Source organism: Aestuariivirga sp. (assembly GCF_046294715.1).
Taxonomy (GTDB): domain Bacteria; phylum Pseudomonadota; class Alphaproteobacteria; order Rhizobiales; family Aestuariivirgaceae; genus Aestuariivirga.
The window spans coordinates 1-54,534 of the sequence record NZ_JBKBKI010000018.1; the positions used below are offsets into that span (position 1 = coordinate 1).

Consider the following 54,534-nt stretch of genomic DNA (forward strand, 5'->3'; position numbering starts at 1 on the left):
GGTGGGCCTCACCGCCCCGCTCTACAGCAAGAATGCGCTCTCCTCCTCGGGCGAGCTCAATCTGCTCATGTGGTCGGACGAGTTCCCGGACCCCGTGATCCCGAACTTCGAGAAGGCCACCGGCATCAAGGTGAACCAGACGCCCTTCTCCCAGAACGAGGAGCAGATCAACAAGCTGCAGGCCACCGGCGGCGAAGGCTTCGACCTCTGCCAGCCCACCCAGAACCGCGCGCCGCAGTACAAGGACCTCGCCGTTCTCGCCCCCTTCGACATGAACCGGGTGAAGAACCATTCCAACATCATCCCCTCCATGGCCAAGGCCGCCGCCGAGCTCTGGACCTGGGAGGACGGTCTCTATTACATGCCGCATGTCTGGGGCTCGGAAGCCATCTCCTGGCGCACCGACCTGTGGAAGGGCGATCCGAAGGAACTCAGCTACGGCTCGCTCTGGGCCGATGACGTCAAGGGCCACACCCAGGGCCGCGGCCACTCCTTCCTCCTCGGCATCGGCCTGTGGTGGGATGCCTCCGGCAAGATGCCGTCCAACCGCATGCTCGACGGCTACAAGGACGAGGAGAGCTTCAAGAAGCTGTGGGACCCGATCCTCGCCTTCGCCATCGAGCACAAGGCCTGGGTGAAGCAGTTCTGGGATTCCGCCGACAACACCAAGTCCGGCCTCATGGAGAACGACGTGTGGATCGGCCAGACCTGGGACGGCCCGCCGCTTTCCCTCAAGAAGGAAGGCAAGCCCGTGAACTACCAGGCGCCGAAGGAAGGCGCCATCGCCTGGGTCGACGGCCTGTCGCTCCTCAAGCCGGCGAAGAACATCGACCAGGTCTACGCCTTCCTCGAATATCTGCAGACGCCGGAGGCGTCCGCCGCCGCCGCCGAGGGCTCGGGCTACAACCCGACCGTCACCGGCGCCGACAACCTGCTCTCCGACGTCGCCAAGAAGAACTTCCAGGAGTCCTTCCCGGGCGATGCGCTGCAGAACCTCTGGCCGTGGCCGGCCGAACCCACCTGGTATGCGGAAATCCGCAGCCAGTACGTGGACAAGTTCAAGGCCGCCTGAGCCCTTCGGGATCATCACGCATGAGTGCCAGCCCCGCATCGCGGGGCTGGTCCTTTTTCGGGCGGCGGCTGGTTCCACTTGAATTCCGTGGAGCTTCGTTGGAAAGTCGCCGGGAAGCGCCGCAGCAAGACGGCCGCGTCAGGTTTCAGAGGGTGGGGAGTTTATGAGCGCCGGTGTAGAGCTCGATCACGTGACGGTGCGTTTCGGCCATTTCACGGCCGTGGATGACGCGACGCTGGCCATCAGGAGCGGCGAATTCTTTTCCTTCCTCGGGCCATCGGGCTGCGGCAAGACGACGATCCTGCGCACCGTCTCGGGCTTCCTCGAGCCTTCCGAGGGCCGCGTGCGGATCGGCGGCCAGGATGTCGCGGGGATCGGGCCCAACAAGCGCCCCACCGCGCTGATCTTCCAGAACCTCGCGCTGTTCCCGCTGATGACGGTGGCCGAGAACATCACCTATGGCCTGCGCGTGCGCGGCGTTCCCAAGGCGGAGCGCATGAAGCGGGCGGACGAGCTCCTGAGCCTCATCGCTCTCCCGGGCCAGGGCGGCAAGCTGGTGAGCGAATTGTCCGGCGGCCAGAAGCAGCGCGTGGCCATCGCCCGCGCGCTCGCCGTGCAGCCCAAGGTGCTTCTCCTCGACGAGCCGCTCTCCGCCCTCGACTTGAAGCTCCGCCAGCACATGAGGAACGAGCTTCGCGCCATCCAGCAGCAGGTGGGCATCACCTTCATCTACATCACCCACGACCAGGGCGAGGCGCTCACCATGTCGGACCGCATCGCCGTGATGTCGGACGGCGTGATTCAGCAGGTGGCGGACGGCAAGTCCGTCTACGATGACCCCGACACGCCCTTCGTCGCCTCCTTCGTGGGCGAGAACAATCCCTTCGCCGGCAAGGTGACGCGCGCCGAGGGCGGCTTCGCCGTGATCGAGACGGCGCACGGGCCGCTGCGCGGCCGCAACCCCAAGAGCCTGAAGCCCGGCGACCGGGCGATCCTCTTCGTCAGGCCCGAATCCTTCCGCCTCGGCGCAGGCGAAGCGGATGCCACGCTCTCCGCCGAGACGCTGTCGAGCGCCTTCGAAGGCAACGCCACGCACGTGTTCCTGAAAGGCGCCACTCCGAAGGACATCACGGTGACGGTGGGCCGCCAGGCCGGCGTCGCCATCCCCGCCCACGGCGAGACGACGACCATCCACTACGAGCCGGCAATGGGCGTGGTGCTGCCGGAAGGGAAGATGGCCCGTGAGTAGCCGCTTCGTCGTCTTCCTCATCCCGCTCGTGGTCATCGCCATCTTCTGGGCGATGTCGCGGGCCGAGAACAAGCTCGCGCACGACCCGACTCACAAGGGCTTCTTCGAGCGGAACGGCGCGGTGCTGGGTGTCACCTTCATCCTGCTCGTCGCCTTCTGGACGCTGTTCCTCGTGGTGCTGCCCTATCTCTACATGGTGGTCGAGAGCTTCCACCCGAAGCTTCCCCCCGCCCAGCGCGGCGGCCCGGACGACGTGCTCACCATCGCGCAGTACAAGTCGTTCTTCATCAACCCGGTGGACGACAAGCTCAACACCACCCACATCTACGCCTTCGTCTTCACCATCATCGCCTCGGTGGCGGTCACCGCCGTCAACTTCGCCATCTGCTATCCGCTTGCCTATTACATGGCGCAGGCGGGAACGGCCCAGAAGGTGCGGCTCATCATGCTGGGCTTGATCGTTCCCTACTGGGTGAACGAGATCCTGCGCGCCTTCTCGCTCCGGCTGCTCCTGGCCTCGCGCGGCCTCATCAACCAGGCGCTGATGGGGCTCGGCATCACCTCGGAGCCGATCGACTTCCTCGGCAACAACGTGGGCCTCTACGTCGGCCTTTCCTACGCCTACCTGCTGGTGATGATCTTCCCGCTCTACAACGCCATCGAGAGCCTCGACAAGAACCAGATCGAGGCCGCCCGCGACCTTGGCGCCCCCTGGTGGAAGATCCACCGCGACGTGGTGATCCCCTATGCCAAGCCCGGCATCGCCTCGGGATGCACCATGGTTTTCATGCTGGCGGCGGGCTCTCTCGCCGCACCCCAGTTCCTCGGCGGCCCGTCGACGCTGTGGTTCACATCCATCGTCTACGACTTCTTCTTCCAGTCCTTCAACTGGCCGAGGGGTGCGGCATACGCCTTCATCCTGCTCGCCGCCTGCATCGCCTTCGTCATGCTGATGCTGCGGCTGTTCAAGGTGTCGCTCGGGGAGACGATCAAGTGAGTTCGAAATTCGTCATGAAGGCGATGATCGGCTTCTACGTCGCCCTGTTCTTCCTCTATCTCTTCGGGCCGCTCGCGGTAATGAGCGTCACCGCCTTCAACACGCCGAACTACCCGACCGCCATCCCCTTCGAGGGCTTCACGCTGGATTGGTTCGTGAAGCTGTGGAACCACCGCGCCATGATGGAAGGCCTGTGGAACTCGGTGATCATCGGGCTCGGCGTCGTCGCCGTCTCGGTTCCCGTTGGGCTTGCCGCCGCCATCATCATGAACCAGATCTACCACCGCGCGCGCGGCATGTTCTATCTCGTCACCGTCTCGCCGGTGCTGACGCCGGGCGTCATCATCGGCATCTCCACGGTGATCTTCTGGAAGGACATGATGGGGCTGACGGACTTCACCCGGGCCACCTTCTACAAGGGCGTCGTGCTGGCGATCCTTGGCCAGTCGAGCTTCGTCGCCGCCTATGCGCTCCTGATCATCATGGCGCGTCTCCAGCGCTTCGACCGCGCCCAGGAGGAAGCCGCCCTCGACCTCGGCGCCTCGCACCCGCAGGTGTTCTGGCACATCCTGCTGCCCTTCCTGAAACCGGCGCTCATCTCCGCCGCCGTCATCGCCTTCCTGTCGAGCTTCGAGAACTACAACACCACGACCTTCGCCATCCTCGCCGACAAGACGCTGGTGACGGTGCTCGCGGGCGAGGTGCGCCAGGGCACCACCCCTGCCCTCTCGGCTCTGGCCGTCATCATCATCGGCCTCTCGCTTCTGGGCGCCATCGTCTACGAGGTGATGAAGCGCCGCGAGGAGGGTGCGGCCGAGCGCGCCAAGGAACGCGCCAAGCTGGCGGAGAGGAGCGACCTCGGCGAAGCCGCACCGGCTGGGCTGAAGTAGGGCGATCGTCGTAGCCTCCCAATGCAGAATGCCCGGGCCAGCACCCGGGCATATTTTCAGTTCTTGCTTCATGAGGTTTCAAGAAGCGTCATACCGGCGAAGGCCCTGCTCCCGCCTGCCCGCCCGCGTCTCGTCACACTGGTGGAGAATGCCCCTTCCTACCCCGTCGAGCGCGCGCTGTCAAGGCCTTTATTCCTAGGCGCTACAGCTCCAGCACCGCCTTCACCGTCCCGGCCTCGGGCCTGATCCATTCCGGCATCTTCTTTCCCACCTCCCACAGGCTGGCGCTGTGGGTGCGGATGGCGCGGGTCGGCACCTTCGCCTCGCGCATCGCCGTCATCACCGTGGCGAAATCGACGAGGGTTGCGTTGCGGCTCGAAAGCAGCGTGGTCTCCCGCTTGTGGAATTCGGGGTCGCTGAAGGAGATGTTCCCCTGCACGATCGAGACCAGCACATAGGTTCCGCCATGGGCGACGAGCGAGAAGCCGCGCTCCATCGCCTTCGGGCTTCCCGTGCAGTCGAAGACGTGGCCGTAGAACTCGCCGCCCGTCTCCTCCCGCATCCGCTCCGCGTCGCCCTCGCCCAGCGTGATGGCGTGCGGCACGCCCAGCACCTTCGCCGCGAAGGCGAGGCGGTCCTCGCGGCCGTCGATCACGCTCACCTCCGCGCCATTGAGCTGCGCGAAGAGCGCCACGCCCACGCCGATGGGGCCGGCACCCACGACCAGCGCGCGCTCGCCCCGGCTCACCCTGGCGCGCGAGACGGCATGAGCGCCGATCGCCAGGAATTCCACCATCGCCGCCTCGTCCAGCGTGATGCCCTCGGCCTTGAAGAGATGGGTTTCGGGCAGCGCGAGGTATTCGCACATGCCGCCGTCGATGTGCACGCCCAGCACCTTCAGGCTGGTGCAGCAATTGGTCTTCCCCGCCCGGCAGGCGATGCAGTGCCCGCAGTGGAGATAGGGCACGATGTAGACGGGATCGCCCGGCTTCAGCTGCGAGCCCCTCTCCGCCTCGACGATCTCGCCCGAGAGCTCGTGGCCCATGATGCGGGGATAAACGAAATAGGGCTGGTTTCCCTGGTAGATGTGCATGTCGGTGCCGCACACGCCGATGCGGCGGATCCGCATCAGCGCCTCGCCGGGCTTCCTCTCCGGCAGCGGCCGCTCGACGATCTCGAGCTCGCGCGGGTTCCGGCACAGGATGGCGCGCATCGTTTCAGGCATCGGTGAAGTAATCCTCGTGAAGCGGCCTGAGCCGCGCGATGGCATTGAACACGGAGCGGAGATGCAGCTTCATGGCCCTCACCGCCGCCTTCTGGTCGCGCGCGTCGAGCGCGGCCACGATCGATTCGTGCTCCGCGATGATGTCGTCGCGATGGCCGGGCACCCGGTTGGCGAGATGGCCCACCCTGTCCCACAGCATCTTGACGCCCTGCACCGTCTTCCACACGCCCTCGAGGCCGGCGGCGCGCGCGATGAGCTGGTGGAAGCGCTCGTTGTCGAGGTAGAAGCTCCAGGTGTCCCCCGCCGCGGCATGGCGCTTCTGGTCGGCGAGATTGGCATGGGCTTCGGCCGCATGCGATTGCGTCCAGTTCTGCGCGGCCACCTCGACCAGCGCCATCTCGAGCGCGGTGCGCGCGAACTGGCTCTCCTGCACCTGCTTCATGCGGATCGGCGCCACGAAGCTGCCGCGCTGCGGGAAGATGTCGATGAGCCCGTCCTCGGCGAGCCGCGTCAGCGCGATCCGCACCGGCGAGCGCGAGACCCCGAACATGCCGCAGATGCGGTTCTCGCTTAGGCCCTCGTTGGGGGCGAGCCGGCAGGTGATGATCTCCTCCCGCAGGTGCCCGTAGATCTGCTCCGCCGCGGGCAGGCGCCGGTCCAGCACCCGGGGCGGCGCGCCGCCCCGGGCAAGGCTCTGGGAAAGGGGAAGCGCCATGCGGAAACCGGCTTGTGAGGGTGTTTCTTGTATACTAGCATGCACCCGAGCGGCCCAAAGATCAACCTTATTCTGCCGCCGCCAATGGGAGAAAACGTCATGAAATCAGTCGTTAAGCTGGTGGCTGCGCTGGGCCTCTGCGCCGCCGCCTCGATTCCCGCCCTTGCCGACCCGGGCACCAAGGTGGCCCTCGTCCCGGGCGGCCCCCACCCCTATTTCGCCGCCTGGGAGCAGGCCGGAGCGGACGCCATGAAGGATTTCGGCCTCGGCGCGGGCGACTACCGCGTGCCGCAGAAATGGGAGCTCGCCCAGCAGAGCCAGCTTCTCGAAAGCCTGCTCACCCAGGGCTACAACGCCTTCCTGATCTTCCCGGGCGATGCCGTGGGCACCAATGCCGTGGTGCAGGAGATCACCGAGAACGGCGGCCAGGCGATCGCCACGGCGGGCTGCCTGAAGGACCCGACGCCGGCCCTCTTCTGCATGGGAACCGACACGGGCAATTCCGCCTATCTCGGCACCAAGGAGCTGATCAAGGCCATGGGCGGCAAGGGCCGCATTGCGCATTTCACCGGCTTCCTCGTCGATCCCAACACGCAGCTCCGCATCGACGCGGTGAACAAGGCCGCCGCCGAGACGAACGGCGCGGTGGAGGTGGTGCAGGTGATCGCCGACATCGACGCGCCGCAGCCGGCGGAGGAGAAGATCAACGCCTATCTCGCCGCCAACGCGGCGAACGTGGACGGCATCGTGACCACCGCCTGGGTCCCCGCCGTGACGGCCGCCAACGCGCTCCGCAAGATCGGCGACAAGCGCATCAAGATGGTCGGCATCGACCATGACGAGGTGGTGCTCCAGGCCATCAAGGACGGCTTCGTGAACGGCACCATGCTGCAGAACCCCTATGGCCAGGGCTACATCGGCTCCTACGTGCTGGACAAGCTGCGCACCGGCTGCACCCTGAAGGACGACGCGCCGTGGAAGTCCAACGCCCTGACCGCGAAGTTCGTGGATTCGGGCACGGTGTTCGTCGACGCCTCGCAGGTCGATACCTACGTCGACGCCATGCGCGGCATCACCAAGGACATTCTCGCCAATTTCGAAAAAGACTACATGAACTGCCAGTGAGTGGCGGATGAAGACGACAAGGCTCCCCTTCTCCCGTCGCGCAAGCGATGGGAGAAGGTGCCCGAAGGGCGGATGAGGGCCAGTGAGTGAACCCATGACGGATGCCGCGTCCCCGGGAGTCGACACGCGCGACGGCTTCGCGCCGGAAAAGCGCCAGGGCTCCGGCGCGCTGCGCCTGCTGCTGAGCAACGAGTTCGGGCTTGCGGTGCTGATCGCTATCGCCTTCACCGGTTTCGCGCTGGCGCTGCCGGGCTTCACCTCGCCCTTCAGCCTCTTCACCATCGGCCGCCAGATCGGCATCGACACCATGATCGGGCTGGCCATGATGGCGGTGATCGTGACGGGCGGGCTCGATCTTTCGGTGGGCGCCATCGGCGTCTGCGCCGCCATGGTCTTCGGCTTTCTCGCGCAGTCCCTGGGCGTGCCGCTGCCGCTCGCCATTCCCGGCGCGATCCTGTTCGGCGCGCTGCTCGGCTTCGTCAACGGCTACGCGGTGGTGCGCTCCGGCGTTCACAGCTTCATCATCACGCTGGCCAGCATGAGCATCTTCTTCGGCGTGATGATCTTCCTCACCCAGGCGCAGGCCTTCAACGCCCTGCCCGCGGAGGTGACGGGGCTCGGCAAGATGCGGCTCTTCGGCAAGGTCTCTGTGCTGCTGGTGGTGACGCTCCTCGTCTGCGCGGGCCTCGGCCTCTTCTACCGTTTCACGGTGCTCGGGCGGCAGATGCTGGCCGCGGGCGCCAACCCGCGCGCCGCGGAGCTTTCCGGAATCCGCACCGGCCGCGTCATCACCGCCTGCCACATGCTGACCGGGGCGCTCGCCGCCCTGGCGGGGCTGATGCTCACCGCCCGCACTGGAGCCGCCGTTCCCTCGATGGCGGGCCATCTCGGGCAGGACTGGCTGCTCCCCGCCTTCCTCGCCCCCGTTCTCGGCGGCACCCTTCTCTCCGGCGGCCGCGTCTCGGTGATCGGCACCCTGCTCGGCGCCGCCTTCGTCACCATCATGACGAGCGGGCTCCTCCTCATGCGTGTGGGCGAGTTCTGGATCCTCGCCTGCCTCGGCCTGATCCTGCTTCTCGCCGTTCTCACAGACAGGCTGCGCCAGAGAATGCTGCGTGCAAGGGGGCTCATCTAGATGAACCGGCTCTTCGACAATGACTGGGTGGGGCCGGCACTCGTCTGCCTGGTGGCCATCGCGGGGATTTCCGCCCTGCAGCCGAGCTTCCTCTCGCCATTCAATATCCTGGTGCTGCTCTCGGCCATTTCCGTCAACATGGTGATCGCGCTCGGCCAGCTCGTCATCATCGCCATCGGCCAGATGAACCTGGCGCTTGGCGCCTTCGGCGGGCTCGTCGCCATCTGCTTCGCCGGCATCATGGAATTCTACGGCGTGCCGCCGGTGGCCGCCATGGTGATCGGCCTTGCCATCGGCACGGCGGCGGGTGCCGCCTCGGGCTTCGTCATCGCCCGCACCGGCATCTCGGCCTTCATCATCACGCTCGCCGGACTGCAGATCTTCAAGGGCATCAATCTCGGCATCACCGAGGCGCAGCCCTTCTACGGCGTGCCGCAGAGCGTGAAGGATTTCGGCAACATGGCGATCTTCGGGCCGGTGCCGTGGCTGGTCGTGCCGATGATCCTCGCCGCGCTCGGCATGTGGTATCTGTTCAACCGGCTCCGCATCGGCCGCTACATCCTGGTGGTGGGCGGCAACCGCACGGCGGCGGAGCTCTCCGGCATCGACGTCACCGCCACCATCGTCTGGGCCCATGCGATCTCCGGCCTCCTCGCGGCGATCGCCGGCATGATGCTGGTGGCGAGGCTGCAGATCGGCCAGCCCACCATCGGCGACGACTGGCTGATCTCCTCCTTCGCGGCGCCGGTGATCGGGGGCGCGGTGCTGGCCGGAGGCCACGTCAGCGTGGCGGGCACCTTCTTCGGCGTGGTCATCATCGCCATCATCACCCAGGCGCTGGTGCTCTTCGCGATAGACCCCTTCGTGGTGCAGATCGTGCTCGGGGCTTTGATCCTCTGGGCGGTGGGAATCAACCGCTTCCGCGAAATCCGCGTGGCGAGGCTGAACGAGATGCGCGCGAAATGACAGCTCTCCAGGTCTCCCGCGTCAGCAAGTCCTTTCCCGGTGTCAAGGCGCTGGACAACGTCTCGATGACGCTCAGGGGCGGCTCGGTGCACGCACTCCTGGGTGAGAACGGCGCGGGGAAGTCGACCCTCATCAAGATCATGACGGGAATCCACCGCGCGGACTCGGGAATGATCACCATGGAGGGCCGAACGGTGCGTTTCGCCGACCCCCGCGCCGCGGCGGCGGGCGGCCTCGGCGTCGTGCACCAGGAGCGCAACCTCGTCGCCCGCTTCTCGGTGGCGGAGAACATCATGCTCGACAGGCTGGGCCGCCACGCCCTCTCCCCCGTCGATTATGCCGCGCTGGCGGAGGAGGCCCGTCGCTGGCTGAAGCAGCTGGACCTCGCCATCGACCCGATGACGCCAGTCTCCCGCCTCAGCGTCGCGCAGATGCAGCTCGTCGAGATCGGCAAGGCGCTCTCGCTGCAGTCCCGCGTGCTGCTCCTCGACGAGCCCACCGCCTCGCTGACGCCGAGCGAGGCGCAGGTGCTGTTCCGCATCCTGCGGAAGCTCCGGGACGAGGGCGTCGCCATCGGCTTCGTCAGCCACAAGCTCGAGGAAGTCTTCGCGATCTGCGATACGGTGACGGTGCTTCGCGACGGGAAGAACGCCTGCGACAGCGCCGAGCTCAAGTCCCTAACGCGGGACGACGTGGTGAAGATGATGATCGGCCGCGCCGAGCGGATTTCACGCCGCGCACCGCGGCCGCAGCCCCGGGTCCAGCCCTTCTTCGAGCTGCGCGGCTATTCCTCCGCCGCCGGCCATGAGAACGTCTCGCTCTCCATCCGGCCCGGCGAGATCCTCGGCCTCTACGGCCTCGTGGGTGCTGGCCGGAGCGAGCTCGCCAAGGCGGTGCTGGGCTTGTCGCCCCAGACGGGAGGGGAGATTCTGGTCGCTGGCCGCCCGGTGAAGATCGGCTCGGTTGCCCATGCGCTCGATCTCGGCATCGGCTACGTCAGCGAAGACAGGAAGGGCGAAGGCCTGATCCTGCTCCACTCGGTCCTGGCCAACGCCGGCATCACCGTGTGGAAGCGCCTCGCCAGCGCGCTGGGCCTTCTGCGCGATGCCACGGTGGCGCGCAAGGTGGGGCCGATCCTCGGCAAGCTCGAGGTGAAGACGCCCTCGCTCGAGCAGGTGATCGGCAATCTCTCGGGCGGCAATCAGCAGAAGGTCTCTGTCGCGAAATGGATCGCGGCGGGGGTGAAGCTCCTCATCATCGACGAACCTTCGGTGGGAATCGACATCAAGACCAAGGCCTATCTGCATGACCTGATCCACGAGCTGGCCGAGAGCGGCACCGCCGTGCTGCTCATCACCTCGGACCTGACCGAAATGGTGGACGTGGCGGACCGCGTGGCGGTGATGAATGATTTCCGCCTTGAGGGACTTCTCGAGAATGACCGGAACTACGAGCGCGTGAGCACGGCCATCATGGGTCTTATCCACGGGCGGGAGGCGGCGTGATGGAACGGCTCTCGCGCGCGACCTGCAAGGCGCTGCCCTATGACCCCGCACTGCTGGACATCGGCATCGTGCATCTGGGTGTGGGCGCATTCCACCGCGCACACCAGGCCGACTACACCGATGAGGCGGTCCGCCGGGGCGACCTGCGCTGGGGCATCATGGGCGCCAGCCTGCGCTCCGCCGAGACGCGCGATGCTCTGGCACCGCAGGACTTCCTCTACACCATTGCCGAGAGCGACGAGGCGGGAGAGCGGTGCCGCGTGATCGGCGCGCTGCGCGGCGTGCTCGTCGCCCCGGAGAACCCGCAGGCGCTGATCGAGGCGATGTGCCTGTCCTCGGTGAAGATCGTCTCCCTCACCGTCACGGAGAAGGGCTATTGCCACGACCCGGCCACGGGCGAACTGAACGAGGCGCATCCGGATATCGTGCACGATCTCGCGCATCCCCACGCGCCGCGCTCCGCGCCGGGATTTCTCGTCGAGGCGCTGCGGGCGCGAAGCGCGCGCGGGGCTTCCCCCTTCACCGTTCTCTGCTGCGACAATCTTCCGGCAAACGGCCGCACCGTGGCGAAGGTGGTCACGCGGCTGGCCGCGCTGCGCGACCCCGCCCTCGCCCGCTACATCGCGGAACAGGTCGCCTTCCCTGCCACCATGGTGGACCGCATCGTGCCCGCCACCACCGATGCCGACCGTGTCCGCATCGCAGCCGCCACGGGTCTTGAAGACCGCTGGCCGGTGGTGACGGAGGCCTACAACAACTGGGTGATCGAGGACCGCTTTCCGCAAGGGCGGCCCGACTGGAAGGCCAGTTTCGTCGCCGACATCGCGCCTTTCGAATTGATGAAGCTGAGGCTCCTCAACGGCGCGCATTCCGCCATGGCCTATCTTGGCTATCTCGCCGGCCACGAAACCATCGCCGGCTGCATGCAGGACGCAGCACTCGCCTCCTATGTCGCCCATCTCATGCATGACGAGGTAACCTCCACCCTCGCCGTGCCGCCGGGGGCGGACGTGGAGTCCTACAAGCAGGCGCTGCTGAAGCGTTTCCGCAACCCGGGCCTTCGCCATCGCACCTGGCAGATCGCCATGGACGGCTCGCAGAAACTGCCGCAGAGGCTTCTGGGGACGATCCGCGACAGGCTGAAGGCGGGAGCGCCCATCGACGCGCTGGCGCTCGGCGTCGCCGCCTGGATGCGCTACGTGACCGGCATCGACGAGCAGGGCCGCCCCATCGACGTGCGCGATCCCCTGAAGGACGAGCTCCGCGCCCGCGCCGATGCGGCGGGAGCGGACGCCGCGGCTCTCGCCCCTGCCCTGATGGACCTCGACACGATCTTCGGGCGCGACCTTCCCGCCGATTCCCGTTTCACCTCCGCTGTCACCGGTGCGCTCGGCAGCCTCTTCGTGAAGGGCAGCCGCGCAACCTATGAAAGCTTCCGGAGTACCCGAGCATGAAACAGACCTGGCGCTGGTTCGGCCCCGCCGACCCGGTAACGCTCGCCCATGTGCGGCAGGCGGGTGCCGTGGGCGTCGTCTCCGCACTTCACCACATGAACCGCGGCCAGGCCTGGACCGACGACGAGGTGATGAAGCGAAAGGCGGAAATCGAGAGAGCCGGCCTCACATGGGACGTGGTCGAGAGCATCGCGGTTCCGGAACCGATCAAGACGCGCACGGGTGATTACCGGCAGCTGATCGACAACCACAAGGCCTCGATCCGTGCCGTGGCCAGGGCCGGAATCGGCGTGTGCTGCTACAATTTCATGGCGATCACCGATTGGACCCGCACCGACCTCGACTGGCCGCTCGCCAATGGCGGAACGGCGCTGCGCTTCGACATCGTCGACTTCTGCGCCTATGACGTGCTGATCCTGAAGCGGCGCAACGCCGAGGCCGATCACCCCGAAGGGCGCATCGCAGCGGCGCGGCAACGCCTCGCCTCCTGGCCCGAGAGCAAGATCGCCGAGCTCGAGCGCAACCTGATCGACTGGGTGCCGGCGCGTGAGACCGTCTATGACAGAGAGAGTTTCCTGCGCCAGCTCGACGAATACCGCGACACAACGGCGGAAGGCCTTCGCCAGCATCTCTTCGCCTTTGTGCGGGAAATCGCCGAGGTCGCGGAGGAAGCGGGCGTCAAGCTCGCGATCCACCCCGACGATCCGCCCTTCCCGCTCTTCGGCCTGCCGCGCGTCAATTCGACCGAGGAGGACACGCAGAGGCTCCTCGAGGCGGTGCCGAGCCCCGCCAATGGCGTGACGCTCTGCACCGGCTCCTATGGCGCCAACCCGGCGAACGATCTCGTACGCATGGCGCGGGTGTTCGGCCCGCGGGTCCATTTCGCGCATCTGCGCAATACCACGCGCGAGGCCGACGGCTCCTTCTTCGAGGCCGAACACCTCGATGGCGACACCGACATGGTCGCGGTGGTGGCGGAACTCCGCAGCCTCGAGACGCGCGAGGCCCGCGAGATCCCGATGCGGCCGGACCACGGGCACCTCATCCTCGACGACTTGGCCAAGAAGGTGAACCCCGGCTACTCCGGGATCGGCCGCCTCAAGGGCCTGGCGGAACTGAGGGGCGTGATGCGCACGGTCGATGCCTTCCGCGCCGGCCGCGTGAACTGAGGAGGCCCGAGATGGCGAAGATCACCCGCGTCGAAGCGCTGATGGTGGACTTGAAACCCAAGGTGAAGCGCACCGACGCGATCCAGTCCTTCGTCAGCCAGGAGACGCCGATCATCCGCATATTCGATTCCGATGGCGCGGTGGGCACCGGCTACACCTACACCATCGGCACGGGTGGCCCTTCGATCATGGAACTGATCCGCCGCACGCTTGGGCCCGCGCTCATCGGGCGCGAAGCGCTGGAGATCGAGCGCATCTGGCGCGATCTCTTCTTCCTCACCCACGCGACGACGGTGGGCGCCATCACCTCGCTCGCCCTCGCCGCCATCGACACGGCGCTGTGGGACCTGAAGTGCCGCCGCATGGGAGAGCCGCTGCACCGCATGGCGGGCGGCGCCCAGGCGAGAATCCCGCTCTACACCACCGAAGGCGGCTGGCTCCACATCGACACATCCGAACTGGTGGAGGATGCGCTCCAGGCGAAGGCGAAGGGCTTCGGCGGCTCGAAGATCAAGGTTGGCCGCCCGCATGTCTCGGAAGACGTGAAGCGGCTCGAGGCCGTGCGCGCGGCGGTCGGGCCTTCCTTCGAGATCATGACGGACGCCAACCAGCGCTTCACCGTCGACGAGGCGATCAGGCGCGCGCGCTGCCTCACGCCGCTCGACATCGCCTGGTTCGAGGAGCCGCTGACGGCGGACGACATCACCGGCCACGTGCGCCTGTCGCAGAGCACGACTCTCCCAATCGCCGTGGGCGAGAGCCTCTACAGTCACCTGCACTTCCGCGAATACCTGGAGCGCGGCGCCTGCTCCATCGTCCAGGCGGACGTGGCGCGGATCGGCGGCATCACGCCCTGGCTCAAGGTGGCCCACCTCGCGGAATGCTTCAACGTTCCCGTCTGCCCGCATTTCCTGATGGAGCTGCACGTCTCGCTCTGCGCCGCCGTGCCCAATGCGCGCTGGGTGGAATACATTCCGCAGATCGACTCGCTCACCACGGAGCCGATGCGCATCGAGAAGGGCCACGCCATTCCTTCCGACGAGCCGGGCCTCGGCATCGCCTGGGATTTCCAGGCGATCGCCGGGGCCATGGTCGAGGGATCGGCCTTCAGCCTTTCCTGATCAGACGCGCGGTGCCGGGTACATCGGGTCCTTCGGCACGATCATCTTGCCGATGGGCCAGAGTGCGAGGCCGGCGAGCTTGAGGTGCGCCCAGGCGAAGGGAATGCCGATGATGGTGACGGCGAGCATCACCGCCGTGATGACATGGCCCAAGGCCAGCCACCAGCCGGCGAAGACCAGCCACAGGATGTTGCCGATGCCGCCGAGAAGGCCGGTGCCGATGTCCTCGCGGCCCGTGTAGCGGTCGCGCGGCACGGCCGTGTAGCCGAAGGGCATCAGCGTGTAGAGCGCGATGTTGACGGCCGCCCGCGCCCACGGGATGCCGACGATGGTCACCGCCATGATGACCGCCGCGACGAGCCAGCCGAAGGCCATCCAGGCGCCGCCCAGAAGAATCCAGATGATGTTCAAGAGCAGTGACATCGAGCCCTCCACGTTCACGGGTGAACATATGGGGAGCTCCATCGCGATTGCCAGCAAAAATCGAGACCACCCGAGGGCGGTTGACGCAGGCCCGCTCCCCCTCCCATTCTGCCGCCATGCGAGTCATCCACACCGCCGACTGGCAGATCGGCAAGCCCTTCCGGAACTTCGGCGAGAAGGAAAGCGTGCTGCGGCAGGCCAGGCTTTCCGCCATCGAGGCGATCGGCCGCCTGGCGCAGGGCGAGGCCGCCGCCCACGTGCTGGTGGCGGGCGACCTCTACGATACCGAGGCCCCGGCCCAGAAGACGCTGCTTGAACCGCTCGAACGCATGCGCGGCTTTCCGGGGATCGCCTGGCACATCATCCCCGGGAACCATGATCCGCACCGCGGCAACGGACTGTGGGACCGCGCCCGGAGCATCGGCCTTCCCGACAACGTTCATGTCCACCTCTCGCCGGAGCCGGCGTCGCTGGGCCCCGAGGCGGTGCTGCTCCCTTCGCCGCTGCGGCGGAAGAGCGAAGTGTCGGACCTGACCGAGTGGATGGACCAGGCGCCGAGTTCCGATTCCGTGATCCGCATCGGGCTGGCCCATGGCTCGGTGACGGGCTTCGGCAGCGAAGGCGAGGCCAGCAACCCCATCGCGCCGGACCGCGCGAAGCGCGCCGGGCTCGATTACCTCGCGCTCGGCGACTGGCACCGCACCATGCAGGTGGGGCCCGGCACCTGGTATGCCGGAACTCCGGAGGCGGACCGTTTCGGCAGCCAGGAACTCGGCCAGGTCCTCCTCGTCGAGATCGCCGGGCCGGGCGCGCCGCCAACCGTCAGTACGAGGCGCACCGGCGCCTACCGGTGGCTGAGCCAGGCCGAGGAAATAACTGCCGCGCGCGATCTCGACGGGCTCGAGGAGCGGCTCCGCCTCATCCCTGAACTGCCGTCGCTCCTGATGCGGCTGGACCTCAGGGGCACGCTGGACCTCACCGCCCGGGCCGATCTCTCGAACCGGCTGGCCGCGCTCGAGGCGGCGATGTTCTGGCTCGAGCCCGATCTTTCCGGTCTCCACGTGCGCCCGACGCTGGACGACCTCGAGAGGATCGACTTCGGCGGCGTGCTGCGCGAGGCGGCCGAGCTCCTGAAAGCGGAGGCCGAGAACCCGGCGGCCAATCCCGTCGAGCGCCGCCGCGCGGAGGAAGCGCTGGTGCAGCTCTTCGTGATGACTCGCGAAAGCGGCAGGGGGCAGGCGGCATGAAGCTCACCGGGGTTTCCGTCGAAGGCTGCGGACGTTTCGGCACGCCGGCGCGCATCGAGGGCTTCGGCCCCGGCGTCAACATCCTCGCGGCAGAGAACGAGGCGGGGAAATCCACCCTCTTCCGCGCCATACGCACCTGCCTGTTCGAGCGGCACTCATCCGCCAAGGAAGAGATCGCGGCACTCGCCACCGAGGGATTGTCGCTGCCCGTCTCCATCACCGTGTCCTTCGAATGCGGGGGCAAGTCCTACGCCATCGCCAAGTCCTTCCTGAAGGGCAAGGCGGCGAGCCTCACCTGCGGCGGCGTCGAGATCGCCCGCAACAGCGAGGCGGACGAGCGGGTATGGGAGCTTCTCGGCATTTCGCCGAAGTCGGCGCGCGCGCTCGACGACGCGGCCTTTGGCATCGTCTGGGTGCAGCAAGGCCATTCCTTCCAGGCGCCGGAACCTTCCGAAGCTGCGAAGACGGTGCTGAACGAGGTGATCCAGCAGGAGGTCGGAACGCTCGTCGGCGGCGAACGCGCGCGCCTGCTTCTCTCGGCCGTGCGCGAGGAACTCGCACGGAACGTCACCGACACGGGCCGCCACCGGGCCAACGGTCCCCTCGATCTCGCCGCGAAGGAAAGCGCGCGCCTCGGCGACGAGCGCATGGAGGTGGAAGGCCGCCTCGCCGAACTGAACGACAGGATCGAAGGCCTGGCGAGGCTCCGCGCCGAGCTGCGCCGCGCCGGAAACCCGGCCGACACCCGGCAGATGAAGCAGGAACTGGCGGATGCGCAGCAGAAGCTCGGCGCGGCGGAGAAGGCCGCCGAGGCGCTGAAGGCGCTGGAGGCCGAAGAGCGTCACGCGCACGAGCGCGCAAGCGCCCAGCGCGAGAAGCTCGACGCCCTGCGCAGGCGCGCCGAGGGGATCGACGGGCACCGCCGCCGCATCAAGGCGCTGGTGGCCGGGCTTCCGGCCCTCGACGAGGAAGAGGCCGCTGCGCGCAACGCGCAGGGCGAGGCTCTGCGGCGCAGGTCTAAACTCGACCTGGAGATCGAGGAACTCGAGTCGCGCGAGAGCGGGCTGCAACGGCTCGCGGCACTCGCCACGCACATGGCGGCGCGCGATCAGATGGAGACGCGCCTCAACCAGCTGAGGGATTTCAATGCCCGCGCCGCGGCCAACGAGGCAGAGCTCAAGGTGGCGAGCGCCGACGATGCAGCGCTGCAGGCGCTGGCCGCGATCGAGCAGCAGGAATCCGCCCTGCGCGCGCGGATCGAGGCGGCGGCAGCCCGCATCAGCATCGCGGCGGGGCCGGCAGCACAGGTGGCGGTGAACGGGGAGGCGGTCTCCGGGAACGCCACGCGCGCGGTAACGGAACCACTCGCCATCACTGTGGGACGGGACGTAACCATCACCGTTTCCCCACCCGCCGCGGGCGTGGCGGCGGCGGAAGAAGGGCTGAAGGAGCAGCGGCGCCGCCTGGCGGACCTCCTCGCCCGGCATGGGGCGAAGAATCCGGAAGAGCTCCGCCAATTCCGTGCCCAGCGCCTGCTGCTGGAAGAGACAGCGCGCGAGCTGCGCGCCGAGCGCAATGCACTCGGACTGAAGGAGCAGCCTTCCGCCGAGATCGCCAGGCTCGAGAACGCGCTCGCCGAGATCGACGCGAAGATGCGCCAGGCGGCCGAGGGCAGTGCTGCCGGGTCGATCCCCTCGCCTGCCGAACTCCAGGCGGAGCTTCAGGCGATCGCCGAGGCGCGCGGCGCGCTTCGCTCCGAGCGCACCGGCTGCGACGCGGTGGCCGCCGGCCAGAACGAGACGCTGTCGCGCATCGCAAAGGCGCGCGGCACCCTGGACGGCCAGCTGCGCGAGATCCACGCGAAGCTCGAAGCCGATCTCGCCCTCCTTCCCGACGAGCAGCGCGAGTCGATGATCAACGCCTGCCAGCGCGACCTCGAAGCACGCGAGGCCGAGCACCGCGGCAAGGCGGCCCTCTGCGAGGAACGGCGCAGGCAGTCGCCGCAGCCCGAGGAGACGGAGCGGCTGAAGGCGCGCGCGGAACGCCTTTCTTCGGCGCTCGACAATCGCGCCGGGGCCATCGACAGGCTGAACCAGCAGATCGCGAGGCTCGAAGGCGAGATCCAGTCGGCCGGCGGCGACGGCCTCGGCGAGCGCGCCGCAGCCCTAAAGCTTCAGCAGGAGATGGCGGCGGCGGAAGCGGCGCGGATCGCCGAGCGTGTGGAGGTGCTGAACCTGCTCAAGTCCACCGTCGAGCGATGCTACGCACGGCGCCGCGAACAGCTCAACGCACCGCTTCTGCGCCACCTGAAGCCGTTCCTCCACGACGTCTTCCCGCAGGCGGAGATCGCGCTCGGCGAGAATTTCACCATCGCCGGGTTGAACCGGGGCGGACCTGGCCGCGAACTCTTCGGCCGGCTCTCGCTCGGCACGCAGGAGCAGATCGCGGTGCTGGTGCGCCTCGCCATGGGTGCCATGATCTGCGAGAAGGGCGAAGATGTTCCGATCATCCTCGACGACGCGCTGGTCTTCTCGGACGACGACCGCATCGAGCAGATGTTCGACGCCCTCAACCGCGCCGGACGGAACCAGCAGGTTATCGTGCTCACCTGCCGCTCCCGCTCCTTTGCTTCGCTGGGCGGCAGGCAGCTGCAGATCGTCTAGCGGTTAAAGCCCTCACCCGCCCTGGAGGTACGCCGCGCCGGACGCAACGCTCTCCGCGCCATCGAGCGTGAAGACAGCGCCGGAGGCGTAAGCCGCCTCGTCGGAGGCGAGATAGACATAAAGCGAGGCGAGCTCCTCCGGCCGCGCGTGGCGCTTCATCGGGATGATGCCGTTCACCTTTGCCAGCATCTCCGGCGAGTATTCGGCTTCCTGCATGGGAGTCATGGTGTAGCCGGGGTTCACCGCATTGACGCGGACCTTGGGCGCGAGTTCGACCGCCATGGTGCGCATCATCGCGAGGAGCGCGCCCTTGGAGGCATTGTAATCGGCGTAGTAGCGATAGGCGGTGACGCCGGAGGTGGATGCCGTCATCAGGATCGCCCCGCCCTTCTCCTGTGCGAGCATGTGGCGCGCGGCGAGCTGGCTCACGTAGAACACGCCGTGCAGGTTGACGCGGATCACACGGTCGAACTCCTCGCGCGGGATGTCAACGAAGTTGCGGCGGATCGAGATGCCGGCATTGCAGATGAGCACGTCGAGCCCGCCCAATGCCGAGAGCGAGTGCGCGAAAGCCTTGTCCACACCACCGGCGTCCGCCACGTCGACGGACTCGACGGCGGCGAGCTTCGGCAGCCCGGCGGCGATGGCTTCGGCGTTTGCGGGGTTGCGGCACCACACGGAGACCTTCGCCCCCTCCTCCAGGAAGCGGCCGGCCACCGCCGCGCCGATCCCCGTCGAACCACCGGTGACGATCACCCGCTTCCCCTCGAGCCTCATTCCAGTTCTCCCTAGATCACATAGCCGCGCGGCAGGGGCGCGAAGGACGATAGCGCGAGGCGGCCTTTCGTACTCTCGAGGGTGGCGACGACCTCAGGTTCCGCCGCCTCGGCGACCGGCACGTCGAGGCCCAGAACATCGAAGATCCGGCGGAGCCGCACGGCTTCCGGCGTGCGGATCTCGAGCGAGGCGAGTTTGCCGCCCAGAGGCGCCGAGCGTGCCGGGTGCTCGCTGTCCATCCAGTCGATGAAGAAGGGAACGAGCGAGCCGAAGCCGTGGTTGCGGAGCCCCCAGCATGTCCAGAAAAGACGCTTGCCATCTGGCTTGATGCGCCCGCCGGGGACGAGCGCGCCGCCATCGAGGCCGCCCCGCTTCGCACGCTCGGCGACTTCCGCGAGAACCGCACCGCCGACGGCCCAGTGATAGAGGCCCTTGCCCTCGAGGCGGCTCACCTCGGGATCGAGCGCATCGGCGCTCTGTGCGCTGTCGCGGCCGAGGATTTCGAGATAGGTCTCGGGACCCAGCGCCATCACGGCGTTGGCCGTGCCCTCGCCGGGATGTTCCCCGCCATAGAGCGGCGCACGGTCCATCGCTTCGGCGAAGTGGCGGCGGCCCTCGTCGAGGTCCGCCGTGTACCAGACGAGATGATCGATCCTCATGCCCTCATAAGAGCGTGGATTCGTCCGACAGTCCAGCGAAGCCGCGCATCATGGGCCGAGGTGGAACAAGCCCCCGGCACCTGCATTGACGAAGCGCTCCGTCACGGGCGGAAATTGTGTCTGATTAACGAGTTGTGTCATGCCTGGAAAATCCGTCTGGTCGCGCTACAGCTACACGTGGGTGACGCTGGCGCTGTTCCTGGTGGCGCTCGCCGGCCACTGGCTGTTCGGTTGGTTTGAATACGTCCAGGACCAGCAGGCTCACCACCAGCCCATCGTTGTCTCCGCCTATTTCACGCAATTGATGCGGGGCACGCTGGAGAACTGGCAGTCGGAGTTCCTGCAGCTTGTGTGGCAGGTGGCGGGCTTGTCGTTCCTCTATCACGTGGGCTCCACCCAATCACGCGAAAGCGAGGACCGCCTGGAAGCCAAGGTCGACGAGTTGATGCGTCTGGTGAATGCCCGCGAGGCCGAGAGGACGATCCGCGAACTCGACCAGCGCTATTCGCGCAAGCCATGAGAAAAGGCCCGGCGGTTCATCCGCCGGGCCTCTGCCGGAAAGGACCTTAGCGGCGCTCGTCGCGGCGCTCGTCGCGGCGCTGCTCACGGTTGCGCTCGTTCTCGCGCTCCATGCCGCCGCCCTGCTGGTGCTGCCCGCCACCCTGCTGTTCCTGCTGGCGCTGGCCGCCCTGCTGGTTCTGCTGGCCCTGGCGGTTGCGATCGTTCTGGTTCTGATTCTGGTTGGCCATGACTGGTTCCTTTCATCAGTTGCGTGCAGTGGAAGACAGATCGTCCGCTTCACCTGCCTGAACAGAACGTGCGCGCACCCTCGGGGGTTCCTCCGGAGCCCCCGGAAGGCGCAGCACCAGGAACGTGGAACAATGCACATTGCATGATGTTCCGATGACGGATGTTGTTTTCTGGGAGTGAACGATGATGTCGACTGGCGACAGCGCCCCGGTGGCGAGGTTCGTGTCCGCGGCCATCGCGGTGGTGCTCATCGTCGCCGTTGCGCTGGTGATCTCGGTCCTCGTCGTGTGACCTGCGAGAGTCAGGCGAGAAGCCGGCGAGCCCCCGCGCGGTTCATCGCGGCGCGGAGATCGCCCTCCGGTTCCCGGTCGCAGACGAGAAGAACCTGCGGCGACCATGGCCCATAGACCGAGAGCGAGGGCCGGCCGAACTTCGTGTGGTCGGCGAGGACCACGGTTTCCGAGGACCGTCTCATCATCGCGCCGTAGATGAGGCCGGGGCCCACGCCGGCATCGCTCGGCCCTTCCGCCGTGACGCCGCTCGCCCCGAGGAAGGCCTTGCCGGCACGGTAGCGCTGCAGCGCCTCGATGGTGTCCGGCCCGTGGATCAGCCCTTCCCGGCTGTCATACTGGCCGGGCAGCATTAGCACCTTGTGGAACGGGTTGCTGGCGAGCGCCACGGCAATCGAGAAGGCATGGGTGATGACGGTGAGATGATCGCGTTCGGCGGCGAGCCTCCGCGCGAAGATCGTCGTGGTGGCGCCGCCGCCGATCATCAGGATGTCGTTGGGCTCGACCAGCGCAACGGCCGCCGCCGCGATCCGCTCGCGCTCCTCGATCATCATCTTCTCGCGCTCGACAAGCGCAGGCTCGAAGCTGACGGGCCGCGTCGCGCCGCCATAGGTGCGGTTGATGAGGCCGCGCTCGTCGAGCTCGGCGAGATCGCGCCGCACGGTTTCGGTGGAGACCGCAAGCAGCGAAGCCAGCTCGTTCACCCGGAGCGTGGGCGCGGTGCGCAGCTCCGCCACGATTCTCGCCTGCCGGTCCGACTTCGTCAGTTTCATTTCGCCGCTCCGCATCCCTGCTCATTGTGCCATGGCCGAAGCCGGGCGCAACATTGACCAGGGTTCCACATCGGCCTGCGATGTTCCTCCAGAATTGACCGCTTGACAACGGAATAATGTTGTGGTTGCCTAATACATAGTTGGATATCGGTCATTTTGTGACCGAAGGAGCACACATGTACGACTATGGCCTCTTCAAGTTCGAGTCGAAGCAGGACCTGTTCGACAAGGCCATCCGCTTCTGGAATCCCGACAAGACCAAGTTCTGGCAGAAGGCCGGCATCGACCTGGTGATCGACCGGCGCGAAGGCTACTTCCTCTACGACATGTCCGGCCGCCGCCTGATCGACCTGCACCTCAACGGCGGCACCTACAATTTCGGCCACCGGCACCCGGAGCTGGTGGAGACGCTGAAGGGCGCGCTCGACTACTTCGACATCGGCAACCACTGGTTTCCCTCGGTCGCCCGCGCGGCGCTGGCCGAGTCGCTCATCAGCGTCTCGCCGGGGATGAAATACGCCGTCTTCGCGCCGGGCGGCGCGGAGGCCGTGGACATCGCCATCAAGAGCGCGCGCTATGCCACGAAGCGGCGCAAGATCGTGTCGATCATCAAGGGCTATCACGGCCATTCGGGCCTCGCCGTGGCAACCGGCGACGAGCGCTTCACCAAGATTTTCCTCGCCGACCAGCCCGAGACCTTCATCCAGGTGCCCTTCAACGACATCGACGCGATGGAGCGGGCACTCCGCGGCAATGACGTCGCCGCCCTCATCATGGAGACGATCCCCGCCACCTACGGCTTTCCCCTGCCGAAGGAGGGCTACCTCAACGCCTGCAAGGCGCTGTGCGAGAAGTACGGTGCGATGTACATCGCCGACGAGGTGCAGACGGGCCTCATGCGCTCCGGCAGGATGTGGGGCTGGCAGGCTTATGGCGTGCAGCCCGACATCATGGTGACGGCCAAGGGCCTTTCCGGCGGCCTCTACCCCATCAGCGCGGCGCTGGTGAACGAGAAGGCCGGCGGCTGGCTGCACGAAGACGGTGCCGCCCACATCTCCACCTCGGGCGGCGCGGAGCTGGGCTGCGTCGTCGGCCACAAGGTAATCGAGATGCTGCAGCGCCCGGAGCTCGTCGCCAATGTCCAGACGGTGACCGACTTCATGGCCGAGAGCATGCAGGAGATGATCTCGCGCCACGGCGACATCTTCACGGGCGTGCGCCAGAAGGGCGTGATCCTCGGCCTCGAATTCTCCAACCATCCGGAAGGCGCCGTGTTCGTCTCGCGCGCGCTCTACGAGCACGGCGTATGGGCGATCTTCTCCTCCCTCGACAAGCGCGTGCTGCAGTGGAAGCCCGGCGTGCTGCTGACGCGCGAAACCTGCGAGGACATCTTGGACCGTTTCGATGCCGCCATGCCGCGCGCCCGCGAGCTGCTGCATCAGGCGAGGAAGGCTGCCTGACATGAGCGAACCGCTGATCAAAGTTCCGGACGTTCAGTTCGAACGCGCCAAGCTGATGCTGGACCGCGCCCGCTGGGCCGCGGGAAAGATGCAGAAGCTGGACCGCGCCGCGACCCGCCGCATCGTCGATGCCGTCGCCGCCGCGGGCCACGCCAAGGCGCAGGCCTACGCCGAATGGGCGGTCCGCGAGACGGGCATGGGTGTCGTCGAGCACAAGCGCATCAAGAACGAGGCCTGCACCAAAGGCCTGGTCGAGATCTACGGCAATGAGGACTTCATCAGCCCGCGCATCGACCCGCAGAAGAAGATCGTCGAGCTCCCCCGCCCCGCCGGAGTGATCTTCGCGCTGATCCCGGTGACGAACCCGGTGGCGACCGTCTTCTTCAAGACGCTGCTGGCGCTGATGACCCGCAACGCCATCATCCTCTCGCCGCACCCGCAGGCCAAGGCCTGCTGCACCGATGCCGCACGCGTGCTGGCCGAGGCCGCGAAGGCGGCAGGCGCGCCGGACGGCGCCATCCAGGTGATCGACGAGCCCAACATTCCGCTCCTCGAGAAGCTGATGGCGGATGAGCGCGTGGACCTGATCATCGCCACGGGCGGGCCCTCCGTCGTCAAGGCCGCCTATCGCTCCGGCAACCCGGCCTTCGGCGTCGGCCCCGGCAATGCGCCCGTTCTGGTGGACGACACGGCCGACCTGAAGCTCGCGGCCAAACGCATCGTGGCCTCCAAGAGCTTCGACAACTCGATCCTCTGCACCAATGAGTCGACGGTGCTGGCCTTCACCACCATCGCTGACCGGCTGCTGGAGGCGATGAAGGCGGAGAAGGCCCATGTCTGCACGCCGGAGGAGACGGAGAAGCTGCGGAAGCTGCTTTTCACCGAGCACGGCTTCAACGTGGCGATGATCGGCAAGGATGCGAGCGTCATCGCCCGCGAGGCGGGCTTCAACGCCAGCGGCGCGAAGATCCTGGTGACGCCGGTGAACCTCGTGCAGCCCGAGGAGAAGCTGGTGCGCGAGAAGCTCTGCCCGGTGCTGGCCTTCGCCCGGGTGCAGACGATCGATCAGGCGATCTCCGCCGCCCGCTCGATGATGCGGAAATCCGGCAGGGGCCATTCCGCCGCAATCCACTCGAAGAAAGAGGCCAACGTCATGGCCTTCGCCGCCGCCGTTCCGGCCCTTCGCGTGGCGGTCAACGCCGGCTGCTCGCTCGGTGCATCGGGATACGAGACCAATCTCGGCCCCTCCATGACCATCGGCACCGGCTTCGCCGGCGGCTCCTCGATCGGCGACAACCTCACGCCCCATCACCTGATGCATTTTGCCCGCATCGCCTACAACAAGGATGCGGCGGAAACCTTCGGCGATTATACCGGGCTCGACCCGCTGAACCTGCCGAGGCGCGAGGCGGCTCCTGTCTCCCTCGCCGTCGACAATTCTTCCGACAGCGAACTCCGCAGGGAACTCCGGCGCATCATCCTCGAGGAGCTGAAAGCGGTCCTGGCCGCCTGATCCCGCATGGCAACGCTCCGCTCATACATCTTCATCGACCAGCTGCAGCCGCAGACCATGTGCTATCTCGGCACCTGGATCCGTGGCTCGTTGCCGCGCACCAACATGGCGGCACAGATCATCGAGGTGGCGCCCGGCCTCGACATCGAGGCGCTGACCGACGTGGCCCTGAAGACCGCCGAGGTGCAGGGCGGCATTCTCGTGGTGGAGCGCCAGTTCGGCTATCTCGAGATCCATTCGCGCGACGTGGCTGCGGTGAAGGCCTCCGCCGAAGCGGTGATCGACGCGATGGGCATCACCGCGGACAAGGCGATGAAGCCGAAGATCCTCGCCTCCAAGATCGTCACCCGCATCGACCCCGGCCACGCCTTCCTCATCAACCGCAACAAGGGCGGCTCCATGGTGCTGGCGGGGGAGACGCTCTTCGTGCTCGAAACCGAGCCCGCCGCCTACGCCATCCTCGCCGCCAACGCGGCGGAAAAGGCCGCGACGATCAAGATCGTCGATTACCGGATGATCGGCGCGACGGGCCGGCTCTATCTCTCCGGCACCGAATCCGAGGTGCGCGCCGCCGCGAGCGCCGCCGAACAGGCACTGGAGCTCTGACATGACGCTCACCCCCGAAATCAGCCGGGAACTCCGCGCCATGGTGCGGGACGTGCTGCGCGACGCGATGGCCCAGCGCGGCCAGGGCGGCAGTGCCGGCGCTGCGGCCGTCGAGACGGTGCGGATCAGCAGCGACCAGGATCTCGCCGCATTCGTCGCCCGTCTCATCGATCCCGCGACGCTTGACAGGGTCCGCACGGGCCGGCTGCGCTTCACGCTCGGGGCCGCTGCCGGCCCTGCCCCGTCTGCTGCGCCCGCAGCGGCATTGACGGGCGTCATCACCGAACAGAAGATCGACCGCTTCAGGAATGCGGGCCGCCTCGTGCTGGCGCCCGATGCCGTGCTGACGCCGCTGGCGCGCGACAGGGCGCGCAAGCTGGGGCTAATCATCGAAAGGAGACGCTAGATGCTGAAGGCAACCGTGACGGGCCGCATCTGGTCCACCAAGAAGCTTTCGGAAGTGCCTGCCGGCTCGATGCTCGAGGTCGTCATCGACGACACGAACTCGCGCCTCCTCGCCTTCGATCCGCTGGGCTGCGGCGAGGGCGAGAAAGTGATCATCGCCACCGGCTCGGTCGCAGCCGGCTGGTTTCCGGGGAAGGCGCCGCCCATCGACGCGCTGATCATCGGGTCGATCGATGAAGCGGCCACCAGGACGAAGTAATCAACGCTCAACGGAGGATGCCATGAGCAATGCAATCGGAATGATCGAGACCAAGGGCTATGTCGCAGCGATGGCGGCGGCGGATGCCATGGTGAAGGCTGCCAACGTGACGATCGTCGGCCGCGAACAGGTGGGAGACGGCCTGGTGGCAGTGGTCATCAACGGCGACGTGGGCGCGGTGAAGGCCGCCACCGAGGCGGGCGCGGAAGTGGCGGGCCAGGTCGGCACGCTCGTCTCCGTGCACGTCATTCCGCGGCCTCATGCGGACGTCTCCAAGCACTTCACCGCCGGCTCCGCAAAGTAAGCCGGAGAGACGGCCATGCCTGCCGCACGCGCGGCGGCGAAGGGCGAGCTCCGGGTGTTCCTCACCATCGAGAGCCTTGAGCCGCAATTCGCCGCCTACATGGGAACGCCGACGCGCGCCCGGGGATATCCGCCCTATGCGGGCCAGCACGCCTTGATCATCGAGGTGGCGCCCGGCCTGATGATCGAGCGGGTGATGGATCTCGCCCTCAAGGCCGATCCGGATCTCGAGCCCGGCATTCTCTTCGTCGAGCGGCAGTTCGGCATTCTCGAGATCCACGGCAGCGACAAGGAGAAGCTGCTGGCGGCGGGGCGCGCCGTGCTGAAGGGACTGGGCCTCACCGAGGGCGACCAGCTCGCCCCGCGCATCCTGTTCACGGACGTGATCGAGAACATCGCGGACCAGCATGCGGTGATCATCAACCGCAACCGCCAGGCCTCCATGGTGATGCCGGGCGAGACGCTGCTCGTCTGTGAGATGGTGCCCGCCCTCTATGCCGCCATCGCCGCCAACGTGGCGGAGAAGGTGGCCCCTGCCCTCACCCTGGTGGACGTGCAGATGATCGGCGCGGCGGGCCGCCTCTACATGTCCGGCCGCACGGCGGACGTGGAACGGGGGCTTGCGGAGATCGAGCGGGTTCTGGCAGGAATCGAGGGACGCAAAGCCTGACGGGATGGCCATGACGGACTTCGACTCTCTCTCGCATGAGGAACAGCTGCCGATCCTCCTCGACCTCGCCAACCGCGCGCTGGGGCACTACGCCCTGCCCTCCGGCAGCGCGGCGAAGATGCTGAACCTCTCGGAAAACGCAACCTACCGGGTCGATGTCCCCGATGGCCGGCGCTTCGCCTTGCGCGTTCACCGCGCCGGCTATCACTCCCGGCAGGCCATCGCTTCCGAGCTGGCCTGGGAGGTGGATCTCCGCCAGACCGGCGTGGTGACGACGCCAAACCCCATCAAGGGAAAGGACGGCGAGATCATCCAGGACGTAACACATCCGCGCATGCGCGAGCCGCGCCACGTGGTGCTGTTCGACTGGGAGACGGGTGCCGAACCGGGGATCGGCGAAGACCTGTCCGAACCATTCGAGGTGCTGGGCGAGATCACCGCGCGCATGCATGTGCATGCCCGGCAGTGGAAGCGGCCCTCCTGGTTCACGCGCCTCACCTGGGACTTCGACACGGCCCTGGGCGACGACAAGCCGCACTGGGGCCGCTGGCGGGACGGCGCGGGCATGGACCGCGAGAAGGAAGAGCTGTTCCAGCGCACGGTCGATCTCATCGGGAGAAGGCTCCGTGCCTATGGCAAGGGGAACGACCGCTTCGGCCTCATCCACTGCGACCTCCGCCTCGCCAACCTGCTGATCGACCGCAAGGCGGTGAAGGTCATCGATTTCGATGACTGCGGCTTCGGCTGGTACATGTATGACGCCGCGACACCCGTCTCCTTCTACGAGCACGAGCCGCAGGTGCCCGACCTGATCGAGAGCTGGAAGAAGGGCTACCGCAAGGTGCTGGCGCTGCCGAAGGAAGACGAGGCGGAGATCCCCACCTTCATCATGCTCCGCCGCATTCTGCTCGTCGCCTGGATCGCCTCGCACATCGAGGCGGAGTTCCCGAAGTCTCTCGGCGCCGGCTTCACCGACCAGAGCCTGCCGCTGTGCGAGGATTATCTCCGCCGCTTCTCCTGATCGGTTCCTGCCTGGCGGCGCTTGGCACCGCGCGGAACGTTTCCAAAGGTCAACACTTAAGCCCTGATGAACGCGGCGATCAGTCGGCGTTCAAGGGCTGCGCCCTATGACGTGGCGCTGGGACGACGTGATCGGGAGTTTTATTCAGATGCAGAGATTGAGAAACCACCTCGCTGCCGCTCTTCTGGGCGCCAGCGCAGCGATCGCCACCGCCGGCCTGGCCCAGGCGCATCCAACCGGTGAACCGGCGGGGACCGTCCTCGTCTCCGAGCACGCGGGTGACCGCTACACGCGCGGGCGGCTCGTCGTGCGTCCCGCCGTCGCGGAGATCGGCAGCCGCGTCACCCTCATCGGGCGCGATCTTCGCCCCGGTGGTCTCTATGTCCTCGCGGAGGGGCGCAACCCCCAGCGGCTTACCCGTGTGCGCACGGTGAGGGCAGACTGGAACGGCCGGGTCTACGCGCGTGTGGCCGTGCCCGAGTGGGCGAGGCCGGACCGCAACCTGTTCTTCGCGCTCCAGACACCGGGAGGCCGCATCGCGGCGCTCGCACGGCCCATCAGGGTCGTGGACAGCGACGATGACGTCAGCGACCGGGTGACCATCACCGGCGAACTGCTGGCACCCACCGCAACCTGCCCACGCCTCGCGGGCGACGATGGCCGCATCTATGCGCTGGCCGGTTCGCTTCGGCAGTTCGAGGCCGGAGACCGGGTGCGCGTCACCGGCGAACGCGCCGAGGTATCGATCTGCCAGCAGCGCAACACCATCAAGGTGGAGCGCATCCGCAGCGCCGAGTGAGGAAGGGCCCGCGGAGGCGGCATCCTCCGCGGGTCTTCTCGCGCTCTTCAGGAAGTCAGCTGCGGCCGAACACCAGAACAGCGGTGGCCTGCAGGAAGGGCACCCACTCCTCGCGCCGGAGAAATCATGGGGCGGATTCTCCGCGCGCGTTATTCTCCTTTATCAGGCCGAGGCGAGCGCCTCGAGGCTTTCGGGGAGGATCTGCCCGCCGTCGACGATGATCGTCTGGCCAGTGACGTAGCCCGCCTCCTTCGAAGCAAAGTAGAGGGCGGCGTGGCCGATGTCCTCGACGGTGCCGAGCTTCTTCAGCGGGATCGAGGCGGCCATGGAGCGCTGATACTCCTCGCCCATCCCGGCCAGCCCCTCTGTGATGATGTTGCCAGGCATCACGGCGTTGACGGTGATCCCGTATTTCGCCAGTTCGATGCAGGCGGTGCGCATGAAGCCGAGCTGGCCCGCCTTCGTGGCGCCGTAATGCGTCCAGCCCGGGTAGCCGGTGACGGGCCCGGTGATCGAGGAGGTGAGCACGATGCGGCCCTGGTCGGATGTCTTGAGATAGGGCACCGCCGCCTTCACCGAATGGAAGGTGCCCTTGAGATTGGTGTCGACGACGAGGTCCCACTCCTCCGAGCTCATGTCCTCGAGCTTGGCGGGCGGAAAGATGCCCGCATTGGCGCAGAGCACGTCGATGCCGCCGCTGCGCGCCGCTGCTTCCTTCATCACGGCCTCCATGCTCTGAAGCGAGGTGACGTCGCCCGCGAGTCCGAAGGCGCCGTGGCCGATCTCCCGGGCCGCCGCTTCCGCCTGCTCTCCGTGGCGCGCCACGATCGCCACCTTCGCGCCGGCTTGAGCGAAGACCCGCGCGATGCCCTTGCCGATGCCCTTCGAGCCGCCGGTGACGACGACGGAGCGGCCTTGAAGTGATTGAGTCATGTTTGCCTCCCGGACTGTTCACATGTCATTTTTCATCTGCCTTGGCGCGGCGCATGGCGAGGATCGCGGCGTAGCCGCCGATCAGCAGCGTGGCCGCACCGATGGTGGACACGGTGCCCAGCACCGGAACGCCGGGCGTGTAGCCCGCGACCATCTTCGCATAGAGATATTCAGGCACCGTTGTGTCTGCGCCGGTGGTGAAGAGCGAGAGCGGAAAATTGCCCCATGACAGCAGGAAGGCGAAGAGCGCGCCGGAGAAGAGCCCCGGGAACAGCACGGGCAGCGTCACTTCGCGCAAAACCTGCCAGCGCGAGGCGCCGAGATCGAAGGCGGCCTCCTCGAGCGCGGGATCGAAGCTGTAGACCTGGATGGCGATGACGAGCGTCACCACCGGCACGACCCAGACGAGGTGGGCGAAGACCGCCGTCTTCCAGGAGAGCGGAATGCCGAGCGTGTTGAACCACAGGAGCAGAGCGAGCCCCAGCACCGATTGCGGGAAGAAGATGGGCAGCAGGATGAGCTTCTGGAAGAGCGAACGGCCCTTCCAGTCATAGCGGGCGAAGGCGAGCGCGCCGAAGAAGGCCAGCACCACGGCGATCACCGTCACGCACAGCGCGATGCTGATCGAGGTGGAGAGTAGCTGCCGGATCTCGATCGAGCTGAAGGTCTTCTGCCACCAGTCCAGCCCCCAGCGGGCGATGGGAAACTGGAAGTACCGGCTGGCGGTGAGCGAGGCGAGCGCGATGCAGACGGTGGGCAGATAGACGAACACGATGACGGCGATCGTCCAGGCGGTGACGAGCGCATGACGGGAGCCCTGGGCCCTGGTCTGCATGCTCACCTCCGCCCCAGGAAGGTGTCGAGGTCGAAGCGGCGCAGCGCCAGAACCACGAGGACGCCGACCACCAGCATCAGCAGCACGGCGAGCGCGGCACCGAGCGGCCAGTTCTGCGAATAGGTGAAGGCGATCTCGATGTCGTGCGTGATCGGGATCACCCGCTGCCCGCCCAGCACCTTCGCCTCCGCGATGGCGCCGACGGCGAGCACGAAGGTCAGGAGGAAGCCGATGACGATGCCGGGCATGGAGAGCGGCAGTTCCACCTCCCTGAACACCTGCCAGCGCGAGGCGCCGAGATCGAATGCCGCATCGCGCGTCTCGTTCGGCACCATGGAAATGCCGAGCGTCATCGGGAACAGCATGAAGGGCAGGTAGACATAGACCATGCCGAGGATGATGGCCGGCAGCGAGAACAGGATGCTTTCAAGCTCGATCCCGAAGAAGGACTTGAGCGTGCCGAGCAGGACGCCGTTCTTGATGAGGAAGAGCACCCAGCCATAGAGCCGGATGTTTTCGGAGACGAAGAGCGGAATTGTGAAGAGCAATGTCACCAGCATCGCCCATTTTCCGAACACCCGCACCAGCCCATAGGCAACCGGATAGCAGATCAGCGCCAGCATGAGCACCGTCAGCACGGCGAGCCCCAGCGACCAAAGGAAGGTAATGTAGCTCGTGCTCTCGAAGATCGCCCTATAGTTGTCGAGCGTCGGGGCACCGCCGAAGGAGAATGTGCGCGGCGGCATGAAGCTGAACCAGATCACCGCGATCAGCGGTGCGGCGAAGCCGGCGAGCAGGAACAGCACGACGGGGAGTGAGGAACGCGATCCGGGCGACATCGTCAGTCCGTCACCAGAATGGCGTCACGGGAGTCCCAGCCGATGAACACGTCGTCGTCCAGCCGCCCGGCAAAGGCCTGCTGCCGCAGCTTCTCGACGATGAACACGCTTTCGCCGACCCGCACCTGGTACTGGATGCGCGAGCCCAGCGCGTACTCGTTGTAGAGCCTGCCGCCGAGGACGTTGTCGGCCTCGCCGGGCCCCGAAAGAAACTTCATGTATTCGGGGCGGATGACGAGATGCCCTGTCGTGAAGCCAGCCGGCACGCCGGGCGCCTTCAGCTTCTCGCCCCTGAGCGAGGAGTGCAGGAGGCCGTCGGACCCGAGGCTCACGGGGATCACGTTGACGTCGCCGACGAACTCCGAGACGAACCGCGAATTGGGCGTGGAATAGATCTGCTGCGGCGTTCCGACCTGGACGAGCCTTCCCGCCCTCATCACGCCGATGCGGTCGCTCATCACCATCGCCTCCTCGAGGGAATGGGTTATGTAGACGAAGGTCTTCTTCGTCTCGCGGTGGATGTCCTTCAGCTCCTTCTCCAGGGTCTTGCGGAGCTTGTAGTCGATGGCCGACAGCGGCTCGTCGAAGAACAGGATCTGCGGGTCATAGGCGAGCGCCCGGGCCAGCGCCACGCGCTGCCGCTCGCCGCCCGAGCACTTCATCACGTTCCTGGCGTAGTAGCTCTGCGGCAGGCGGAGGAGATCCATCAGCTGCAGCGCGCGTGACTTTCGGCGTTCCGGCGCCTCGCCCCGGATCTTCAGGGGAAACTCTATGTTCTGGCCCACGGTGCGGTGGGGAAACAGCGCGAGCGACTGGAACACCATGCAGGTGGGGCGCTTGTTGGCCGGCACGTCGTTGATGCGCTCGCCCTTGAGCAGGATGTCGCCGCTCGTCGGCGTGTCCATGCCGGCGAGCATGCGCAGCATGGTCGTCTTGCCGGAGCCCGAGGGCCCGACGATGGTGAAGAATTCGCCCTCCGCGATGTCGAGATCGATGGAGTCGACCGCCGCGTGGGGTCCGAACATCTTGCGGACAGCCTTCAGCGACAGGATGGGTTGAGCGCCGTGCATGAACGATCTTTCAGTCAAGAACACCCCCGGCGGCCGTGCCGCAGGGGGTGCGATGGGGGTGTTGGTCAGCCGGCCGAGGCTTCGCGCTTCGCCGCCGTCATGATGTCGAGCAGCTTGTCGTAGCCCGGCACGATGTCGTACTCGACGCAGCGCGACATCTCCTCCTCGAGGCTGTCCCACTGGATCGCGTCGAGCTCTTCCTTGGTGAAGAGCTTGAAGCAGTCGGGATTGCCCATCTGCGTCACCGGGTTGAAGGTGCCCTCGGCAAAGGCCACCGTGTGCGCCATCTCCGGCGACTGCACGTATTCAAGGAAGTCGGCGGCGAGCGGCGAGAGCTGCGGATTGTTGACGGTCGAGGTGATCTCGATCCAGGCGATGCCGCCCTTGCCGTTCATCGGGCCCGTCTTCGGCGTGATTCCGCGGATGTTGGGGTTGCCGTCGGCGCGCGCGGGCGAGGCGGAATAGGTGCCGCCCGTCATGTGGAAGTCGATCTCGCCGGAAATCAGCGCCTGGTTCATCGTCGCGATGTCGCCCACCACCTTGGCGCCCTTGAAGACCTTCTGCGCAGTCTCCTTGAACTTGGCGACCTCTTCCTCGCTGTGCTCCTTGAAGGGATCGAAGCCGGCGACGAGGCAGATGTTGAAGACGTTCCAGTCATCCGATTCGAGGATGCCGTACTTGCCGGCATTTGCCGCATCGGCGAAGAGGCTCCAGCCCTGGTCCTCCGCGGCCGCGCGGCTGATCTTGTCGGTGTTGACGACGTAGCTGTAGGGCCCGAAGCGCTGCGCCATGCCGAGAAGTTCGGCACCGGACTCGTCCATTGCCCATTTGTAGGGCGCCTTGAAAGCCGGCATCATCCTGTCGAAATAGGGCTCGAAGCGCGCCCGGTCGAGAGGCTTGATCAGCTTCTCCGGAAACATCACCTTGCGCGCCCACGGATTGTTGACGTTGATGAGGTCCCACACATTGGTCTCGCCGGCCCTGAGGCGGTTGATCATGGTGGGATCATTGGTGAGCGACTCGGCCTTGACCGTGGCGCCCCGCTCGTTGCGGAAAGGATCGAGCACCTGGGCGGAGTTGTAGCCCTCCCAGCACAGGATGTTCAGCTCCTTTTCGCGCGCGGCCTGCGCCTGCCCCGGCGCGAAGGCGCCGGCACCGGCAAATGCGGCGGCCCACAAGGCCGATTGCTGCATGAAGTTGCGGCGGGAAATCCTGCTGCTGTTGGCCATCGTTCACTCCCTGTTTTGTCGTCTTGTGTCTCTTCCTGTTGGAAGTTCCACAGCGATTGAGCACCAAAACTTCGTCCGAGTAAAGAGCGATTCCGCTTTGCGGCACGCGCCCCGGGACAGCTGAAACTCCCACATTCGGGGCACGCCGCGAATGCCCGGGTTTTGTGCAAGAGCGCGCGTCGTCAGAAGCGGAACGTGAAGAGCCCGCGCTCCTCGTAGCTGTGGGCTGCCTCCTCGACGAAATCGGCAATGCGGATGGCGCCATACCGGCTGCGGAGCATGGCGGCGGCCTCCATCAGCTGGCGCTTCTCCCGTGCCCGGCCGGGCCGCAGCAATTCATAGATCTGCATGATCACGTCCTGCGGAACCTTCACCAGCTCGGCCGCCCGCTCGAAATTGAGGGCGAGCGTGGGGCGGCCCGCATCGCGGGCGATTTCGGCCTGCGCTTTCAGCGCCTCCGGCGTGATGCGGAGGTCCTCCAGGGTGATGGAACCGTCGAGCACGCCATCGAGCGTCACTTCTGAAAGGGCCTTGCCGCGCGGACCCTTCACCGCCTCCGGCCGGGTTTCGGCCAGCGGGTAATCCTTGCGCGAGAGGCTCATGGTCTTCCTCCCGTAAACGTCACCTCGACCGCTTCCGGCTGTGCGCCCTCCTCGGTGAGCCCCGTCTCGATCGCATAGATCATGGCGACACGCGCGTGATAGCGCGAGCCCATCGCCTCCCCGCGCTGCGGCACCACGACGGGCTCCGGCATTTCGCCGAGCGCATAGGCGGCGGCATTGGCGCCAAGCCCCTTGTAGTGGGAGAGCTGCGTGATGGGCGCGTTGGAGAAGAGTTCGAGGTTGTTGTGCGGCAGCCTGTCCCGCTGGTGGATCACGGCGGTTCCCTTGGCCTGGATACCGATTCCGACGCCCGAACCCGCCAGCCTCGCCGCGGAGAGGCCGAGGAACGAGGTGTCGGCGGTGTGCCGGAAGCGGACGATGCGCGGGATGAGCCCGCGCGCCCGGATCGCTTCCGTCATGGCGCGCAACACGTCGGAGAGCCGGTGGCCTGCCGTGGTCTGAAACAGCTTGATGCCGAAGGCCGGGCTGATGCCGATGACGACGTCCTTCGGATCGCCCGATGGCACGGCGGGCCCGCGCGCCCTGTAGCTGATCCTTGAGGTCTCCTCGCGTTCATGCAGCGCCTCGGACCGGAGCACCTCCTTCTGGTCCAGCACGTCGCGGATGGCGTTGAGTTCCAGCCGGCGCTTTTCGGAGACGCGATAACCCGATCCCGGCCCAAGATAATCGTTGGGGTCGTTGACGGCGCTCACGATGCGGCCGTTGCGGATCATCGCGGAGGTCTGGAGATAGTCGCCCGACAGGCGGAGCTTGACGACATGCAGCAGGTTCTCCGCCTCCTCGCGGAAACCGCGTTTCGCAAGCGCCCGGACCACGTCCACGACGCTGATCCCCTTCTCGCGGATCGCTTCGCTGATCAAGGCGACGTCACGCGGCATGAAGCTCTGCGTGTCGTCGGAGCCCGAAGCAACGGTGACGCTCTGCTTCATGCCCTCGCTCGGCTGGGCGAGCCCCAGCTCCTCGAAAACGGCGGAGACGGCGTCGATGGCGCGGCGGCGCAGGTCCAGCGCCTTTTCCTCAGGCAGCGGCGTCAGCCCGCCATCGGCCTCGAAATCGCGCTGCAGCACCAGGTAATCCTCGAGTTCCTCGCCGTTCAGCAGCGAGGGATTGAAGGAGTTGTCGTATTTGAGGATGGAGCCGAAGCCAGAACAGATGAGGTCCGATCCCGCCACGAGGTAGGGCATGATCTTGGCGCCCACCCGGATCTCGGACTCGGTGGCGCGCGCATCGTTGCCGCTGGCGCACTCGAGGTCGAGCCACACGGCGATGAGGTTCTCCGCCATCAGTTCGCGGAAGCCGCCTGGCACGGTGGAGGTCAAGGGCGCTCCGTCGATGCCGCCGTTCTGCGTGCCCTGAACGCCCATGCCGCGCTGCAGGCAGAGGCAGCGGGCCTCGAGATAGAGCAGCGACTTCGAATCGTGGAAGCCCATCAGGAGCTCCGCCCCTGCCCCGCTGGTGCAGCGCATTTTTATTCCGCGCGAGGCATAGGCGGCGGCGAGGAACGCCTTAGACCAGGGCGTGTCGTCGCCGTCGGTGAAGCTCTTCTCGGTGCCATAGACGGAGACCGTTTCGGCATAGGAGGTGAAGCCGGCCATGCCGATCCGCAGTTCCTCCGCCTCCTCGCTCGAACACTGGAACAGCGTGCCCCAGCGCCCGACCGCCGCCCCCACCGCGCAGGCGAGCGCATTGGACCAGGCATTGCGGGAAACGCGCATCGTCGTCTCGATCTCGTCGAAACCGAAGGCCACCGCGGTGGCCGCATCGGCGGCGAGCTGCAGCGGGTCGTCCTTGGCGTTCGTCACGTGGGCCTGGTTGCCCGGCGTCCTCCGCGCCCGCATCTTGGAATAGGCGAAGGCGATCTCGAGCGCGTTGAGGTGCGAGACGCATTCGGCCAGCTTGGCCGGCGTCATGCCATGGGCGAGGCGGACGAGTTCCTCGCGCGGCACGTTCATGTCCACCAGCATGCGCGCGACCTGGCGCGAGTCCACCGCCATCGCCTCGCTCGCCACGGCGGGATCGATGTGGTGGCGGGCGATGAAGCGGTCGATCATGTCGAAGTCGCGCTCCAGCACCCCGTCCATCGAGATGACGCGGCCGTTCTCGATGCCGATCCCGGGCTTCGGGTCCTTCGGGCTCGAGAAGGCGGAAAAGCCGTTGGCCGGGTCCTCGGCCGCGAACTTGTCGAGCCTCAGCGGCCTGTCGTCCCAGTCGGCGTAGCGCTTCCAGCGGTTGACCGTGCCGGCCATCGTCATCTCCCGTGATGGCGGAAGACTATAAGAGTGACGCCCGCCGTCAACCGCCCCTGCGTGTCAGCCTGTTGCGCTCGAGGAAGCCTTGCAGCACGGGGTAGTAGAGCGCCGGGTCCTCGTAGAAGGGAAGATGGCTGCTGTTGGGGAACACCGCGAGTTCGGCATTCTTCAGCCTGAGCTTCATTTCCATGGCGCAGGCCGGCGTCTGCTCGTCGTGCTGTCCGACCGTGATCAGCACCGGAACGTCGATCTTGTGGAGGTCGGCAAGGCGGGACCAGTTGCGGATGTTGCCGATGTAGGTGAACTCGTTGGGGCCCTGCACGGCGGAATATGGCCCCATGTTCCAATCGGAGAGCGAGCGCGCGACGGGGGCCGGCGTCTCCTGCAGCCGGCACACGTGGCGGTAGTTCAGCACCGTGATCGCACCCATGTATTCGGGGTGCGTGAAGGTGCCCTGCGCCTCGTGGCGCTGCATCATCGCCACGGCCTCAGGGCCGAGCGCCGCCTTCAGCCGGTCGAGCTCGGAGCGGAGCTGCGGCATGTCCGCCACTGTGCTCGACAGGATGAGCGAGGCGAGCCCCTCGGGGTAGGTGAGCGCATATTGGACGGCCTGCCAGCCGCCCCAGCTGTGGCCGAGGAAATGAACGCGGCCGAGGCCCAGCTGGCGGCGGACCTCTTCCGTCTCGCGCACGTGGCGCTGGAGCGTCCACATGGAAGGATCGTTCGGCCGGTCGGACGCGCCGCAGTCGAGCTGATCAAAGGCGATTACCCGGAAGCCCTGGTCGATGAAGCAGGAATGGGCCTCGCGGAGATAGTCGCAGGGAAGCCCTGGCCCGCCGTTGACGCAGAACAGCACGTCCTCGCCGCTGCCGAAGCTGTAGGCCACCAGCCGATGGCCATCCACCTTCAGCGTGATCTTCTCGTCCGGTTCGATTTCGCGCCACACGGGGGGTATCCTCCTCTTTCTTCACGTGCACATTGAAGCATGCCGCGCATCCGCCGCAATGGGCGATCATGCTCATGGCACGCATGAGATTGAGGCAGATCAACGCCGGCCGCGGCACAGGCCGGTAACGATTGAAGGGTTCCGGAAATGGGGCGGGTCCGGGTGTAAAGAGAGGAGTTTCGCATGCGAAAACTGCAATCGATCCGCCTTGCCGCCATGGCGCTTGCGGTGGCGGCCATTCCCGCCCTGCTCCCTCCGCTGGCAAGTCCGGCGGCGGCCTTTCCCGCAAATGGCGATGCCGGCCAGCTCATCCTGTATGAACGCGCGGGAGCACCATCGCTCCTGCTGGATGTGAAGCACCGTCCGCGCATCTATTACAAGAAGCGCCATGACGGCTGGCGGCATGACCGCTGGCGCTACAACCACCGCCACCATGGATCGCGCTACCGCTACCGCTATCCGGGCTATCCGTTCTTCTACGGAGGCTTCTGGTACTCCGACCCCTGGTGGCGCTATGACTATCCCTATTACGGCTACTACCCCTCCTACCGCTATCGGGCGTACGACAACGAAGCCCATGTCGAATGGTGCCTGAACCGGTATCGCAGCTACAATCCGCGCACCGACACCTTCCTGGGCTATGACGGCAGGCGGCACCGCTGCAACAGCCCCTATGATTGAAGGCTGAGGCTGCCATCCCCGCACGACCAGCGCGCCCCTTCCGGGGCGCGCTTTGCTTTGGCGGGTCTCTCCGTAAAAACGATTAGGAACAAACGATTACGTAAAAAAATTCCGGCCGGAGGCATTCGGCGCAAGCATCTACAAGTTGCAGGACACGCCAATTCGTGCCATTCATCCATTGCGTTATTTGGATTCCTCACACCGCTTCTTCACAGCAACACGCAGGCACTCAGATGAGCTTACTCGCCTTCTCCACCGCCACCGGAAAGACACGCAAGGACCTGCTCTCCAAGGCGCGCAGGGCCAGCGAAATGCTGAAGGCCCTGTCGCATGAGGGCCGCCTCCTCATGCTCTGCCTCCTGGCGGAGGGAGAGAAGTCCGTCTCCGAGATCGAGGAGATCATGGAGATGCCGCAAGCCGCCGTCTCGCAGCAGCTGGCGAGGCTCCGCCTCGACGGCATCGTCACGGCGCGCCGCGATGGGCGCAGCATCTTCTACTCGATCGCCAACGACGACGTGACGACGCTGATCGAGACACTGCACACGCTGCTCTGCGCGCAACAGCGGCCCATGCTCCGCCGCAGGCACTGACGGCGCCTCACCAGATCTGTTCTGGCCCCTTCGGCGGGATCGCCTCGCCGATGCCGAATTGCAGCTGGCGGCGCAGGTCGAGTGAACGGGCCAGGCTCTCTGCGTGCCCGAGGGCGCGAAGCAATTCGTCCTGAACGGTGCGCGTCAGGTGGCGCCTGGCGAGCGCGCGGTCTCCCGCGGCAAGGGCGAGCCGCGCCAGGGCTGCGGTATCCTCCGCCTTGTTCTCGAGCGTCGTCTCGAGTGCGTCCCACGCGGCATGAACCTCGGCCAGGAACGGCTCCGGGTGCTCGAAGGCGAGGTAGAGCAATCGCTTGAAGACTTCCGTGGCGGAGCGCGAGGCTTCGACCCCCCGCGGCACGGCTGATACTGCTTCGGAATGGCGCCCGTCGACGAAGCGCGCCGCCTCGCCGTCGCTCAGGTAGCGGTGCTGGCGGAACTCGGCCGGAACGCTCTCGATGCCCAGCCAGACCGGAACGAAGGGCGCGGCACAGGCACCCACATGGGCATGCCACATCATCCGGAGGTCTTCCTCGCATCGGCCATGGAGCGGCACGATCTGCCCATATCCGGCCGTGTCGCCGGTGAGGCGCGGCGTACGCAGCAGGTAGACGAGATCTCGGAAGCCGATCTTCTCCGGGCTCGCGGCACGCTTGGCGAGGTGCCCCTCCACCCACGCGACACCGTCCCAGCGGAGCTTGCCATCGCCATAGATGGCATTGACGTCGAATGCCTTGCCGGATGAGGCGTCATACCATCCCTGCCCGGCGGCGAAAGAGATGAAATTCTCCGACCACAGATAATTTCGCCCGCCGTCGCCTTCGGGCGGAACCTCGCCGATATAGCCCGGGCGCGAAACGCGGATGCTGCGGGGCCCCAGCCGTTCGGCCGCCCAGAGGCCCTTGCCGCCGGCGAATTCGATCACCACCCAGGCCTCTTCCGCATCGGCGATGAGATGCGAGTTGCCGCCATAGGTGACGTCGCCGTGGCGCGCGGTAAGCTCGCCGATGAGCTCGACGCCCTCCCGCGCCGAGCGCGCGCGTTCGAGCACGATCTTGCAGAGATCGCTGTAGTTGAGGCCCGCCTGGTCGGCGGGCGTCATGGCGACGAGCTCGGGCCGCGAGGGCGACCAGACATCGCGCACCGCCACGCCATACTGGTTGAGGCCGCCATTGGTGAGCGGCGCCGGCGTGCCCTTGTAGTAGCTGTAGGAAACGCGCAGATGACGCGCGGTCTCCGGCGCCTGCGGAATTTCGCTCAACCGGCCCGGAACGTCCGCCGCAGGCGTGGTGCCCACCGTGATCGTCGAACCGGCCGGGTGCCGGGCTTCGGCGACGAGTTCGAGCCAATGGCTCGATGGCTCGTCGCCATAGCCAGCCAGGAAGGCGTGGCCGGACGCCGTCAGCTCCCGGCCGACATAGATCGCATAGCTCATCGCGTGCCCTAGCCCCTTGCAGCTGTCAGGTGTTTCAGGACACGACCCACCAGCGCTCCGCCGCGCGCGAGCCGTCGAACGGGCCTTCCGTCGAGAGCGGGCCGTGGGCGATCGTCTGGTTGCGTGCCATCACGAAATCCGCGAAGGCGAAGACCAGCGCGCCGCCGTCGTCGTGCAGGATCTGCTGCATCTCGGCATACATGGCACGCCGCTTTTCGGGGTCGAGTTCGCCCAGCGCCGCCACCCTCAGTTCCTCGAAGCGGGGCGTCGACCAGTAGGTGTCGTTCCAGGCCGCGCCCTTGGTGTAGCCGATGGCGAACATCTCGCCCTCGGTGGGATAGCCGCCCCAGTAGCAGGCCACGAAGGGCTTCTTCATCCACACATTGTCCCAGTAGGCATCGCCCGCCTCGCGCACGACATTGATCTCGATCCCGGCGCGCCGCGCATGCTCCGCGTAGAGCACGGCCGCGTCGGTGGCGCCCACGAAGGCCGCTTCCGATGTCGAGAGATCGACCTTCAGATTTTCCATGCCGGCCTTCTTCAGGTGGAACTTCGCCTTGTCGGGATCGTATGTCCGCTGCGGGATATCCTTGGCCCAGTAGGTGTAGGACGGCCCGATCGGCGTATCGTTGCCGAGCGTGCCGTAGCCATAGAGGATCTTCTGCATCAGGTCTTCGCGGTCGATGGCATGTTTGAGCGCCAGCCGCACATCCACATTGTCGAAGGGCGCCATGTCGGTGCGCATCGGGAATGTGTAGTGCAGCGAGCTCTGCACGCGGTCGAGCGTGATGTTGGGCTGCGTCTTCAGCATGTCGACCGTCTTGAGGTCCACCTCGTCGATGGCCTGCACTTCCCCGCTCAGCAACGCATTCATGCGCGCGCTCGAATCCTGGATGCAGAGCAGCTCCACCTCGCTGGCGAAGGCGCGGTCGTCGCGGAAGTAGTTGGGATTGCGCTCGAGATAGGCACGGATGCCCGGCTGGTGTTCCTTCAGGATGTAACCCCCGGTGCCGTTCTTGCTTTCCCAGTCCATCCGGTCGCCCTTGGCGGGATAGATCGTGAAGGCCTCGGTGTTGAGGATGGCGGGAAGGTCGGCATTGGCGGACTGAAGCACGATGATCACCGCCGTGTCGCCATCCGCCTTCACCTCGGTGAACTGCTCGGCCACCGGCTTGATGAAGGAGGTCGACTCCTTGCGCCGATGATGGTTGATGGAGGTCACCACATCCTCGGCCTTCATGGTGCGGCCGTCATGGAAGGTGACGCCCTTGCGGAGCTGGAAGCGCCAGGTCTTGCCGTCCGTGCTGTCCCAGCTCTCCGCCAGCACGGGGCCGACCGAACCGTCCGGCAGGATTTCCGTCAGCGTGTTGCTGAAGGCGAGCGCGAGAAGGCCCTGATAGGCGTTGGTGAGCGTGCCGGGGTCGGTCGTGTCGGTGGTCGATCCGTGGCGCGAGGCAAGCACCATTCTCCCGCCCTTCACCGGCGTTGCCGACTGGGCACGCGACCTGCCGCCCATCAGCCCGACCGCACCCGCCGCGGCGGGGAGCGCCATCGCCTGGCGGCGCGTGAGAGACGGCAAGGTGATTCTTTTCCTGGACATGTTCTTCCTCCCTGGTGCCGGGCGCCTCCAGCGCCGTTTGCCGGTCAGGATGGGGGTGAGGGGCGCGGCGCGGCAAGGCAGCGACTTGCAGTTGCTTTACGCGATCTGCAGCTGTGTTAGGATTTTTTGCGAGGAGAGCCATGCGCTCATGAAGGATGATCTCGCAGAAAACCTGAGGCTGCTCGCCGCGAGCCGGCGGTCCGTCTCGGAACTCTGCCGGGAATTGGGTTTCAACCGCCAGCAGTTCGCGCGCTATCTCTCGGGGGAGGCGCGGCCCTCGCCCCATAACCTCAAGCGCATCGCCGACGGCCTCTCTGTTCCGGCGGCCGACCTCCTGTCATCGCATGAGGAGTTCAGCCGGCGCTATGGCCACAGGCCTCAGGGCCGGGAAGGCCTCGCACTCCTCGACCGGGCTTTCCCCGGAGACATACGCCGCCTGCGGCCCCTGCTCGGCTTCTATCACAGCCATTTCGAGGTGCCCGGGGCGCCCGGAACACTCTTTCGCTCCCTGGTGTGCTTGTATGAGGAAGATGGCCGCATTCACTCGAAATCGATCGAGCGCCGCGCCAACCGGGACATCACGACGGGTTACCTCTCGAAGTACCGGGGCCTCGCGAGCTATCTCGGAAATTGCATCTTCGTGGTCGAATTCGAATGCCTCTCCGACGACTCGGTGGTGGAGACGATCCTCTACCCGCCCTACCGCAAGGCGCTCGACGTGATGACCGGCATGACTTTCGGCGTCACCTCACGCGTTCATCGCCAGCCCTACGCCTCCGGCGTGATCTGGAAGTATATCGGTGCGACCATCGACATGCGGGAGGCACTCGCCCGTTGTGGGCGTGTTTCCCTGGCCGACCGCAAGCTCGATCCAGCGGTGCGCCGCTTCTTCACCGATGGCCACGCGGCGCGGGTGACCAGCATGCAGCCGGCCTGAAGGCCCGCCCCTGCTCGCACGGCGCAGCCGCTTGGGCTTGAAGCTGCGCCGTGCGTCCTGCCCCCGTAAACGGGGAGGCGAAAACTGGTCTCGAGTTGCCGTTGCCCTCGGTGCCCGTGCTCGGGCTTTGGTTGTCCATGCCCTTTTCGCCTGCGATCCCCGATGGCACGGTTCTGTTCGGAGAGCGGCTGGCATTCCTCCGCCGTCATGTCTTGGGCTTGGCTCCCGGCGGTGAGAACAGGCAGCGGCAGAAATACATGGACAATTTCACGAACGGTTCCTTCTTGAATCGAAGTTACGCCTGAGGCGTGCTCGCCCGTTAAACGCCCAAGTCCGGCCCCAGCGTTCCAGTGCGGAAGACGAGCGGACCAAATATTTCGCAGATGAGAGAATTTGCGCCGATCGGGATCAGCAATCGAGCGAAGGTTGCCACTCGCCCGCCCGCTGGCGCCTCGCGCGGCTGCGCGGGCGCGGGATGTCGCAGCAGTCGATCCATGCGGCCGCAAGTTCATACCAGTGGAGCCGCTCGCCACGTGTCTCCGCGCGCCGGGCACGAACCAGGCATTCCTCGACTTTCCGGCAGCACTCGAGCGTATCCATGGGGAACCTTCCTCCGCACGGGAGTGCCCGCCGTCGGGGGGACGGCGGCTCACCCGGGACTCACACCTACAAACACGCAGAAGTGAGCGGGAAACGCGGGCCGGTCGAAAAGGTTCCCTCTGTGCCGGTTGGCCGATCGCCACTTCACCTGGGCAATTCGGCATTGCCACATGCAATGTTCCCCAGTGGCGTATTGGCCCCGATTCCTGCGTCGCATCAAAGGCATGCCGAAAAAAACGTCGCATGGGGCAGGACGTTTGAGGCCTGGATGCGTTTTCACATCCGTGGCGTCGGCGCGGTGGCCGCGGCATCCTGCCGGCGACCCAACCCTGTAAACCAGCGACCGGGGGGATTTCACCGAACCGCTGGCGCGGCCATGGGTGCCGCGGCTTGCGGAACTCGGACGCTCTGAGCGCGAGTTCCTCGGGCAGACGATCGCTGTGGAGTTCGGATTTGAGCTCTCGGCAACGACGGCTGCTGCGTGGCGTCTACGCTCCTCAGCCGACCGTCAGGAGGCCTCGGGAAACCGGGGCCTCCACCTTTGCAACGTCGCGAGGTGTTCCGCTCTAGCCGAGGTCACGTGGAGGAGTGATGGTAGCGGGGGTCCGAATTGATCCTTATCCGCACCAGCAAGATCAGATAGTTACACTGTTCAGGTCGCGAGTGGCGCTCCCTCAAAGGAGTGCCGCACATGGCATCGAACGGAAAGTGGGCAGGACGGCTGCCTGAGAAAAATGCCGCCGCGAGGGACAATCGCGGCGGCTTGGGTGGTCTGCTCGGAAAGGGGAATGTGAGCAGTCCACTTCTAGAACCGCGCGCGATTTCTGGCAAGCACCGGAGGGGCGAATTCCACACCCCTTCGGCATCCGCCCTGCCCCTCGATGCCATGGAGGCGCGCCATGGCTGACACCCGCAACCGCGACCGCGAGGCGCTCTACAGGAAGCTTGCGCTCGATCCCCGCATCAACTCGACAGCCTTCAAGATCGCCGTCATGATCTCGATCCGCTTGGGTGACGAGAGTGGCACAGCGTGGCCGTCCATCGCCCGGATCGGCAAGGACAGCGGCGAGGCGCGCAGCACTGTCATCAGGGCAATCAACCTCCTTTGCGAGACGGGCCACATGGAGAAGCGGCTTGCGGTCCCCAAGCGCGGCGGGCGCAAGGTGAACCACTATCGCTTCGTGACCGAACCCGATGGCGGCACTTCGACCAGTCCCAAAACTGACACTAGTAAAAGGCAGGGAACTAGTGCCAAATCTGACACCAGTGGAAACGGGTGCAGTCCCAAATTTGACACCCCCACTGGTCCCAAAACTGACACCCCTACTAGTACCAAATTTGGGACACAGAACCTCTTAAGGGAACCTCTAAGGGAACCTCTTAAAGGCGCGGTGCTTAAAGCACCCGCGCCTCTCCAAGAGGATACACCCCCCTTACCCCCCATGGAGCCACTCGCCCTTCGCGCCCCTGAGGGGCTACGGGCGGGAGCTGGCGAGGCTGGCGATCCCGACGAGCTGCTCGAAATCATCGAGGATGCCGAACTCGACGCATACGAGAACCCCGGCCTTTCGCGCCCCGATTATGTTCCTCTTCCGCTGAGCCGCGAGGAAGCAGCCCGTTTCCTGAGTTCCCGCCCCCGCAGTGCGTACTATCGCGAGCGGGCTGCCAAGCTCCGCAGGGCTGCACAGGCCGCCCACCCCGAAATCCGCAGGCGGGCAGACGAAGCCCGCTCGGTGCTGCTGGCCCATGCCGCGCTGATCGACCATGCCGCGAAGATCGCAAGCGCTGGCATCGCCAAGGCCCCAACGCCCAGGCTCCGCACGGGGCGTCCCCTTCCCTCCCGCGTCCAAGAAGATGAGGTCCCGTTCTAGTCATGACGATTGAAGCCAATAGGAAGGCCACAGGCGGGCATCAGGCCCGCCCCGCTACCCTGCCCTCCCCGCCCCCCGTATCGCCAAAACTGACCGACCAGAATTCGATTTCGAAGGTACTTTCCGGGCGGGGGGATGCGGGGGCGCGGCCTCGCAGTATTTCGCCAGCCTTTGGAGGTCCCCATGCCTAGCCTGACGCAAGCCGCATTCGCCAAGGAAGTCGGCCTTTCGCGCGGTAGGATCGCTCAGCTTGTCGGCGAAGGGCTGCCCGTCGAGCCGGATGGCGGCATCGATCTCAAGAAGGGCAAGCGCTGGATCGCGGACAATCTCGATCCGAAGCGCCGGGAAGCTGCGACCGGGACAGCGCCCGAAGGCAAGCTTGGCATGGTCGCCGCCATGCGGGCGCAGAAGCTGCTCCGCGAAACGAAGCTGATCGACATGGAGGTGAAGCGGAAAGAAGGCAGCCTTCTAGACCGCGCCGAAGTGGAGAAGGCGATCTTCGAACGCGCCCGCTTCGAGCGGGACGCTTGGATCGGATGGGTCAGCAGGGCAGCAGCAGAATTAGCGGCAGAAACTGGCGCTGATCCGCAAATCATATTCGCAGGGCTTGACCGTAGGGTACGCGAGCAGTTGTATGCCCTTTCTAGTCAGGAACTTGACCTATCAGGGGATAAAAGATGAAGACTATCGGCAAGATTGGTGTTGGTCTTCTTTTCGCGTGCGGGATGAGTGTTGCTGCCATCGCCCAGGAGGGAAAGCCGCCTCGATTTGATGTTGAGAGCCACTGCAAAAAAGTGGCGAGCTTTGGGGGCGAATACTCCGCGAGCCTCTTTCGTGGGTGCATGGACATGGAGCAAGATGCCTATAACAAACTGAAGGGAGCTTGGGGTGGATTGCCTGCAACCATGAGGCGCCATTGCGAGAAAGTAGCGCGGTTCGGAGGCGGAGGTTCGTATAGCATCTTGTCGGGATGCGTTGACATGGAGCTTGATGCTTCAAATCAAAATGCAAACGAAAAATTCGAGTACTGAACTGGACAGCGCAGTCCCATCACTTGGGTAACGCTTGAAATCCTCTCTCAATGAGCAGGCGATCTACGTGCATGCGGCATGCTCCAAACTTCACTTCCTTAAGAAAAGCAGACATTGGAGCCACTCCCCAATTTTCGGCGGACCTTCCATAGAAATTGTCGATGGCATCAACGATCATGTCATTCGATAACTGGAGTGCCGAGCCGCACTCGGCCATGCCTCGTGCCACTGCCCACGACTTCGGGTCCGCCGGATCGATGAGGCTGGAGAAAACATCGTATAGAGACATGGCATATCCTAACTTCATTTCTTCTGTCATTTCCCTCCACTTAGAATAATTATCTACATAGCCAGCACCTGCAGGAAGTCTCAAGCAGAGCAGAACAATGGCGATGCCCCCCGACATTAATCCCACTCGGCCTAACTGTTTGGGAAAGTTCAACATGCAAAAATTCCTCACTGAACTAGTGGCGGAAACAGGTGCCAAAGCGGAGAAAGGAAATCTGAGCGGTAAAGAGATCGGACATTGCCATCTGAGTACCCGCGATGAGAACCAAAATGGTCGACTTGTTGTCCTCTGGTACGCTCTGGATCACCTTTCCCCGATTGGTCTGATGGACCTCGACCTCCTTGGTGGTGCAAACTTGCTTCCCCTTGTCCACGAAGCAGAGGCGCGCGGTCTTGCCCGCTGCATCGATCGTGAAATCGCCAACAATCGTCCTTTCTTGGCAGTCACCCAAGAAGCACTCGACTTCACGGTCCAAATTGCAGGAAATCACTTCTGCCAGCGCGTCGCTCACCGCAACGCACAGAGCTACAAGAACGAGTGCTATCCGAACCATGTTCGCTCCCGGGAAGACGCCCATGCTAACTTCTGAAAAACTCGCTGTCGATGGCGCGTGGCGCAGGGGTCTCGCTCCTGATCCCGCGATCACCGTCTCGGAGTGGGCCGAGCGCCACCGGGTGTTGCCGCAGACTGCCGCCGAGCCGGGACGCTGGCGAAACAGCAGGACGCCTTATCTCCGCGAGATCATGGACTGCCTATCCCCCGCGTCGCCTTATGAGCGGGTCGCGATCATGTCTGCCGCGCAGATCGGCAAGTCCGAGGTACTTCTAAATTTCGTGGGAGCCGCGATCCACCTTTGGCCGGGCCTCACCCTGGTTGTGCAACCCACGACTGAGGCCGCGCGGCGCTTCACCCGCGTCCGCGTCGATCCGATGCTTGAGGCCACACCGGAACTTGCATCCCGCATCGTGCAGCCGGGACCGCGCAAGAGCGGCAACAGCGCCTTCTTCAAGGCATTCCCCGGTGGGGCGGTGGCCTTCGTGGGCGCGAACAGCGGAGTTGGCCTCCGCTCGACCCCTGCCCGCTTCGTCTTGATGGACGAGGTTGACGCCTTCCCCGCCTCGGCTGGGGATGAGGGCGATCCGATCCAGCTTGCCGCAGCTCGTACCGCCACCTTCAGGGGCAAGCGGAAAATTCTGCTCACATCGACGCCGACCATCAAGGGCGTCTCGCGGATTGAGCGCGCCTACGAGGAAGGCGACCAGCGCCGCCTGTTCCTGCCGTGCCAGCACTGCGGCGAGTTCTTCGTTCCGGCATGGGTCAATATCCAGTGGCCCCAGGGCGCGCCAGATCGCGCCCACCTGATCTGCCCCTCCTGTGGCGGCATCCATGAGGAACGCGACAAGCCGAAGCTCCTGGCGGGCGCGCAATGGCGCGCCACCGCAGAGGGCGACGGCCTCACCGCCAGCTTCCACATCAGCGGCCTCGTCTCGCCCTTCGTCTCATGGGCCGAGATCGCCCGCGACTTCCTCGCCAGCAAGTCCGATCCGTCCCGGTTGCAGGTTTGGACGAACACCACCTTGGGCGAGAGTTTCGAGGATCGCGAGACGGCACCGCTCTCGCCAGACACCCTGCAAGCCCGCGCGCGCCGTGCCGATGTGCCGTGGACCGAGGTCCTGCCCGATGGTGTCGCGGTTTTGACCGCTGGCATCGACGTGCAGGATGACCGCATTGAGCTTGAGGTCATCGGATGGGGCCGCGCGGAGGAAAGCTGGTCCATCGACTATCAGATCATCCACGGCGACACCTCCCGTCCCGGCCCGTGGGATGCGCTCGACCAGCTTCTCGCCCGCCGCTTCCGCCACCCGCGCGCGGTTCCCGACCTTCCCATCTCTGCCGTCTGCATCGATAGCGGCGGGCATCGAACCGATGCGGTGATGAGGTACAGCGCAGCCCGCCTCAATCGCAGGGTATGGGCAGTCAAAGGACGGGGCGGTGCAGGGGTGCCGCCATGGCCGAAGCGCCCACCAAAGCCCCGGCGCACGGGAATTGCGCCCGTCCACATCGTCGGCGTGGATACCCTCAAGGCCACACTCATGTCCCGCCTCCGGATCGAAGATGCCCCTGGCCCTGGCGCGATCCATGCGCCGAGCGACCGGGACTTCTGGTGGTTTCAAGGCATCGTTGCTGAGCGGGCCATCCGCAAGTGGACGCGCGGCGTGGCGCGGATCGAATGGATTGTGGACAAGGGCGTGCGCAACGAGCCGCTGGACTGCCGCGTTTATGGCAGCGCCGCCCTCCATGGCCTCTATGCGAGTGGACTGAGCCTTGCCGAGGTCGCGGCGAAGATTGATGCCGCGCCACGGCGGCCGATCTCAAAAGCTGATGATCGGGAGACGCCCTTGGTCACTCCTGTTCGTGTGATAAGATCTCGCTGGCTTTCACACTGACGATTGGAAGGTATGGGGACGAAAGCATGAGCAGTGGTCACGAACCAAACAGACATTGGCCAGGCGACATTCTGAACCGTCGCGCTGACGCGCATGTAATTTTCTCATTCGTGGCTCAACGGGTGGAGGAGCGCGCAAAGCGATCTGAAGTCGGTTCCTATGTGTTGAACATCGACGCTGAATGGGGTTCAGGAAAGACGTACTTCCTGACGCGTCTACGTGAACAGCTCAGGTCAAATGGCCATTGCTGCGTTTACGTAGACGCTTGGGAAGATGACCACGCCGACGCGCCCCTAATTGCATTAATGGCGGCAGTTGACGAGGAAATCGCAAGGACGTATCCGCGCAGCGCCAAAGTTTCCTCAGCTTGGGAAAGCGCAAAAGAGGCAGCAGTACCTCTACTAAAGACTGCGGCCCTGGGAGCTGTGAAAACAGCTGCGAAAAAATTCTTGGGCAGTGAGGGAGTTGAGGAACTCATTTCAATCGCAAGGGACGGTGCAACATCACAGGATCCTGGATCGCCATCTATAGTAGGAGAGATCACCAAGGGAGCCTTAGAGGGAGCGCTAGACAGTCTTGGCGCTTCAGATGCGTCCAGAGCTATTGACCAGTTTACGTCTAGAAAGGCACTACTGAAGAAGTTCCGCGAGAAATTGGCTGATCTAGCTGGATCACTTAAGAACGGAGGTGATGATCCGCAGAAGCTCTTCTTCATTCTAGTTGACGAACTAGATCGTTGTAGGCCGAGCTACTCCGTTTCATTGCTTGAAGATATTAAGCACCTGTTCTCTGTCGAAGGCTTGATATTCATTGTTGCGACAGACACTGCGCAGCTATCAAGTTCTATAAGATCAATATACGGAGAAGGCTTCGACGCACAGAAATACTTGCTACGCTTTTTTGATCGGACCTATCGGTTCGCAAAGCCGTCCACGGAACGATTTGTTGAACATCTTTGTTCTCGATACGCAATTTCCGAGGAACGCTTGGCGTGGCCTCCAGACAAGAAATTGTATGAGGCCATTGCTGTTATTTTCGAGGGCTTCTCTCTTTCACTCCGCGACATAGAGCAATGCATGGACATGTTGGCAAGCGCTATTACGTTGTGGGATAAGAAAGCAAAATTGAACCTCATATACCTCATGTTCATGGTGGTTGCTCACCATTCAGGTGATACGAAGCTCTTCTCTTGCATAGCAGAGTGCGATTTCGGAAATTTTCCGAAGGATTTCGGCGAACGGTTTCCGGATCAGGGTGCGCGCTTTGCTTTCGGCGGCCGACAAGACTTTGGAAGGGGAAATTCGCGCGATGAGGTGACAGCCACTAGACTGCTCGATCAATTCCTGAGGAATTACAATTTGGAAATGAACAAATTCTTCGAGGACGAAAATCCATCGTTAGCATCAGCCCGCTGGGCGCGCACTATAGTCGCTCAAGAATATAACGATACCTACGGTGGCACTGTGGCGCGCGGGAAACGTTTGCTGGTAGGGAAGTATGTCACACTTGTTCAGAATGCCGGAAGGCTTCTGCGAACGGAAACGTGACTTCTATTGGGTTCTATTGGCTCATTTCCGAAGTTCGGTCCCAAACCCCGATAATGTGACTATTGACTGCGTTCTGCTCGGCAATTATATGTCACTCTTACCACGGAGACTAATGCAAAGGACGAAAGGGTCCGCATGCTTAGTTTTATCCGTGATTTTTTGTTTTTGCGTCCAAGGTTTCGCTCCTACGACGGCGGCACTAGCGGTCGCCGCTGGCGGGGCGCGGGCGAGATGGCGAACCAGAATGCCGCCGCACTCGCCGCCCGTGGGAGCCTCGCACGGCGCGCCCGCTACCTCGTCGCCAACAACGCGCTCGCCGCCGCGGGGGTCGAAGCATGGCTTTCGGCGCTGACCGGAACGGGGATCAAGGCGCAGAGCGCGCATCTTGATCCGAACGTCCGGGCGTTGATCAATGTCACTTTCGAGCAGTGGACGGACAAGGCCGACGGGGACGGGCTGACCGACTTCTACGGACTGCAAGCGCTTATCGCGCGGCGCATGGTGGTCGATGGCGAGGCGCTGGCGATCATGTCGGTGGATCAGACCGGGTTGAAGGTCCGCCTTCTGGACCCCGAGCAGCTTGACGGCAGCATGACCCGCGAGCTTGGCGGTGGCGCAAGGATCATTCAGGGCGTCGAGTTCGACGTCGCAGGACGCCGGATCGCCTATCATATCTTCCGCGATCGTCCCGGCCTGGGGATGGCGCTAACGCCGATCCGGGTTCCCGCCGAGGACGTGCTGCACATTTTTCGCGTCGAGGTTCCCGGTCAGGTGCGCGGCGTCTCATGGTTCGCGCCGATCCTACTTCGCCTCCGCGAGTACGACGAAGCCATCGACGCGCAGCTTGTGCGCCAGAAGCTCGCCGCGATGCTGGCGGGCTTCATCGTGGACCCGGAAGGCACGGCAGCGGGCTTCGCCAGCGGTGAGCAGCCGAGCCTCGCGGGGCTGGTGGAGAGTGGTCTTGCTCCCGGCACGCTCTCTGTTCTCAATTCCGGGCAGGACATTCGGTTCAGCGATCCGCCGCAGATCGCCAGTGAGGCCATCGACTTCCTCCGCATTACCGCCCGCGAGATCGCATCCGGTCTTGGTGTTCCCTACGAGGCGCTGACGGGCGATCTGAGCAGCGTCAACTACAGCAGCATTCGGGCGGGCCTTGTCGAGTTCCGCCGCCGTGCCGAGGCGATCCAGCACGGGGTTCTCGCCTTCCAGCTTCTCCGTCCGGTCTTCCGCCGCTGGATCATCACCGAGAGCCTGGCGGGACGCCTTGGCGCTCCCGGCTCCGACCTTGAGCCACTCATGGCGGTGCGCTGGATCACGCCGAAGCAGCAGTGGGTCGATCCCCTCAAGGATGCACAGGCCGAAGCCACCGCCATCGCGGCGGGCCTCATGTCGCGGCGCGAAGCCATCGCATCGCGCGGTTACGACATTGAACAGGTGGACGCCGAGATCGCTGCCGACAATGCGAGGGCCAAGACCCTCGGCCTCGACTTCACAGCCAAGCCAGCCAGCCAGAAGGAGCCTTCCGAATGACCACCGCCACCGAGTTGATGAACGGCGTCACCCTTGTTTCGCCGCAGAGCAAAGAGCGCGAGGAAATCATCGCAAGCCTTACCGCGCAGATGGCGGCCTCCATCCTGCGGTCGGGCGTCTCGCTCGATGATACCGTCGCCGTGACGCTGGTGCTGAGCGACGATGGCTGGATGCCTCTGTGGATCGAGAACCTAATGCCGCGCGCCATCGCGCTTGCCCGCAGGGCGCTGACCATCGCGGAGGTCATGGACGTGGATATTTCCGACAGGGAGATCAGGCATTGAACGAGCAGCATGTCGTCATCACCCGTCGCGCCCCTCTGACGCCGCAGTCTTGGAACACCGAGGAGCGCACGCTTGAGGTAGTCTTTTCCACTGGCGCACCTGTTGAGCGTTACGACGCGCGCGGTGCCTATGAGGAACGTCTTTCATTGGATCAGGATTGGAGCGACTTCAAGGGCGCTCCGGTTCTGAACTCGCACCGCCGTGGCAGCGTTGAGGATGTGATCGGGTCCGTACAGTCCGCATGGACGGTCGGGCAGGAAGCCCGCGCCATCATCAAGCTGTCACGGCGGGCCGACGTCGCTCAGATTGTGCAAGATATTCTCGACGGCATCCTGCGCGGCGTGAGCGTGGGTTATGTCGTTCATGAATGGAAGGAATTGGCTGAGAGCGCGCGGCGCGTGAAGATCGCGACCCGCTGGCAGCCTGTTGAGCTTTCCATCGTCCCAATTCCTGCCGACCGTCTTGCGACCATCAGAGGTCAAGACATGACTACTCCGAACCCGGCGACCACGCCGAAGGATCAGGCCACGCCCGTGGATCGGGCAGCCATCGACAACGAAATCCGCTCCATCGCGGGTCTTGCGAACCTCGACCGCTCTTGGGCGGACGAGCAGATCGGCAACGGCGCGAGTGCCGAACAGGCCCGCGCTGCCGCCTTTGAGGCGATGCAGCAGCGGAGCCAGCAGACGCGGACAATCAACAGCACGGCGCACAACGACCGCACGCTGGACAATCCCGAGGTCTGCGTCCGCGCGATGGGCGAGGCGACCTTCGCTCGCACCAATCCTTCGCACCAGCTTTCCGGTGCGGCCCGCGAATTCGCCCACAAGAGCATCCCCGAGTTGGCTGAGATCGCCCTTCGGTCTGCGGGCATCTCTACCACCGGGCTTTCCAAGTCGAGCATCGTCACGCGCGCCCTGCACAGCACCAGCGACTTCCCGTTGGCAATGGCCGACGCGGTGAACCGCACGGTGCGGCAGTCCTACGAGGCCCAGGCCTCGGCTCTCACGCAGATCGCCCGCATGGTAACGGTGAGGGACTTCCGGCCCGTGACCCGGATCAGCGCCAGCCAGTTCTCGGCTCTTGAGAAGGTCAATGAGAACGGCGAGTACAAGCGCGGGACCTTCGAGGAAAGCGGCGAGAAGATCAGCATTGCCACCTTCGGCAGGATGTGGGCCGCCACGCGGCAGCTTCTCGTCAACGACGATCTCGGCATTATGACCACGGCGGCGACCAAGATGGGCGCGGCAACGGCGGCACTGGTCGCCAACAATCTCGCAGCCGTCTGGCTGGCAAACAGCGGCCTTGGCCCACAGTTAAGCGACGGCAAGAAGGTGTGGGACGCCTCGCACGGGAACCTCGCATCCGGCTCTGACAAGGCTGCTCCTTCCGATGCCACGCTGAACGCAGCCCGTATGGCGATGCGCGGCCAGCGCGACGCATCGGGCCAGCCCATTGCCATTGAGCCGAAGGTGCTTCTGGTTCCCCCCGCGCTCGAAACCGCCGCACAGAAGCTTCTCGCAAGCATCTACGCGACGACGGTGAACGACGTGAACCCGTGGGCCGGGACGCTCAAAGTCATGGTCGAACCGCGCCTCACCAGTTCGAAGGCTTGGTATCTGATCGATCCGGCCAACGGCGATCTGGAAAGCGCCTTTCTTGAGGGTGAGACGGGTCCGGTGATCGAGAGCCGTGCGGGTTGGGACGTTGACGGCGTCGAAATCAAGGTT

The 54,534-nt window shown here is 65.3% G+C and carries 55 protein-coding genes (1 of these 55 only partly in view); 35 read left to right on the plus strand and 20 right to left on the minus strand.

Features of this window, described 5'->3' with window-relative positions:
• The 4 genes from ACK4HL_RS12870 to ACK4HL_RS12885 form a co-directional block, all read left to right on the plus strand.
• Positions 1-1,072: extracellular solute-binding protein (locus tag ACK4HL_RS12870; RefSeq protein ID WP_409760916.1), on the plus strand; the 1,072-nt coding region annotated here is incomplete at its 5' end.
• Positions 1,073-1,235: 163 nt separating this feature from the next.
• The gene (locus ACK4HL_RS12875) at positions 1,236-2,321 is read left to right on the plus strand and encodes an ABC transporter ATP-binding protein (protein ID WP_409760918.1); all 1,086 of its coding nucleotides are present in this window, start codon (positions 1,236-1,238) and stop codon (positions 2,319-2,321) included.
• Positions 2,314-3,318, plus strand: a complete 1,005-nt coding sequence (locus ACK4HL_RS12880) for an ABC transporter permease (RefSeq protein ID WP_409760920.1) — start codon at positions 2,314-2,316, stop codon at positions 3,316-3,318. Before ACK4HL_RS12875 ends, ACK4HL_RS12880 begins: the two co-directional genes overlap by 8 nt.
• A complete protein-coding gene (locus ACK4HL_RS12885) occupies positions 3,315-4,208 on the plus strand; it encodes an ABC transporter permease (protein WP_409760922.1) in 894 nt (297 codons plus the stop codon). Before ACK4HL_RS12880 ends, ACK4HL_RS12885 begins: the two co-directional genes overlap by 4 nt.
• 202 nt (positions 4,209-4,410) lie before the next feature.
• Here the strand turns inward: ACK4HL_RS12885 and ACK4HL_RS12890 are convergent, their stop codons facing one another.
• On the minus strand, positions 4,411-5,421 hold the full coding sequence (locus tag ACK4HL_RS12890; RefSeq protein WP_409761068.1) for a zinc-binding alcohol dehydrogenase family protein: 1,011 nt from the start codon (positions 5,419-5,421) through the stop codon (positions 4,411-4,413).
• Positions 5,422-5,425: 4 nt separating this feature from the next.
• Positions 5,426-6,148 carry a GntR family transcriptional regulator gene (locus ACK4HL_RS12895; RefSeq protein WP_409760924.1) on the minus strand — a complete coding sequence of 241 codons (723 nt, stop codon included), beginning with the start codon at positions 6,146-6,148 and terminating at the stop codon, positions 5,426-5,428.
• A gap of 99 nt (positions 6,149-6,247) precedes the next feature.
• On the opposite strand from ACK4HL_RS12895, the gene ACK4HL_RS12900 reads away from it, so the two are divergent.
• From ACK4HL_RS12900 to ACK4HL_RS12930, 7 genes are all read left to right on the plus strand, one after another.
• The gene (locus tag ACK4HL_RS12900; protein WP_409760926.1) at positions 6,248-7,273 is read left to right on the plus strand and encodes a sugar ABC transporter substrate-binding protein; all 1,026 of its coding nucleotides are present in this window, start codon (positions 6,248-6,250) and stop codon (positions 7,271-7,273) included.
• A 94-nt stretch (positions 7,274-7,367) separates the two neighbouring features.
• Complete coding sequence (locus ACK4HL_RS12905) at positions 7,368-8,408, plus strand: ABC transporter permease (protein WP_409760928.1); 1,041 nt, start codon at positions 7,368-7,370, stop codon at positions 8,406-8,408.
• Complete coding sequence (locus ACK4HL_RS12910) at positions 8,409-9,374, plus strand: ABC transporter permease (protein WP_409760930.1); 966 nt, start codon at positions 8,409-8,411, stop codon at positions 9,372-9,374.
• Positions 9,371-10,879, plus strand: coding sequence for a sugar ABC transporter ATP-binding protein (locus tag ACK4HL_RS12915; protein WP_409760932.1), 1,509 nt, complete (start codon positions 9,371-9,373; stop codon positions 10,877-10,879). The genes ACK4HL_RS12910 and ACK4HL_RS12915 overlap by 4 nt, the downstream gene beginning before the upstream one ends.
• A complete protein-coding gene (locus ACK4HL_RS12920) occupies positions 10,879-12,333 on the plus strand; it encodes a mannitol dehydrogenase family protein (protein WP_409760934.1) in 1,455 nt (484 codons plus the stop codon). Before ACK4HL_RS12915 ends, ACK4HL_RS12920 begins: the two co-directional genes overlap by 1 nt.
• Entirely contained in the window at positions 12,330-13,502 is a 1,173-nt protein-coding gene (uxuA, locus tag ACK4HL_RS12925; RefSeq protein WP_409760936.1) for a mannonate dehydratase, read from the plus strand. The genes ACK4HL_RS12920 and uxuA overlap by 4 nt, the downstream gene beginning before the upstream one ends.
• Positions 13,503-13,513: 11 nt before the next feature.
• Entirely contained in the window at positions 13,514-14,623 is a 1,110-nt protein-coding gene (locus ACK4HL_RS12930; RefSeq protein ID WP_409760938.1) for a mandelate racemase/muconate lactonizing enzyme family protein, read from the plus strand.
• Here ACK4HL_RS12930 and ACK4HL_RS12935 read toward each other — a convergent pair whose 3' ends face one another.
• Positions 14,624-15,046, minus strand: a complete 423-nt coding sequence (locus tag ACK4HL_RS12935; RefSeq protein WP_409760940.1) for a YccF domain-containing protein — start codon at positions 15,044-15,046, stop codon at positions 14,624-14,626. It lies immediately after the preceding gene.
• 116 nt (positions 15,047-15,162) lie between these two features.
• Between ACK4HL_RS12935 and ACK4HL_RS12940 the strand changes: the two genes are divergently transcribed.
• Both ACK4HL_RS12940 and ACK4HL_RS12945 read left to right on the plus strand, forming a co-directional pair.
• Positions 15,163-16,293, plus strand: coding sequence for an exonuclease SbcCD subunit D (locus ACK4HL_RS12940; protein WP_409760942.1), 1,131 nt, complete (start codon positions 15,163-15,165; stop codon positions 16,291-16,293).
• Positions 16,290-18,956, plus strand: coding sequence for an AAA family ATPase (locus tag ACK4HL_RS12945; protein ID WP_409760944.1), 2,667 nt, complete (start codon positions 16,290-16,292; stop codon positions 18,954-18,956). The genes ACK4HL_RS12940 and ACK4HL_RS12945 overlap by 4 nt, the downstream gene beginning before the upstream one ends.
• Positions 18,957-18,968: 12 nt before the next feature.
• On the opposite strand, the gene ACK4HL_RS12950 is transcribed toward ACK4HL_RS12945, so the two are convergent.
• Both ACK4HL_RS12950 and ACK4HL_RS12955 read right to left on the minus strand, forming a co-directional pair.
• The gene (locus ACK4HL_RS12950) at positions 18,969-19,733 is read right to left on the minus strand and encodes an SDR family NAD(P)-dependent oxidoreductase (RefSeq protein ID WP_409760946.1); all 765 of its coding nucleotides are present in this window, start codon (positions 19,731-19,733) and stop codon (positions 18,969-18,971) included.
• Between the two features lie 11 nt (positions 19,734-19,744).
• Positions 19,745-20,392, minus strand: a complete 648-nt coding sequence (locus tag ACK4HL_RS12955; protein WP_409760948.1) for a VOC family protein — start codon at positions 20,390-20,392, stop codon at positions 19,745-19,747.
• Positions 20,393-20,531: 139 nt separating this feature from the next.
• On the opposite strand from ACK4HL_RS12955, the gene ACK4HL_RS12960 reads away from it, so the two are divergent.
• Entirely contained in the window at positions 20,532-20,912 is a 381-nt protein-coding gene (locus tag ACK4HL_RS12960; RefSeq protein WP_409760950.1) for a DUF6766 family protein, read from the plus strand.
• Between the two features lie 46 nt (positions 20,913-20,958).
• On the opposite strand, the gene ACK4HL_RS12965 is transcribed toward ACK4HL_RS12960, so the two are convergent.
• Together ACK4HL_RS12965 and ACK4HL_RS12970 are read right to left on the minus strand one after the other, a co-directional pair.
• Entirely contained in the window at positions 20,959-21,141 is a 183-nt protein-coding gene (locus ACK4HL_RS12965) for a hypothetical protein (protein WP_409760952.1), read from the minus strand.
• A 302-nt stretch (positions 21,142-21,443) separates the two neighbouring features.
• Positions 21,444-22,205, minus strand: a complete 762-nt coding sequence (locus ACK4HL_RS12970) for a DeoR/GlpR family DNA-binding transcription regulator (RefSeq protein WP_409760954.1) — start codon at positions 22,203-22,205, stop codon at positions 21,444-21,446.
• A gap of 176 nt (positions 22,206-22,381) precedes the next feature.
• Here ACK4HL_RS12970 and ACK4HL_RS12975 point away from each other — a divergent pair, with 176 nt between their 5' ends.
• From ACK4HL_RS12975 to ACK4HL_RS13015, 9 genes are all read left to right on the plus strand, one after another.
• Positions 22,382-23,665 (plus strand): aspartate aminotransferase family protein, encoded by a 1,284-nt coding sequence (locus tag ACK4HL_RS12975; RefSeq protein ID WP_409760956.1) that lies wholly within the window; start codon positions 22,382-22,384, stop codon positions 23,663-23,665.
• A 1-nt stretch (position 23,666) separates the two neighbouring features.
• Entirely contained in the window at positions 23,667-25,178 is a 1,512-nt protein-coding gene (locus ACK4HL_RS12980) for an aldehyde dehydrogenase family protein (protein ID WP_409760958.1), read from the plus strand.
• A gap of 6 nt (positions 25,179-25,184) precedes the next feature.
• A complete protein-coding gene (locus tag ACK4HL_RS12985) occupies positions 25,185-25,784 on the plus strand; it encodes a BMC domain-containing protein (protein ID WP_409760960.1) in 600 nt (199 codons plus the stop codon).
• 1 nt (position 25,785) lies between these two features.
• Positions 25,786-26,190: a hypothetical protein gene (locus ACK4HL_RS12990; RefSeq protein ID WP_409760962.1), complete on the plus strand. Its 405-nt coding sequence runs from the start codon at positions 25,786-25,788 to the stop codon at positions 26,188-26,190.
• The gene (locus ACK4HL_RS12995) at positions 26,191-26,448 is read left to right on the plus strand and encodes a EutN/CcmL family microcompartment protein (RefSeq protein WP_409760964.1); all 258 of its coding nucleotides are present in this window, start codon (positions 26,191-26,193) and stop codon (positions 26,446-26,448) included. It begins immediately after the preceding gene.
• Positions 26,449-26,470: 22 nt separating this feature from the next.
• Positions 26,471-26,752, plus strand: coding sequence for a BMC domain-containing protein (locus ACK4HL_RS13000; protein ID WP_409760966.1), 282 nt, complete (start codon positions 26,471-26,473; stop codon positions 26,750-26,752).
• 15 nt (positions 26,753-26,767) lie between these two features.
• Positions 26,768-27,421: a microcompartment protein gene (locus tag ACK4HL_RS13005; protein WP_409760968.1), complete on the plus strand. Its 654-nt coding sequence runs from the start codon at positions 26,768-26,770 to the stop codon at positions 27,419-27,421.
• A gap of 10 nt (positions 27,422-27,431) precedes the next feature.
• Positions 27,432-28,442 carry a phosphotransferase enzyme family protein gene (locus tag ACK4HL_RS13010; protein ID WP_409760970.1) on the plus strand — a complete coding sequence of 337 codons (1,011 nt, stop codon included), beginning with the start codon at positions 27,432-27,434 and terminating at the stop codon, positions 28,440-28,442.
• Between the two features lie 148 nt (positions 28,443-28,590).
• Positions 28,591-29,241 (plus strand): DUF5818 domain-containing protein, encoded by a 651-nt coding sequence (locus ACK4HL_RS13015; protein WP_409760972.1) that lies wholly within the window; start codon positions 28,591-28,593, stop codon positions 29,239-29,241.
• A 162-nt stretch (positions 29,242-29,403) separates the two neighbouring features.
• On the opposite strand, the gene fabG is transcribed toward ACK4HL_RS13015, so the two are convergent.
• The 8 genes from fabG to ACK4HL_RS13055 form a co-directional block, all read right to left on the minus strand.
• Complete coding sequence (fabG, locus tag ACK4HL_RS13020; RefSeq protein WP_409760974.1) at positions 29,404-30,174, minus strand: 3-oxoacyl-ACP reductase FabG; 771 nt, start codon at positions 30,172-30,174, stop codon at positions 29,404-29,406.
• 25 nt (positions 30,175-30,199) lie between these two features.
• Positions 30,200-31,009, minus strand: coding sequence for an ABC transporter permease (locus ACK4HL_RS13025; RefSeq protein ID WP_409760976.1), 810 nt, complete (start codon positions 31,007-31,009; stop codon positions 30,200-30,202).
• A gap of 2 nt (positions 31,010-31,011) precedes the next feature.
• A complete protein-coding gene (locus tag ACK4HL_RS13030; RefSeq protein ID WP_409760978.1) occupies positions 31,012-31,848 on the minus strand; it encodes an ABC transporter permease in 837 nt (278 codons plus the stop codon).
• Positions 31,849-31,850: 2 nt separating this feature from the next.
• The gene (locus ACK4HL_RS13035; RefSeq protein WP_409760980.1) at positions 31,851-32,918 is read right to left on the minus strand and encodes an ABC transporter ATP-binding protein; all 1,068 of its coding nucleotides are present in this window, start codon (positions 32,916-32,918) and stop codon (positions 31,851-31,853) included.
• A 65-nt stretch (positions 32,919-32,983) separates the two neighbouring features.
• Positions 32,984-34,147: a PotD/PotF family extracellular solute-binding protein gene (locus ACK4HL_RS13040; protein ID WP_409760982.1), complete on the minus strand. Its 1,164-nt coding sequence runs from the start codon at positions 34,145-34,147 to the stop codon at positions 32,984-32,986.
• Between the two features lie 182 nt (positions 34,148-34,329).
• Positions 34,330-34,749, minus strand: coding sequence for a diol dehydratase small subunit (locus ACK4HL_RS13045; RefSeq protein ID WP_409760984.1), 420 nt, complete (start codon positions 34,747-34,749; stop codon positions 34,330-34,332).
• Complete coding sequence (locus ACK4HL_RS13050; RefSeq protein WP_409760986.1) at positions 34,746-37,016, minus strand: propanediol/glycerol family dehydratase large subunit; 2,271 nt, start codon at positions 37,014-37,016, stop codon at positions 34,746-34,748. Before ACK4HL_RS13050 ends, ACK4HL_RS13045 begins: the two co-directional genes overlap by 4 nt.
• A gap of 46 nt (positions 37,017-37,062) precedes the next feature.
• Positions 37,063-37,965, minus strand: coding sequence for a proline iminopeptidase-family hydrolase (locus ACK4HL_RS13055; RefSeq protein WP_409760988.1), 903 nt, complete (start codon positions 37,963-37,965; stop codon positions 37,063-37,065).
• A gap of 183 nt (positions 37,966-38,148) precedes the next feature.
• On the opposite strand from ACK4HL_RS13055, the gene ACK4HL_RS13060 reads away from it, so the two are divergent.
• Positions 38,149-38,646: a BA14K family protein gene (locus tag ACK4HL_RS13060; RefSeq protein ID WP_409760990.1), complete on the plus strand. Its 498-nt coding sequence runs from the start codon at positions 38,149-38,151 to the stop codon at positions 38,644-38,646.
• Positions 38,647-38,879: 233 nt separating this feature from the next.
• Positions 38,880-39,236 (plus strand): ArsR/SmtB family transcription factor, encoded by a 357-nt coding sequence (locus ACK4HL_RS13065; RefSeq protein ID WP_409760992.1) that lies wholly within the window; start codon positions 38,880-38,882, stop codon positions 39,234-39,236.
• A 7-nt stretch (positions 39,237-39,243) separates the two neighbouring features.
• On the opposite strand, the gene ACK4HL_RS13070 is transcribed toward ACK4HL_RS13065, so the two are convergent.
• Together ACK4HL_RS13070 and ACK4HL_RS13075 are read right to left on the minus strand one after the other, a co-directional pair.
• Entirely contained in the window at positions 39,244-40,668 is a 1,425-nt protein-coding gene (locus ACK4HL_RS13070; protein ID WP_409760994.1) for a C69 family dipeptidase, read from the minus strand.
• A gap of 34 nt (positions 40,669-40,702) precedes the next feature.
• Complete coding sequence (locus ACK4HL_RS13075; protein WP_409760996.1) at positions 40,703-42,268, minus strand: ABC transporter substrate-binding protein; 1,566 nt, start codon at positions 42,266-42,268, stop codon at positions 40,703-40,705.
• A gap of 148 nt (positions 42,269-42,416) precedes the next feature.
• Between ACK4HL_RS13075 and ACK4HL_RS13080 the strand changes: the two genes are divergently transcribed.
• Positions 42,417-43,205 (plus strand): helix-turn-helix domain-containing protein, encoded by a 789-nt coding sequence (locus tag ACK4HL_RS13080; RefSeq protein ID WP_409760998.1) that lies wholly within the window; start codon positions 42,417-42,419, stop codon positions 43,203-43,205.
• Positions 43,206-43,613: 408 nt separating this feature from the next.
• Here ACK4HL_RS13080 and ACK4HL_RS13085 read toward each other — a convergent pair whose 3' ends face one another.
• Together ACK4HL_RS13085 and ACK4HL_RS13090 are read right to left on the minus strand one after the other, a co-directional pair.
• A complete protein-coding gene (locus tag ACK4HL_RS13085) occupies positions 43,614-43,805 on the minus strand; it encodes a hypothetical protein (RefSeq protein WP_409761000.1) in 192 nt (63 codons plus the stop codon).
• 934 nt (positions 43,806-44,739) lie between these two features.
• Positions 44,740-44,928, minus strand: coding sequence for a hypothetical protein (locus ACK4HL_RS13090; RefSeq protein WP_409761072.1), 189 nt, complete (start codon positions 44,926-44,928; stop codon positions 44,740-44,742).
• Here ACK4HL_RS13090 and ACK4HL_RS13095 point away from each other — a divergent pair.
• The 3 genes from ACK4HL_RS13095 (at position 44,855) to ACK4HL_RS13105 (ending at position 46,707) form a co-directional block, all read left to right on the plus strand.
• The gene (locus tag ACK4HL_RS13095) at positions 44,855-45,676 is read left to right on the plus strand and encodes a hypothetical protein (protein WP_409761070.1); all 822 of its coding nucleotides are present in this window, start codon (positions 44,855-44,857) and stop codon (positions 45,674-45,676) included. The genes ACK4HL_RS13090 and ACK4HL_RS13095 overlap by 74 nt on opposite strands.
• Positions 45,677-45,859: 183 nt before the next feature.
• A complete protein-coding gene (locus ACK4HL_RS13100; RefSeq protein WP_409761002.1) occupies positions 45,860-46,357 on the plus strand; it encodes a hypothetical protein in 498 nt (165 codons plus the stop codon).
• Positions 46,354-46,707 carry a hypothetical protein gene (locus ACK4HL_RS13105; RefSeq protein ID WP_409761004.1) on the plus strand — a complete coding sequence of 118 codons (354 nt, stop codon included), beginning with the start codon at positions 46,354-46,356 and terminating at the stop codon, positions 46,705-46,707. Before ACK4HL_RS13100 ends, ACK4HL_RS13105 begins: the two co-directional genes overlap by 4 nt.
• A gap of 19 nt (positions 46,708-46,726) precedes the next feature.
• On the opposite strand, the gene ACK4HL_RS13110 is transcribed toward ACK4HL_RS13105, so the two are convergent.
• Entirely contained in the window at positions 46,727-47,152 is a 426-nt protein-coding gene (locus ACK4HL_RS13110) for a hypothetical protein (RefSeq protein ID WP_409761006.1), read from the minus strand.
• On the opposite strand from ACK4HL_RS13110, the gene ACK4HL_RS13115 reads away from it, so the two are divergent.
• From ACK4HL_RS13115 to ACK4HL_RS13140, 6 genes are all read left to right on the plus strand, one after another.
• Positions 47,151-47,585, plus strand: a complete 435-nt coding sequence (locus ACK4HL_RS13115) for a hypothetical protein (protein ID WP_409761008.1) — start codon at positions 47,151-47,153, stop codon at positions 47,583-47,585. The two genes, ACK4HL_RS13110 and ACK4HL_RS13115, sit on opposite strands and share 2 nt — an antisense overlap.
• Complete coding sequence (locus ACK4HL_RS13120; RefSeq protein ID WP_409761010.1) at positions 47,548-49,443, plus strand: phage terminase large subunit family protein; 1,896 nt, start codon at positions 47,548-47,550, stop codon at positions 49,441-49,443. The genes ACK4HL_RS13115 and ACK4HL_RS13120 overlap by 38 nt, the downstream gene beginning before the upstream one ends.
• 164 nt (positions 49,444-49,607) lie before the next feature.
• Positions 49,608-50,990, plus strand: coding sequence for a P-loop NTPase fold protein (locus ACK4HL_RS13125; protein WP_409761012.1), 1,383 nt, complete (start codon positions 49,608-49,610; stop codon positions 50,988-50,990).
• 135 nt (positions 50,991-51,125) lie between these two features.
• Entirely contained in the window at positions 51,126-52,520 is a 1,395-nt protein-coding gene (locus ACK4HL_RS13130) for a phage portal protein (protein WP_409761014.1), read from the plus strand.
• Positions 52,517-52,804: a hypothetical protein gene (locus ACK4HL_RS13135; protein WP_409761016.1), complete on the plus strand. Its 288-nt coding sequence runs from the start codon at positions 52,517-52,519 to the stop codon at positions 52,802-52,804. The genes ACK4HL_RS13130 and ACK4HL_RS13135 overlap by 4 nt, the downstream gene beginning before the upstream one ends.
• Positions 52,801-54,534 carry the 5' portion of a prohead protease/major capsid protein fusion protein gene (locus tag ACK4HL_RS13140; RefSeq protein ID WP_409761018.1) on the plus strand. The gene runs 63 nt beyond the window's last position, so only the first 1,734 of its 1,797 coding nucleotides appear in the window; the start codon lies at positions 52,801-52,803; its stop codon lies beyond the right edge, outside the window. The genes ACK4HL_RS13135 and ACK4HL_RS13140 overlap by 4 nt, the downstream gene beginning before the upstream one ends.

What these genes read in the sequence shown, in the direction of transcription:
- uxuA (WP_409760936.1), top strand. Translation starts at nt 12,330, where the DNA reads ATGAAACAGACCTGGCGCTGGTTCGGCCCCGCCGACCCGGTAACGCTC.
- ACK4HL_RS12970 (WP_409760954.1), bottom strand. Translation starts at nt 22,205, where the DNA reads ATGAAACTGACGAAGTCGGACCGGCAGGCGAGAATCGTGGCGGAGCTG.
- ACK4HL_RS12905 (WP_409760928.1), top strand. Translation starts at nt 7,368, where the DNA reads ATGACGGATGCCGCGTCCCCGGGAGTCGACACGCGCGACGGCTTCGCG.
- ACK4HL_RS13080 (WP_409760998.1), top strand. Translation starts at nt 42,417, where the DNA reads ATGAAGGATGATCTCGCAGAAAACCTGAGGCTGCTCGCCGCGAGCCGG.
- ACK4HL_RS13085 (WP_409761000.1), bottom strand. Translation starts at nt 43,805, where the DNA reads ATGGATACGCTCGAGTGCTGCCGGAAAGTCGAGGAATGCCTGGTTCGT.
- ACK4HL_RS13105 (WP_409761004.1), top strand. Translation starts at nt 46,354, where the DNA reads ATGAAGACTATCGGCAAGATTGGTGTTGGTCTTCTTTTCGCGTGCGGG.
- ACK4HL_RS13075 (WP_409760996.1), bottom strand. Translation starts at nt 42,268, where the DNA reads ATGTCCAGGAAAAGAATCACCTTGCCGTCTCTCACGCGCCGCCAGGCG.
- ACK4HL_RS12915 (WP_409760932.1), top strand. Translation starts at nt 9,371, where the DNA reads ATGACAGCTCTCCAGGTCTCCCGCGTCAGCAAGTCCTTTCCCGGTGTC.
- ACK4HL_RS13090 (WP_409761072.1), bottom strand. Translation starts at nt 44,928, where the DNA reads ATGTGGCCCGTCTCGCAAAGGAGGTTGATTGCCCTGATGACAGTGCTG.
- ACK4HL_RS13005 (WP_409760968.1), top strand. Translation starts at nt 26,768, where the DNA reads ATGCCTGCCGCACGCGCGGCGGCGAAGGGCGAGCTCCGGGTGTTCCTC.
- ACK4HL_RS12965 (WP_409760952.1), bottom strand. Translation starts at nt 21,141, where the DNA reads ATGGCCAACCAGAATCAGAACCAGAACGATCGCAACCGCCAGGGCCAG.
- ACK4HL_RS13050 (WP_409760986.1), bottom strand. Translation starts at nt 37,016, where the DNA reads ATGGCCGGCACGGTCAACCGCTGGAAGCGCTACGCCGACTGGGACGAC.
- ACK4HL_RS12890 (WP_409761068.1), bottom strand. Translation starts at nt 5,421, where the DNA reads ATGCGCGCCATCCTGTGCCGGAACCCGCGCGAGCTCGAGATCGTCGAG.
- ACK4HL_RS13130 (WP_409761014.1), top strand. Translation starts at nt 51,126, where the DNA reads ATGCTTAGTTTTATCCGTGATTTTTTGTTTTTGCGTCCAAGGTTTCGC.
- ACK4HL_RS12900 (WP_409760926.1), top strand. Translation starts at nt 6,248, where the DNA reads ATGAAATCAGTCGTTAAGCTGGTGGCTGCGCTGGGCCTCTGCGCCGCC.
- ACK4HL_RS13120 (WP_409761010.1), top strand. Translation starts at nt 47,548, where the DNA reads ATGTTCGCTCCCGGGAAGACGCCCATGCTAACTTCTGAAAAACTCGCT.
- ACK4HL_RS13040 (WP_409760982.1), bottom strand. Translation starts at nt 34,147, where the DNA reads ATGGCCAACAGCAGCAGGATTTCCCGCCGCAACTTCATGCAGCAATCG.
- ACK4HL_RS13010 (WP_409760970.1), top strand. Translation starts at nt 27,432, where the DNA reads ATGACGGACTTCGACTCTCTCTCGCATGAGGAACAGCTGCCGATCCTC.
- ACK4HL_RS12875 (WP_409760918.1), top strand. Translation starts at nt 1,236, where the DNA reads ATGAGCGCCGGTGTAGAGCTCGATCACGTGACGGTGCGTTTCGGCCAT.
- ACK4HL_RS13070 (WP_409760994.1), bottom strand. Translation starts at nt 40,668, where the DNA reads ATGAGCTATGCGATCTATGTCGGCCGGGAGCTGACGGCGTCCGGCCAC.
- ACK4HL_RS13030 (WP_409760978.1), bottom strand. Translation starts at nt 31,848, where the DNA reads ATGTCGCCCGGATCGCGTTCCTCACTCCCCGTCGTGCTGTTCCTGCTC.
- fabG (WP_409760974.1), bottom strand. Translation starts at nt 30,174, where the DNA reads ATGACTCAATCACTTCAAGGCCGCTCCGTCGTCGTCACCGGCGGCTCG.
- ACK4HL_RS13135 (WP_409761016.1), top strand. Translation starts at nt 52,517, where the DNA reads ATGACCACCGCCACCGAGTTGATGAACGGCGTCACCCTTGTTTCGCCG.
- ACK4HL_RS13060 (WP_409760990.1), top strand. Translation starts at nt 38,149, where the DNA reads ATGCGAAAACTGCAATCGATCCGCCTTGCCGCCATGGCGCTTGCGGTG.
- ACK4HL_RS12910 (WP_409760930.1), top strand. Translation starts at nt 8,409, where the DNA reads ATGAACCGGCTCTTCGACAATGACTGGGTGGGGCCGGCACTCGTCTGC.
- ACK4HL_RS12985 (WP_409760960.1), top strand. Translation starts at nt 25,185, where the DNA reads ATGGCAACGCTCCGCTCATACATCTTCATCGACCAGCTGCAGCCGCAG.
- ACK4HL_RS12980 (WP_409760958.1), top strand. Translation starts at nt 23,667, where the DNA reads ATGAGCGAACCGCTGATCAAAGTTCCGGACGTTCAGTTCGAACGCGCC.
- ACK4HL_RS13065 (WP_409760992.1), top strand. Translation starts at nt 38,880, where the DNA reads ATGAGCTTACTCGCCTTCTCCACCGCCACCGGAAAGACACGCAAGGAC.
- ACK4HL_RS13000 (WP_409760966.1), top strand. Translation starts at nt 26,471, where the DNA reads ATGAGCAATGCAATCGGAATGATCGAGACCAAGGGCTATGTCGCAGCG.
- ACK4HL_RS13100 (WP_409761002.1), top strand. Translation starts at nt 45,860, where the DNA reads ATGCCTAGCCTGACGCAAGCCGCATTCGCCAAGGAAGTCGGCCTTTCG.
- ACK4HL_RS12975 (WP_409760956.1), top strand. Translation starts at nt 22,382, where the DNA reads ATGTACGACTATGGCCTCTTCAAGTTCGAGTCGAAGCAGGACCTGTTC.
- ACK4HL_RS12990 (WP_409760962.1), top strand. Translation starts at nt 25,786, where the DNA reads ATGACGCTCACCCCCGAAATCAGCCGGGAACTCCGCGCCATGGTGCGG.
- ACK4HL_RS13115 (WP_409761008.1), top strand. Translation starts at nt 47,151, where the DNA reads ATGCAAAAATTCCTCACTGAACTAGTGGCGGAAACAGGTGCCAAAGCG.
- ACK4HL_RS13015 (WP_409760972.1), top strand. Translation starts at nt 28,591, where the DNA reads ATGCAGAGATTGAGAAACCACCTCGCTGCCGCTCTTCTGGGCGCCAGC.
- ACK4HL_RS13035 (WP_409760980.1), bottom strand. Translation starts at nt 32,918, where the DNA reads ATGCACGGCGCTCAACCCATCCTGTCGCTGAAGGCTGTCCGCAAGATG.
- ACK4HL_RS12955 (WP_409760948.1), bottom strand. Translation starts at nt 20,392, where the DNA reads ATGAGGATCGATCATCTCGTCTGGTACACGGCGGACCTCGACGAGGGC.
- ACK4HL_RS13045 (WP_409760984.1), bottom strand. Translation starts at nt 34,749, where the DNA reads ATGAGCCTCTCGCGCAAGGATTACCCGCTGGCCGAAACCCGGCCGGAG.
- ACK4HL_RS12945 (WP_409760944.1), top strand. Translation starts at nt 16,290, where the DNA reads ATGAAGCTCACCGGGGTTTCCGTCGAAGGCTGCGGACGTTTCGGCACG.
- ACK4HL_RS12950 (WP_409760946.1), bottom strand. Translation starts at nt 19,733, where the DNA reads ATGAGGCTCGAGGGGAAGCGGGTGATCGTCACCGGTGGTTCGACGGGG.
- ACK4HL_RS12935 (WP_409760940.1), bottom strand. Translation starts at nt 15,046, where the DNA reads ATGTCACTGCTCTTGAACATCATCTGGATTCTTCTGGGCGGCGCCTGG.
- ACK4HL_RS12895 (WP_409760924.1), bottom strand. Translation starts at nt 6,148, where the DNA reads ATGGCGCTTCCCCTTTCCCAGAGCCTTGCCCGGGGCGGCGCGCCGCCC.
- ACK4HL_RS12995 (WP_409760964.1), top strand. Translation starts at nt 26,191, where the DNA reads ATGCTGAAGGCAACCGTGACGGGCCGCATCTGGTCCACCAAGAAGCTT.
- ACK4HL_RS12940 (WP_409760942.1), top strand. Translation starts at nt 15,163, where the DNA reads ATGCGAGTCATCCACACCGCCGACTGGCAGATCGGCAAGCCCTTCCGG.
- ACK4HL_RS12920 (WP_409760934.1), top strand. Translation starts at nt 10,879, where the DNA reads ATGGAACGGCTCTCGCGCGCGACCTGCAAGGCGCTGCCCTATGACCCC.
- ACK4HL_RS12960 (WP_409760950.1), top strand. Translation starts at nt 20,532, where the DNA reads ATGCCTGGAAAATCCGTCTGGTCGCGCTACAGCTACACGTGGGTGACG.
- ACK4HL_RS13025 (WP_409760976.1), bottom strand. Translation starts at nt 31,009, where the DNA reads ATGCAGACCAGGGCCCAGGGCTCCCGTCATGCGCTCGTCACCGCCTGG.
- ACK4HL_RS13110 (WP_409761006.1), bottom strand. Translation starts at nt 47,152, where the DNA reads ATGTTGAACTTTCCCAAACAGTTAGGCCGAGTGGGATTAATGTCGGGG.
- ACK4HL_RS12930 (WP_409760938.1), top strand. Translation starts at nt 13,514, where the DNA reads ATGGCGAAGATCACCCGCGTCGAAGCGCTGATGGTGGACTTGAAACCC.